Source organism: Sphingopyxis sp. FD7 (assembly GCF_003609835.1).
Lineage (GTDB): Bacteria > Pseudomonadota > Alphaproteobacteria > Sphingomonadales > Sphingomonadaceae > Sphingopyxis.
Genome location: NZ_AP017899.1, coordinates 1 through 56170, shown reverse-complemented (window position 1 = coordinate 56170; position 56170 = coordinate 1). Strand labels below are relative to the sequence as shown.

Here is a 56170-nt window from a genome sequence, read left to right as displayed (position 1 = left end):
ACGAGAACATCTCGCCCGAAGCGACGATCTCGTACCGGCCGGCGCCCAATTCCACGATCTACCTTGCCTACAAGACGGGCTTCAAGTCGGGTGGGTTCGGCATCACCAGCCCCATCCAGACCACGACCTTGCTGTCCGACATCGATTTCGAATCCGAGACTGTGAAGGGTTTCGAGGCTGGCGCGAAAGGCAAGCTGTTTGACCGGCTTACTCTCCAGGCGACCGCCTTTGCGTTCGATTTCAAGAATCTCCAGGTGACCACCTATGATGCGGCGGCAATCCGCTTTCAGATCAACAATGCCGGCAAGGTGCGGCAGCGGGGCTTCGAACTCGAGGCCGATCTCGACGCAGCCGACGGATTGCGACTGCGAGGTGCGATCGCCTACGTCCACAACCGGTTCCGCGATTATACCGGACAGTGCTACGGCTTCACCATTCCCGTCGCGCAGGCCCTGACCGCGGCAGCGCCTCCTGGATGCTCGTTCGTGCTTGCGGCCGATGGCAGCCGCGCGCGCACGCCGACCGGCGGCGTCATCCTGCAACAGGTGTTCGACGGGCGCGCTCCCGCTCGCTCACCCGACTGGGCCGCCAATGCGGGCTTCGACTACACCGGTTCGGTCGGTTCCGACCTGGAGTGGACCATCGCGGGCGATGCGTTCTATAGTTCGTCATACTTCGCAGGCGATACGCTGGCACCGGCAAGTGAGCAGGATTCGTTCTGGCGTTTCAATGCCAGCGTTAGCATCGGCGCAGCAGACGACCGCTGGCGCTTCTCGCTCATCGGCCGCAACCTGACCAATAAGTACTATCTTCTGTTCGCCGGTGACCGCACTGGCGGGACCAGTGTACCGCTAACCCAGGGCGAGCAGCGCGGGGTGGTAGCCCGAGGGCGCGAAGTGGGGGTGCAAGCGGCGCTCCGCTTCTAGTGGCTGCGTGGGTCTGAGTTGGTGACGGGCGGTATGACGAAGCGATGCGTCGCCTTTCATTCTTCCAACCTGCCCACGAGGCGCTGATGACGTCATCGACAGCAACGCCAGACCAGGTGGTAGGGCTGATCCGCTAATTCTTTCGATGAGAAATCCTCGGTCGTGTGAGCCCCTGCTTCGCCTCGGCCCATCTGGGGTTCGTTCTGGCGCAGGGACTCGAACAGGGGGTATTGGCGGGGGTAGATCATATGCAGCCACGAAATAAAATATTTTAATACAAACACATAAAGTGGAAAATTCGAATCCCTCCTCCGCTACCAAATCATCTAAAATATTGAAAATAAACGATTAATCGTTGCGCAGATCGACTCGAACTGTCGTCTTTCGCATCTGGCTCAAGGCGCTAACACCATGAAATTGCTGATATTGTCCACGTTCCCGAATCGGCAATAGGCGGACAACTCCAGGATAGTGGGGGTATCGCTGAAGGTATCCGGAGCCCAGCCCTTCCACGTTGAGCGTTGTCGGCGCTGAAGCGACCGCCAGCCTTGGCTACTGCCGAAAGGGGGTGCGCACCGTGGCCAGGAATGCCAGCGCTGAAAGCACCGCCAGGCCCGCCCAAATCACCAAGGTGGTTTGGTTGCTCGCAGCGTAGTCCCTTGTCAGACTGAATAGCGCCGGTCCGATTCCCGTTCCGAGATATAGCGCGACGATCCCGATCACCCCGAAGATGCTGGAAAAGCGGCGGCGGCCGAAGAACCGGGCAACCAGATAGACGAGGCAGTCCCCTTCGGCGCCAACGGCGAATCCGAAGACGATCAGGATCACTACAAGTGCCTCGATCCCCAGCGACGCCAGTCCGACGAACGCGAGGGCTTCCATGGCGAGCATCAGTGCGATCAGGACACTGGCGTGCAGCGGTCCCTTGTCGATGATCAGCCCTGTTAACAGGCGACCGACTACAGTCGCGGCGCCGAAAATGCCGACCGCAGTCGCCGCAGCTTCGCGAGTCATACCCTGTGACGTAAGGTAGGGGACCATGTTCACATGGACACCGGAGACGCACAGCCCGTATCCGAAGGTGCCGATCACCAGAAGCCAGAACACGCCAGAGCGCGCGGCTTCCTGCAATGTCACTCCGATGTGCGGGGCTGGGCGGTGCTCGGTGATTGCTTTGGTGTTGCGGAGCCAAAGCCAGAGCAACGGCAGACCCAGCGCCACAATGAGGGCTTCGGCAATGAATGCGGTGCGCCAGCTGTAGGAATCGATGATGTGCTGCATGAGCCGCGGGCCGATCACGGCCGATAGGCCAACCCCGGTCGACATGATCCCGAGCGCCGTGCCGAGGCCACGGTCGAAAAGAACGCTGACGATGCGCCCGAACGTGATCCTGTTGATTTCCACTGAGAGTTGACCCGGGAGGGTTATAAATTTTCGTCGAGAACTGACCCATGTTTGAACCGCCTCCGAGCGAAGGTTTGGAGGCAACATGGAGTGATCGACATGGCATTATTGAGCGTAATCCGGCGCTGGCATTTCCGAGAGGGGATGCCGATCCGGGAGATTGAGCGGCGCACAGGGCTGTCGCGGAACACGATTCGCAAGCACCTTCGGGCCAACACGGTTGAACCGAAGTTCAAAGTGCCTGATCGGCCAAGCAAGCTGGACCCGTATGCCGAGAAGCTGTCAGGCTGGTTGCGGATCGAGGCAGGCAAGTCGCGCAAACAGAGGCGCACGGCGAAGCAGATGCATGCCGACCTTGTGTCCCTTGGCTTTGATGGCGGTTATGGCCGTGTCGCCGCCTTTGTGCGGGCATGGAAGGCTGACCGGCAGCGCGATCAGCAGACCAGCGGTCGCGGGACCTTCGTACCTCTGGTTTTTGCGCCGGGTGAAGCGTTCCAGTTCGACTGGAGCGAAGACTGGGCGATTATCGCCGGCAAGCAGACCAGATTGCAGGTAGCGCACACAAAGCTGTCACACAGCCGGGCGTTCATCGTCCGGGCCTATCCGCTCCAGACCCATGAGATGCTGTTTGATGCGCTGACCCAGGCCTTCCGTGTGTTGGGCGGGGTCCCGCAGCGCGGGATTTTCGACAATCTATGGACGCCTCCCGCCGCAAGATGATTCTGATCGGTACAGTTGGCTCGGGTTGCATGAATCTATCCGGCCTTTGGTTGAAGCGGTTAGGCTTCTGGCCTTGATGGGAGTCCGCTACTTCTTGCCTAATAACATGATCGGCCTTGATGGCCTTGTCGAAAATCAGGCTTCGAAGCGGCGGCCCATGCCGTTGCACCATCAGTATCCACCTCGCAATCGCTGTAGGACAGACCTCGTTTGCATGGCGCCGTTACGCCGGCAGATATTCTTCCTTCCGCGCCAACAGAACCCAAGCAATGCGGGCCGTCTTGTTAGCGAGCGCCACGAGCGCCTTGTTGAAGCCCGCCCGAGCGACAATTCCCTTCAACCAAACTGATCGTTGATCGTCTTTCGCAGCCAGTCGGCTGATCACTGCCCTCGCGCCATGAATGAGTTGTCTGCGCAGGTAGTGGTTGGCGCGTCGGCCAATGCCGCCGAGCTTGGGTTTGCCTCCGGTCGTATACTGTCTTGGGACCAATCCGATCCAGGCGGCGAGCTCGCGGCCTGAGCGGAAATGTCGACCGTCATCCACCGCTGCGACGAGCGCGGTCGCGATCACCGGCCCGACGCCCGGCAACGCAGCAAGCCGACGGCATGCGGCATGTTCGCGGCAGATGCTAACGAGCTTGGCATCGAGCTTCGCGAGGCGGGCTTCTACGTCGGTGAGCTGATCGATCAACTCCGTAAACAGCTCGCGGGCAAGTTCGGACAAATCAGCCTCAGCTACCGCAGCAGGAGCCTGTTGACGGAAGCGCCACGGACCTTTGGGCAGCACGACGCCATACTCGGCGAGAAGCCCTCGCGCGTGGTTTATGAGCGAGGTGCGTTGGACGACCAACCGCTCACGCACGCGATGTAGGCATTGAAGATCCTGCTGCTCGGTCGTCTTCACTGGCACGAAGCGCATAGTAGGCCTCGAAGCTGCATCGTAGATCGCCTCCGCATCGATAGCATCGTTCTTGGAGCCGCGGACGAACGCCTTGACGAATCTGGGGTTTACCAGACGCACTTGACGACCGGCCGCTGCGAGCTGTCGCCCCCAATGGTGGGCGCTCGCACAAGCCTCCATGGCGACGACTGCAGGACCAAGTTCAGCCACTGCATCCTCGAGCTTGGCACGACTCACCTTGCGTGAGACCACCACCCCGTCAGCATCTATCCCGTGTAGATGGAACGACTGCTTCGCCAAGTCGATCGCTAACATTTCCATCGTCATCGCCTTCCTCCTTTTGGTTGGACACCTATGGTGCCCGGAAGACGGGAGGCGTCCATCCCATAACATGAGAACCGCCGTTGACCGGATCGGCAGCGGCAAGGCGCGGCAGATCAACGCCCGCTTTGCGGCGATGGCCAGCCACTATCTGTTCGAACCCGAGTTCTGCAACCCGGCATCGGGATGGGAGAAAGGGCAGGTCGAGAAGAACGTGCAGGATGCGCGTCGCCGGCTGTGGCAGCCGATGCCCAACTTCCCGGATATTGATGCGCTCAACCTGTGGCTTGAGGAACGCTGCATTGCGCAATGGGGACAGATTGCGCATCGCGCTCTGCCGGGCACCATCGCCGAGGTACATGCCGGAGAGGTGGCCAGCCTGATGCCGCTGGGGCGGCCCTTCGACGGCTTTGTTGAACATACCAAGCGGGTATCGCCGACCTGCCTCGTAAACTTCGAGCGCAACCGATACTCGGTGCCGGCCTCATTCGCCAACCAGCGGGTGAGCCTGCGGATTTACCCGGATCGGATTGTCATCGCCGCCGAAGGGCGGCTCCTGTGCGAGCATGGCCGGATCATTGATCGCACGCACCCCATTGGTGGGCGGACTATCTATGACTGGCGGCATTATCTGGCGGTGATTCAGCGCAAGCCCGGCGCCTTGCGTAATGGCGCACCGTTCATCGAGATGCCCGATGGCTTCCGTAAATTGCAGGGGTATCTGCTCAAGCGCCCTGGTGGTGACCGGGAGATGGTCGAGATCCTGTCCCTTGTCCTGCATCATGACGAACAGGCAGTGCTAGGCGCGGTCGAGCTGGCGCTGGAGGCAGGTGTTCCCACCAAGACCCATGTGCTCAACCTCTTGCACCGGCTGACCGACGGCAAGGCGCCCCCGGTTGCGCCGATCGATGCGCCGCAGGCCTTGCGCTTGGCGCAGGAACCCGTTGCCGACGTCGGACGCTATGACAACCTGCGGGAGATGCGCCATGCGTCATGATCCCGCCAGCGCTGCCGTAGAGGTCATGCTGCGCGGCCTCAAGATGTACGGCATGGCCCAGGCTGTGAGCGATCTCATCGCGCAAGGGGCGCCAGCCTTCGATGCAGCCGTGCCGATCCTCTCCCAGCTGCTCAAGGCTGAGATGGCAGAGCGCGAGGTCCGGTCCATCGCCTATCAGATCAAAGCCGCCCGGTTCCCGGCCTACAAGGACCTGGCCGGCTTCGACTTTGCATCCAGCGAGGTCAACGAGGCTCTGGTCCGCGGGCTTCATCGCGGCGAGTTCATCGACGGAGCTGATAATGTCGTCCTGATCGGTGGCCCCGGAACCGGCAAGACCCACATGGCCACAGCGCTCGGCGTCCAGGCTGTGGAACACCATCGCAGAAAGGCCCGCTTCTTCTCCACCGTCGATCTGGTCAATGCGCTTGAGCAGGAAAAGGCCATGAACAAGGCAGGACAGCTTACCGAGCGCCTGCTGCGTCTCGACCTCGTCATCCTCGACGAACTCGGATATCTGCCGTTCAGTCCGTCAGGCGGCGCACTGTTGTTCCACCTGCTCAGCAAACTCTATGAACGCACCAGCGTCATTATCACCACCAACCTCAGCTTCAGCGAATGGGCGGACGTGTTCGGCGATGCCAAGATGACCACGGCACTGCTCGATCGGCTCACCCATCATTGTCACATCCTGGAAACCGGCAATGACAGCTTCCGGTTCAGAGCCAGCTCCGCAACCCCGAAATCACGAAAGGAAAATTAACCGGCTTGACCCTCATCCCCCATCGCGGGACATACCACCAACCGGGTCACTTCTCGATGAAAATCCCGGGTCAACTCTCAGTGGAAATCAACAGTTACGGCGCAGATCGAACCGGTCGGCCACGTGCTCAATATAGCGCAGGATCTCAGCCTGTGCGGGATAGCGCTCGGTCCAGACCCATTCGCGCTGCAGCCCTTCGTCGAATGAGTAGGAGTATTCGAGGCTGTACACGTCACAGCGCGCGCCAGGGTAGCGGTTCCAGAACCAAGTTCCGCCGACACCGCTGCCCGCTTCGAACGCGAGGACCGAGAGGCCGAGGCCACGCAGCTTGTGGACCATGTAGAGCCCGGCAAAGCCCGCGCCGACCACGACAGCATCGTAGTCTGCCTTGATTGCGGCGCTGGCAGGCTCGGACATCCTTGAGATCCCTTCGATCAATTCTTCCAGCACTGCTTGGGCCGCATTTTGCGCTCGACATAGGGCCGAATCAACACATATGTTGAAACATAGAAAACCCACTGGGTTAAATCAATACCCACTGGTAAGGCGATGGGCATGGATGATCTGAAAGACAAGGTGGCGCTGGTGACCGGCGCGGGCGCGGGCATTGGCCGGGCCATTGCGCTGCGGCTAGCAATGAGCGGCGCGAACGTCGGCCTTTTCGATACGAATGCAGCCAGCGCCAGCGACACTGCCGAAGTTATCACCGCGCTCGGACAGCGGGCCGTGGTTGCCGCCGGTGACGTTTCAAGCCGCGCCGAGGTGATCCGCGGGGTGGAGACAATCGTAGCTGATCTCGGTCCGGTGGATGTCCTCGTGAACAACGCCGGGATCCTGCGCACGGCTGCGTTCCTCGATGTGAGCGAGGAGGATTGGCGGCGCACGTTCGCGATCAATCTCGACGGGGTGTTTCATTGCTCGCAGGCGGTGCTGCCCGCCATGGTGGCGCGCCGGAGCGGGGCCATCGTCAACGTCTCATCGTGGACCGGCAAGAAGGGCGTCCCCAACCACGCAGCCTACGGTGCCACCAAGGCCGCGATCATCAACCTCACGCAAAGCCTTGCGGGCGAATTCGGCAGTTCGGGCATCCGCATCAACGCGGTGTGTCCGGGTATCATCGTCGATACAGAAATGCGTGCGGAAGCCGAGGAAATGAACCGCGCGCAGGGCCTGCCGGATGTTGCCACGCGGGTTCAGGCCATCCCGCTGCGCCGCGCCGGAACCCCCAATGAAATTGCCGAACTCGTCGCCTTCCTGGCCTCGGACCGGGCCGCCTACATGACCGGACAGGCGATCAACGTCACCGGTGGACACTGGATGAACTAAGGAACCCATGATGATCCTGATCAGCGCCACACCCAGCCCGTTTGCGCGCAAGGTGCGCATTGCCCTGATGGAAAAGGGCGTGCCCTTCACCCTGCAAAACGAGGTGCCCTGGCACGCCGACACCCAGACATCGCGCTACAACCCGCTCGAGCAGCTGCCTGTGCTGATCCCCGATGATGCGGACCCGGTGTTCGAATCCTCGCATATCATGGAGTGGATCGAGTGGCGCTATCCCACGCCGCCGATGCTCCCCGAGGCGCCCGAGGCGGCGCTGGAGGCCAAGCAGGTGCAGGTGATCGCCGAAGGCGTGCTCGATGCGACTGTGCTCCTGTTCTGGGAAATGCAGCGCCCCCAGCCCAGCGCGGAATGGGCCCAGCGGCAGTTGCGCAAGGTCAAGGGCGGGCTGACCGAACTCAATCGCCGGGTGGGCGCGCGCGACTACATTGTCGGAGACCGGTTCGGGCTGGCCGACATCGCGGTGATCGCGCTGCTCGGCAATCAGGATATCGTGATCGAGACCGGCATGATCCCGCTCTGGCAAGCCTACGCGCCGGATATGGCGCCCTGGCACGAGCTTTACCCCAATCTCGCGCGGTTCGAGGCCTTCCACCGCGACCGGCCCTCGGTACGCGCGACGGCCGCGGTGATGTTCGAGCTGAAGGAGAAAATCGTCTGAACTAGGTCCTGACCCTAGTCTTCGAAGATCGCCACGGCCCGGGTCCACCCGGCCGAGGCGGCGCGGATCTTCATCGGGAAGCAGGCGATGGTGAAGCCGGTGGGGGGCAGCACTTCGAGATTGTGCAGCTTCTCAAGGTGGCAATATCCGATATCGCGGCCCGCCTTGTGACCTTCCCAGATGAGCCCGGCGTTGCCCGTCGCCTCATAGGCCTCGCGCGTGTGGACGAACGGTGCGTCCCAGCTCCAGCCGTCGGTGCCCGTCAGCCGCACGCCGCGTTCTAGCAAATACATCGTGGCGTCATAGCCCATGCCGCAGCCGGCGGTGACGTAGTCATCCTGTCCATAGCGCTTGCCGGCCGCCGTATTGATCACGACGATTTCCAGCGGCGAGAGCGTGTGGCCGATGCGCGCCAGCTCGGCCTCGACATCGGCGGCTGTCACCACATAGCCATCGGGCAGGGCGGTGAAATCCAGCTTCACGCCGGGCTGGAAGCACCAGTCGAGCGGCACCTCGTCGATGGTGATCGCGCGCTCACCCCGATTCATCGTCGAGGCGAAGTGGTACGGCGCATCGAGGTGCGTGCCGTTGTGCGTGATCAGCTCGATCTTCTCGATTGCCCAAGCCTCGCCATCAGGCAGGTCTTCGGGCTTCAGCCCCGGGAAAAAGCCGACCAGATCGGGGATCGAGGTCTTGTGGTCGATGTAGTCGATCCGGGGCCGATAGGGCGGCGGATCGGAGATCACATCGTTTTCGAGGTAGATCGAGAGGTCTACGATCATGCGTGCCATGCTCTAGAACTCCACCCTGTCGCCGCCCTTGAGGCCCAGCATCGCGCGGGCTTCGGTGGGCGTGGCCGGTTCATGGCCCATTTCGCGGATGATCCGCACGATCTTTTCCACCTGCTGCGCGTTCGAGGCGGCCAGTACGCCGCGTTCGATGAACAGGCTGTCCTCCAGCCCGACCCGGACATTGCCGCCCATCAGCGCGGCTTGCGTGAGGAACGGCATCTGGTGACGCCCGGCCGCGAGCACCGACCACTGGAAATTGTCGCGGCCAAACAGGCGGTCGGCAGTCGATTTCATGAACATCAGGTTTTCGAGATCAGGGCCGATGCCGCCTAGAATGCCGAAGATCATCTGGATAAAGAATGGCGGCTTCACCAGGCCCCGATCAACGAAATGCGCCAGGTTGTAGAGGTGGCTGACATCGTAGCACTCGTGCTCGAACTTGGTGCCAGCCTCGCCCATCACCTCAAGGATCGCGGCGATATCGCGGAAGGTGTTGCGGAAGATGAAGTCGTCGGAGCCGGTGATATAGGGCTCTTCCCAATCGTGCTTCCATTCGGAGATGCGCGCCGCCGCGCCGAAGAACGCGAAGTTCATCGAGCCCATGTTGAGCGAGCACATCTCGGGCTTGAACTGCACCGCTGCCTTCAGCCGCTCGGCCAGCGGCATCGTGGCGGAACCACCGGTGGTGATGTTCACCACGGCATCGGTCTGCTGCTTGATGACCGAGAGGAACTGCGCATAGATCGCCGGGTCGCCGGTCGGCTGGCCATTGGCGGGATTGCGCGCGTGAAGGTGCAGGATGGCCGCGCCCGCTTCGGCCGCCGCGATCGACTGCTCGGCAATCTCGGACGGCGTGCAGGGCAGGGCGTCCGACATGGTCGGGGTGTGTGCGCCGCCGGTGACGGCGCAAGTGATGATGACCTTGCTCATCGCGGCGGCATCAGGGCGCGGTTGAGGCCGAGCCGGTCCGCAGTAACTTGCATATGCACAATCTGGTCTCCCTCGGAGTCGAAGATGCCAGCCAGCGCCAGCGTGACCGGCTGGCCGATTTGCGCCCGATCGATATCCTCGAATCCGCCGCGATAGGTGCCGGTGCAAGTGAGGTGGAACGCCCCGCGCTGCCCGGCGGAAAAGAGGTGGTCAATGGCGATGGCTTCGATTGCCACCAGATCGGTAAAGCGCGGCCCTTCGGCGCTAATTTCGTCGATCACGGTTCTGTCGGCCCAGTTGGCGGCGGTCGTTAGCCAAGACTTAGCTAGGGTCTCCACCACCGTATTTGGGGCTTCGCAAGGGGCATCCCAAGGGGCGGGATGCGGGGCGCGGATCATGTCGCAGGAGCTCTCGGCGAGCTGGCGCTTGCGCGCATAGTAATCCTCTTCGGCCCAGCCCCGGTGCAATCTGCCGTTCTGGATGCGGAACAGTGTGACCCCGCCCCAGGTGGAAAGCCGTCCACCATGGCGGATCGACGCCCCGTGTTCGGTGAACCGCATAGCAATCGCATTGGGGCCGATTACGGTGTCGTGGACCGTCACGCAGAGCCCGGGAAACTGATCCAGCTGCGCGGCTGTTGCCGGTAAGTAGGTGTCGTCACGGCCAGCGAGCAGGAAACCGCCAATGCTGAGCGCATAGTCGGGCTCCATGATCGTCTCGACAGCCGCCACGTTGTGGCAGGTCAGGAAATCGACGGCAAAGCCGCGCAGCAGGCGCGCGGAGGGACTGAGGGTCATGCTTGTTCTTCCAGCCAGCGCGGATCGCGCATCTCTTTCTTGAGGATCTTGCCCGAGGCGTTCTGCGGCAGCGCCCCCACGAAGGCGACGGCCTTCGGACACTTGTAGTGCGCCAGCCGCGCGCGGGTGAAGGCGATCAGCTCGGCCTCGGTGGGCCTGGCCCCCGCCCGCGCGACGACAAAAGCCTTGGGCGTTTCGCCCCAGCGTTCATGCGGCACGCCAATGACTGCGACTGCGGCGACTGCCGGGTGGTCGTAAAGCACGTTCTCGATCTCGGTGGGGTAAATGTTCTCCCCGCCGGAGACGATCATGTCCTTGAAGCGGTCATGGATATACACGTACCCGTCAGCGTCTTGATAGGCGGCGTCGCCTGTGCACATCCAGCCATCGGGGGTGATTGTTTTCGCGGTTTCTGCGGGCTTGTTCCAGTAGCCGAGCATGATAGCTTCGGACCGGATGCGGATCTCGCCGACCTCGCCAACGGCAACCGACTGACCCGTTGCCGGATTGACCAGTGCAAATTCGTTCCAGGGCATGGGCCTCCCGCAAGCACGCAGGCGATTTGCGAGGGGGCCGCCCGGATCGTGGTCCTCAGGGGCCATCATGATCACCGTCCCGGCGGTTTCGGTCATGCCATACGTGTTCATGAAGCCGCAGCCGAGCACCGCGATCGCGCGCTTGAGCACCGCTTCACCGATCGGCGCGCCGCCATAGACGATGCGGTTGATGCTCGACATGTCCATGCCGGAAACGCCCGGCACTTCGAGCAGCATCTGGACCACAGTGGGCACGAAGAAGCCGTGTGTGACGCGGTGGCTCTGGATCGCCTCGACGATTTCGGTCGGCACAACCTGCTGCATCAGCACGGTGTGGCCGCCCTGGCTTAGCGCCGTCAGGCCGTAGCCGATCCCGCCGATATGGAAGAGCGGGCTCGCCACCAGATTGACGCTGCTGGCCGTCATGTCCCACAATTCGTGTGCCATCTGCGCCAGAAACGAGAGATTGCGGTGGCTCAGCACGACGCCTTTTGGAACGCCGGTCGTGCCGGAGGTGTAAAGGATCAGCAGCGGGCTCTCAGGCGCAGGCAGGGTGCCCGGGTCATCCGCGCTTTCAGCATCTCGCCACGCGGGATATTCGGCTCTGTTGCAAACTCTGACACGGTTTCCAAGATTGGGCTCATGTACTGTCAAGGTCAGTTGCGATGAACGATTTCAAAGGACGGCATTTTACCGGCGAGGTCATCCTATGGGCGGTGCGCTGGTATTGTCGATACGGCATCAGCTACCGTGATCTCGAGGAAATGCTGTCCGAGCGTGGGATCGATGTCGATCATACGACGATCTATCGCTGGGTGCAGCGCTACGCGCCGGAGATGGAGAAGCGTCTCCGCTGGTTCTGGCGGCGCGGCTTTGATCCGAGCTGGCGTCTGGATGAGACCTACGTAAAGGTGCGGGGCAAATGGACCTACCTGTACCGGGCGGTCGACAAACGGGGCGACACGATTGATTTCTATCTGTCATCGACACGCAGCGCCAAAGCGGCGAAGCGCTTTCTGGGCAAAGCTCTTCGTGGCCTGAAGGACTGGGAAAAGCCGGCCAAACTCAATACCGACAAGGCACCCAGCTACGGCGCAGCAATCGCTGAGCTGAAACGCGAAGGCAAACTGGCGGCGGAAACCGAGCACCGGCAGGTGAAATATCTGAACAACGTGCTCGAGGCCGACCACGGCAAGCTGAAGATGCTGATCAAGCCGGTACGTGGCTTCAAGTCGATGCCAACGGCCTACGCCACGATCAAGGGCTTCGAGGTCATGCGCGCCCTACGCAAAGGACAGGCCCAGGCATGGTGCCTGCAGCCAGGTATCATGGGGGAGGTGCGCCTGGTTGAAAGAGCATTCGGAATTGGACCCTCGGCCCTGACCGAAACCATGATTATGCTCAATAAGCATTTCGCCAATGCTGCCTAATCCCCCAACTGGGTGACGCCGCGCGGCCGTGCCCCATGTTTGCAACAGAGCCCAAAATATGGCGCTGAACCGGGCGTCAAAATTTACTCGCACCTGTCGGACCATTTCGCATCTTTCGGGTCGCGGATCATGTCGGCGACTGCTGGTGAAGCGCCCTATGTCCTTGATGGCCTTGTCCTAGGGGTAGAAAATCTTCCTCTGCATGAGCACTACACCGATACCGGCGGAGCAACTGACCATGTTTTCGCACTGTGCCACCTCCTCGGGTTCCGTTTTGCGCCCCGACTACGTGACATCGCCGACCGAAAACTGGGGTCGATCGCTGCGCCATCAGCCTACAAGGGCATCGAATGCCTGATGGGCCGAACCATAAAAACGGCGGCGATCAAAGCTGACTGGGACGATATCGTCAGGATTGTTGCCTCGATCAAGGAGTGGACCGTCGCGCCGTCTGTCATCCTTCGTAAACTTGCCGCCTACAAACGCCAGAACAGGCTCGATTTTGCGCTCGCAGAACTTGGCCGCATCGAACGCACGCTGTTCACACTCGACTGGCTCGAACAACCGGCACTGCGCCGCGCCTGCCAAGCGGGTCTCAACAAAGGCGAGGCACGTCATACGCTTGCCGCCGCCATCTACACCAACCGGCAAGGCAGGTTTACCGACCGCAGCCTGGAAAATCAGGAATTCCGCGCGTCCGGCCTGAACCTGCTGATCGCGGCGATTTCATACTGGAACACGATCTACCTCGATCGCGCAGTCCAGCACCTCAACGGTGCTGGTACGACTTGCGATCCGGCATTGCTCGCCCATCTGTCGCCCATGGGATGGGCGCACATCAGCCTCACCGGCGACTACCTTTGGGAACAGGCAAGGCGCCTACCCACAGGTGAGTTTCACCCGCTCAACGACTCGATGGCGCACCTAAAACTCGTCGTATGTCCCCCGTCAGCACCAATGGCACAGATTTGAGGTTGTGATTTAAGGAGGGTTGGGGCTTCGTCGTAGTGACGAAGGAACGAAGATGAAGACCCAACCCTCCGTGAAAAAATCCCCTCCCAAGAAGGCCCCAGCTGAGCGGGTGGTCAAGGATATCCGCCGAGCAACCCGGCGCCATTTCTCTGCCGAAGAAAAGATCCGCATCGTGCTGGACGGCCTGCGTGGTGAGGACAGCATCGCAGAGCTGTGCCGCAAGGAAGGCATCGCCCAGAGCCTGTATTACACTTGGTCGAAGGAGTTTATGGAAGCAGGTAAGCGCCGGTTGGCCGGTGATACCGCCCGTGCCGCGACCACTGGCGAGGTGCAGGATCTGCGCCGCGAAGCCCGCGCCCTGAAGGAATGCGTGGCCGACCTGACGCTGGAAAACCGTTTGCTCAAAAAAAGCATGATCGCGGATGGGGGCGACGAAGAATGAGGTATCCCGCATCCGAGAAGCTCGAGATCATCAGGATCGTCGAGCAGTCCCACCTGCCTGCCAAGCGAACGCTGGACCAACTCGGCATCGCCCGGCGGACGTTCTACCGCTGGTATGACCGCTACCTCGCAGGCGGCCCGGAGGCGTTGGCGGATCGGCCATCGGCTCCAGGCCGGGTGTGGAACCGGATCGCGCCCGAGGTGCAGGACCAGATCGTCGAAATGGCGCTGGAGCAGTCCGAGCTGTCACCGCGCGAACTGGCGGTGCGATTTACCGATGAGCGCCAATACTTTGTGTCCGAAGCTACGGTTTACCGCCTGCTCAAGGCCCACGATCTGATCACCAGCCCGGCATACGTCGTGGTGAAAGCGGCTGATGCGTTCCATACCAAGACGACCCGGCCGAACGAGATGTGGCAGACCGATTTTACCTACTTCAAGATCATCGGGTGGGGCTGGATGTATCTCTCCACCGTGCTCGACGACTTCTCGCGCTACATCATCGCCTGGAAGTTGTGCACCAACATGCGGGCCGAGGATGTGACCGACACGCTGGATGTAGCGTTGGTCGCATCCGGATGCGACAGCGCCACGGTGTTGCACAAGCCCCGGCTGCTCAGCGACAATGGTCCCAGCTACATCGCGGGCGAACTGGCTGAATACATCGAGGCCAACAAGATGAGCCACGTGCGCGGCGCCCCGATGCACCCCCAGACCCAGGGCAAGATCGAGCGCTGGCACCAGACCCTTAAAAACCGCATCCTGCTCGAGAACTACTTCCTGCCCGGCGACCTTGAGGCCCAGATCGAGACCTTCGTCGAGCACTACAACCACCGCCGATACCACGAGAGCCTAAACAACGTGACGCCCGCAGACGCCTACTTCGGCAGGGCACCAGCCATCATCAAACAACGCGAAAGGATCAAGCGACAGACCATTGAACATCGGCGCTTGCAACACCGTAAGCTCGCCGCCTAAAACCCAACAACAGACGAGGCCCGCACTCCGCTAATTTACGCCGCGACCTGTGCCAAATGTTCTGACGACGGACAATTACTTCTCGTCAAAGGAGCAGATGTTCGATGAGATCGTCCGCTCGGTTCTTGAACAGAACGATGAACTTGCCCGGCGGATCGCGAAAAGCGGAATCAGCCCAACGCGCAAGATGCGCGAACTGATCCTCGCTCTCATGGCGTCCTATGCTGCCAATTATCCGCTGCTTTACATCTACATCCGCGAAGACCTAAGAAACGTCAGTGACAAGCGTTCGAGCTGGTCGGCGGACATGCGTGCCCTCAACAAAAGCATCGAACGATAGGTTATCGACATCGTGGAGCAAGGTTACGCCGATGGCAGTTTCCGAAAAGTCGGGACACCCAAGGTCGTGGCCTATGGCGTGCTGGGAATGCTCAACTGGACCCACCGCTGGTACAAGCCCGGCCATTCGGAAACCGGGGAAGATCCTGGGGCGACATTTGCCGAGATGATCATTTCAGGTCTTGAATCGCCTTACTGAAAGCCCGTCTCGCTGATCATGCCGCAAATGACTACGCATTGCGCTGGACCGCGACGCTGTCATGCGGTCTGGCCAAATGGCGTTGCGAGATCGGTCGATGGGTGGGAAAATTACACAGATACCCCTTTGGCGCAGTTGATCACTTTGGCTTGCGTGAATTCCAGCAGCCCGTGCATTCCCATTTCGATCCCGACACCTGACATCTTGGCACCAGCAAACGGCGTATCGGGCCCGATATCGCCGTGTTTGTTCACCCACACCGACCCGGAATCAAGCCGTGCCGCGACAGCTTCGGCGCGGGCGGGATCGGCCGACCACACCGAATTGCCAAGGCCGAACCCGGTGTTGTTGGCGCGCTCAACCACGCCGTCGATATCGGCAAAGCGCATGACCGGCAACACAGGGCCAAATTGCTCATCAACGACAAGCCGGGCGTCGTCTGCGATGTCGCGCACAATGGTTGGGTTGATGAAGTAGCCCTCGCCCTCGGGACAGTCGCCGCCGGCGATGATGGTGCCTTCGGCGCGGGTTTCCTCAATCAAGGCTTTCAGCTTTTCGAATTGGACGCGGTTCTGGACCGGGCCAAGCTGCGTGCCCTGCTGTGATCCGGGGCCCACGACCGCAGCTTTAGCGATCTCAGCCAGTTTGGCGCAGACCGCATCGTATTGGCTTTCGTGGACATAAAGCCGCTTGAGCGCGATGCAGACCTGGCCATTGTTGGCGAAGGCGGCATCGAACAGTTTCTGCGAGACGACCTCGGGATCGCAATCATCGAGCACGATGCCGGAATCGTTTCCGCCCAGTTCCAGCGTCATGCGCTTGAGCGAGGCAGAACCTGCAGCCATCACTTTGCTTCCCGTGGTGGTCGATCCGGTAAAGCTGACCTTGCGCACGAGCGGGTGCCCAGTCAGTGCGTCGCCCAGATCGTTGGCATCGATCACGACATTGACGACACCGGGTGGCACGATATCCTTCCACAGCGCAGCAATCTCGAGCGTTGCCAGCGGCGTAGTGGCTGCAGGCTTCACGACCACCGTGTTGCCGGTGAGCAGCGCGGCACCAACCTTGTTCACGGCCGTCAGAACTGGGAAGTTCCAAGGCACGATTGCCGCCACTACGCCGAGAGGGCGGCGGTGCAATTCGATCCGGCGATCCTCGCTGTCCTCGATCACTTCCACCGGGATTTCCTGCCCAGCATAATATCGCAAGAAGTAGGCGGCCCCACCTACTTCGGCCTGCGCATCGGGGATCGGCTTGCCCTGTTCCTGTGTAAGCGTGCGGGCAAGCAATTCCATATTCGCCTCGATGACCTCGGCCATCTTTATCAGCAGGGCTTTGCGCTGCTCCGCGGTGGTCTGGGACCATTCGGGAAAAGCAGCTGCCGCGGCGGTGACTGCATCCTCGAAGTCTTCGCGCGAACCGCATGCGCAACTGTCGAACACCTGGCCCGTCGCAGGGTCAATCACATCAAGCTTCCGGCTTCCGCCGACTAACTTGCCACCGATCAGCATCTGCAAGCTCATTGGTCCCCCTCCTTCGCCACCAGCCGCGCGCGGTCGGCGACATAGGCACGGATGGCTTCAATGTCGTCGCGCGACATCCACTTGGCGAAACCGACCATGCCATTCTCCTTGAGGACGCCATCATGCACCACAGCCTGCCAGCTGGCCTTGTCAGCCAGCACGCCCGACCGGCGCAAATCGGGCAGCACACCCGATGAACGTGCGCCGCCACCGTGGCACACCGAGCAGGTGTTGCCATAAAGTTCGGCGCCCTTTGTCACCGTTGCAGGCGACCAATTTTCCTGGACGATCACGGGCGGCGCCTGCGGTGCGCGGGCGATCTTGTAAGAAGCCTTGCCCCCTAGCGCAAAGACCAGCAGGCGGCCGTTGGGGCGTGGTCCCTGAAGCTCGGCAAAGGCGGCCGGCAACCCGTAGCCACCGCCGTAGCCAGCCATTACCGCGACGTATTGAACGCCGTCGACGGAATAGGTAATGGGCGGGGCAATGATCCCGATACCGGTATCGTAGGACCATAGTTCCTTGCCGCTATCGGCGGCATAAGCAACCAGCTTGCCCTTGGCATTGCCGGCAAAGACGAGTCCGCCTGCGCTTGTCAGCATCCCGCCGTTGCCGGGGCCGCCGAGGTCGACGCGCCAGGCTTCCTTCTGCTTTACCGGGTCCCACGCAATGATATAGCCGCGTAGCGAGGAGCGCACCGCTTTCAGCGCCGCTTTATCATCGGGCAGCGTGTTGATCGCGAGATTTACCCCGAGGTTCCAGCCACCCTGACGCGGAACGAAAGGCTTGTCACTGACGTATGCCAGCGGGACTTCCTGCGCCGGAATATAGGCTAAACCGGTTTGCGGACTGAAGGCCATCGGCTGCCAGTTATGGGCACCGTGGCCCGAAGGCGTCGCGACGAACAGGCCCTTCCCATAGCGTGCTTCTGGATTTTCAACCGGCCGACCGGTCTTCATGTCGACCCCGCTTGTCCAGTTGACCGGAACGAAGTTCTTCGCCGAGATCAGTTTCCCGTCGCTGCGATCGATGACGTAGAACAGGCCGTTTTTGGGCGCTTGCATCATCACCTTCCGATCGGCGCCGCCGATTTTCAGGTTGGCAAGAATAATCGACTGGGTCTGCGTGAAATCCCAGCTTTCGCCCGGCACGCCCTGATAGTGCCATTTGTACTCCCCAGTGTCGGCATCAAGCGCGACGACCGAAGATATGAACAGGTTGTCACCCTTGCCGTTCGATCGGACGCGGTGATCCCACGGCGAGCCATTTCCAACGCCGATAAGAACCTGATTGAATTCCTCGTCGTAGACGATCGAATCCCAGACGGTACCGCCGCCTCCGAACTTCGACCAATCGCCGTCCCAGGTGGCCTGCATTTTCTCGATGATGCTATCCGAAGCAGCGCCATCGGGAGCGGCGCCTTTTGCTGGGGGTACCGTATAGAACCGCCAGGCGAGCTTGCCGGTCTGCGCGTCATAGGCGCTCACATAGCCGCGCACGCCGTATTCTGCCCCGCCATTGCCGATCAGAACGCGCCCTTTGACCACGCGCGGCGCACCGGTGATCGTGTATGGCTTGCTCTGGTCGACCGTGACCGTCGACCAAAGCAGCGACCCGGTTTTCGCATCGAGCGCGATTAGGCGGCCATCGAGCGCACCGACATAGATTTTGCCATCGTGGAACGCAGCCCCGCGATTAACGACATCGCAGCAGGCCTTGAACCCGGTCTCACCAGGGACCTTGGGATCATAGCTCCACAGCTGCTTCCCGCTTACCGCATCGAAGGCATAGACTTTGGACCATGCGCTTGTCGTGTAGATTACCCCGTCAACGACGAGGGGCGTTGCCTCTAGCCCGCGTGCGGTATCGAACTCGTGACTCCAGGCAAGACCGAGGTTTTCCACCGTGTCCGAATTGATCTCGGTCAGCGGACTGAAGCGCTGCTCCAGCGCCGTGCCGCCATAGGTGAGCCAGTCAGCGGTTGCGGGCGTGGTGAAGCTGTCCGCCAGAGGCTGGTTGCAGCTGGCAAGCAACAGCATGGATACGGCAACCGGATAAATCTTGAGCATGGAACTTGCCCTCTGGGGCTTAGATAGTACATGAAAAGAGGGCACCTGCAATGCAGGTGCCCTCATGCGGCTCGATTAGAAGTTGGCACTGATCTCGATGCCGAACTGGCGCGGTACAGCGCGAATTCGGTAATCACTGCCGTAGCTGCCCTCGACGTTGATCGCGTTCGGGTAATATAGCTTGTCAGTCAGGTTCTTGACGAAACCGGCGATGGTGAAGTTGTCCGTTCTGTACGAAATCCGCCCATTGATCAGCCAATACGGCCGCTGTCCCTCTCCCAGCGGGCCTCTCCCGGCATTGACCGAAGTGCCCTGCGGGCCGACGAAGTCGTAACTACCGAACACATCATAGAAGTATCGGCCGGTATAGCTCGTGTCAGCATGCAATGTGAGCGTCCCGTCTTCCGTTGTCAGCGCATCCCAATCCACCCCGAGGTTGCCCGAAACCTTGCTGGCATATGGAAACGGATTGCCGCCCACGTCGATCTTTCCACCGGCGGTCGAAATGCAGTTTCCGGCTTGAGGCGGCGTACCGCTGATCGGCGTGAGCGGGCATTCGCCACTGTCGAACGCGCTGTCGAGCACGCCGAGACCGGCATTCAAGCGCAGGTTGTCGGTCACCAGCACGGTAAGTTCCGCATCCAGACCGGTCACCTTGCCATCGAGATTGATCAGGAAGGTGACCGAGCTGGGATCGAGCAGCTGCTGCTGTTGGCCCTTGTAGATGTAATGGAACGCCGAGATATTGAACTGCACCCGGTCGTCGAAGAAACGGCTTTTCAAACCGGTTTCGAAAGCATCCACCGTTTCGGGCTCGACGAAGTAGACCTGCGCAGCCGACTGGAACGCAAGGCCGTTATAGGTGCCCCCGCGATAGCCACGGCTGTAGCTGGCATAGAGCAGCAGGTCATCGACCGGCGTCCAGTCGACAATCGCACGGCCGGTGAGCGCGTTCGATCCGTCACGACGGTTAAGCGGCTTGATGCTCCTGTCGAGCGCAGGATCGTCACCGATGAAATACCGCGAGGGTACGCCGCCGGGCGCGTAGTCCGAAACGGTATAGAGGCGCGGCGCACCGGTATCGTCAAAGAACGTGGTGAGCGCATCGAGATACGCAAACTTGTCCTTGGTGTAGCGCAGACCTGCGGTGATCTTGAGCGTGTCGGTCAGCTCGTAACTGGCCTCCCCATAGATCGCAAAGGACTTGCGCTCCTGCGTGTAGTCCTGCGTGGCCTTCAGCGCGGTAACCATGCCTGCTTCACGGCCAAGCCCGGCGGGGTTGAAATAAGTTCTGGGGTTGCCGATCGCCGCGTTCACGTCGCTGAGGAAGCCGTAGAAGTCGGGCGTGTTGTTAGTGACGATCTCGTCCCAGCCGTAATAGAGGCCTCCGATCGCCTTGAACCGGTCGTTAGCATAATCGAGGCGCAGATCCTGGTTGAAGCTGCGCGAAAGGGATGCGTAGCCGATCGCGCAGACATTGAAGGGCGTGCCGTCGCAATCAATGCGGGGGAGCAAGCCGTATCGCGTACGGTCGAAGCCGCTGATCGAAGTCAGATTGAGCTGATCGCTTAGTTCAAACCTGCCGTTGAGCACGATGCCGAAGGTCTTGGTTTCTGCCGTGCCAATCGAGTTGCCCTCGATCTCGCGATCGGTTAGCCCGCGGCCTCTTGCGCTATAAGCAGGCGGCAGGAAGTCAACCAGGTTTCTGCCGTTGCCGAACAACGTGCTGGCAAGGGGCGTATAAAAGAAACCGAAAGCGGAATCCGCCAGCGATATCGTATCGTCGGTGAGCGACGGGCCATGGTTCTGCGGGGAATCCTGCCCGCCGAGCGATTGTGCGACATAGGCCTTTAGATTGAGATCGATCCTGTCCGTGGGCTGGAAACGAACCTGTCCGCGCAGGGCCCAGGTTTCATGACCACCCGGCGAGATACCCGTGTTGCGGTCACCGAAAGCGATGTTGTCGGGCACGTTCGGGTTGGACTTGATGAGACCAACCGGCTGCACGTTGCGCACGAACGGATCAGAATCGACATAGCTCCCGGCGATGCGAACGCCCAGCCGGTCCTCGACCGGCGTGACTTCGACCGCACCTTGCACGCTGACGCGATTGAACGAACCGTAGCCCAGCGTGATCGCCCCGTTGCTGCCCTGCAATCTTGGCTTGCGCGTAATAAAGTTGATTGCGCCGCCTGTAGTGTTGCGGCCAAAAAGCGTACCTTGCGGGCCGCGCACGACTTCCAGCTGCTCCAGATCGAACAATTGCTGGCCATGGCTGGCGCGGAACGACTGGTACACTTCGTCGACATAGATGCCGACCGGCGATGCAGCGTTAGAGTTGTATTCGGTGCCCACGCCGATTCCGCGCACCGTAAAGTTTGGCTGCGTCTCGCCATAGGCGGAGCTGACCTGAAGGTTCGGGATGGAGTTGTTGAGGTCGGCGGTCGAAAACACGCCCCGCTCGGTGAGCTCGTCCGCGGTCACTGCGGTAATCGCCACCGGCACCTCCTGCAGGTTTTCGCTGCGCTTGGTCGCTGTGACGATGATCTCGCCAAGCCCTTCGGTGGGAGCAGCCTGCTCGACCGGGGGAGCGACCTGCGCATGCGCAGTCGTCGCCAACGAAAGCACGCTGGTCGAAACGAGCGCAGCGCGAACAATGGTACGTCTTGACATCAAGCTAGTCTCCCCCTGGGCGTAAACGGCATTATTGCCGGCGTGGAGTCGCCGCCCCCTATCAACACCTTCGTAGATTAAACGTGCGACATTCGTCAACAGGGGTGTGAAATTTTTGGGGTGAGTTAAGTGGCTGGCTGACGCTATCTTACGATTTTTCGGCCCAATCCGTAATTTATATAGCCCTAAAAGGGAGCGCGCCCTTGGTTGAAACTCATTCTTGGCCAGCAACGCCGACAATGGCAGCATGGCTTCAACATAGGCGTTGACTTTTCCCCGGCATTTGCGGATTGAGGAAGAGGTGCCGGACGGCAGATGTCTGCAGAGGCAGCATGACAGGCAGTGGCAGGAAGCTGTGCAGCAAACTACAGATCACGATTGGCTAAGCGCGGCGCTCGAAGCTGCCAACGTTCCGACGCTGGCCTGTCTGCTGGTGCAAATGACTGGAGACCGCCGTTGGATCGAAGGCAAGTTCGTCCCGTCCCGCACACGGGGAATGGATGACAATGACAGCGGCGGCCTGCCAGATGACGTGCAGCAAGAGATACGCCATGCTGCCCATGCGGCTCTGATCCGGCATTTTGCAGGCGAGCCGGTTGTCATCGCCGATCCCTCCGACGAATTGTTGGTGGAAATAATGGGCGTCTCGCTCGGCGAGACGATCCCAGCTTCTTATGCGGCCATGATCCGTGCAGATCTCGGCCTGCCAGAGCAGGAAGCGCCAGGCGTCCCTGCTGTCCCCGTTCCGCCAGGCTTTCGGGCTCTGATCATCGGGGCGGGTATTTCGGGCCTGTGCGCTGCGGTCCGGCTTCAAAGCGCGGGCATACCGTACACGATTGTCGAACGCCGGGGCAGACTGGGCGGCGTCTGGATGGAAAATCGCTACCCCGGTGCGGCCTGCGACGTGCCGAGCCACTTGTATTCGTTCTCGTTCGCCCCTCATGACTGATCGCGCTATTTTGCGGGCAGCCGCGAAATCCACGCCTATCTCGAAAAGGTCGCAGCGGACCACGACATCATGCGGTCGATCCGTTTTGGCCTCGAAGTGACGCAAGCGCGGTTCGACGAGGCTTCTAGCGAATGGACCGCGCAGGTCATCAGCGAGGCGGGCGAGGAAGAAACCTTGCGCGCTGCGATCCTGATTAGCGGCGTGGGGGCGTTCAACAAGCCCCGCCTGCCCGACATTCCGGGGCTGGAAACCTTCGAGGGCCCCAGTTTTCACACCGCGAGGTATCCTGACGAGGGTGTGTCGCTCGAAGGGCGCAACGTGGTTCTCATCGGCAATGGCGCCAGCGCGATGCAGGTCGCGCCCGCAATCGCGGACACGGTCGCCTCCTTGACAATCGTGCAGCGCACCCCGCAGTGGGCTGCGCCTTTCCCGAAATTCGGCAAGAGCATCCCGGAGCCGCTGCGCCGCCTGCTCGATGCAGTGCCGCTATACCGCCTCTGGTATCGTATCCGCCTCAGCTGGGCGTTCAATGACAAGCTCTACGAAGCGTTGCAGCAGGATCCTGCGTGGGCGGGCCATGGCCGCTCGATCAACCCGGTCAACGACGCGCACCGCAAGGGGCTCGAGGCCTATATCACCGCCGAACTAGGCACCGCAACCCATCTGCTGCCGCAGGTCCTTCCGGACTACCCGCCTTTCGGCAAGCGCATGCTGCTGGACAATGGCTGGTTCCGCACGCTTGCGAAGGAAAATGTCACGCTTGTCACCGGTTCGGTGGTCGAGGCCCTGCCCAATGGTGTCCGCACCCAGGATGGCACTGTTCACAATGCCGATCTCCTGATCTGGGCGACCGGCTTCGACGTGGTCAACCTGCTGGCTCCGATGAGGGTGGTGGGGAAGGGCGGGCGCGAGTTGCACAAGGACTGGAAGGGCGACGACGCGCGTGCCTATCTTGGCACCGTCGTTCCTGGCTACCCCAATTTCTTTTGCTTGTATGGTCCCAACACGCAGTTCGGACATGGCGGCAGCCTGATCACCGTCCTCGAGCGGCAGATGCACTATGTGATGTCGCTCATCCGTCAGGCATTGTCTGTGAGCGCCGTGCAGGTGGAAGTGCGCGAGGACGTGCACGATGCCTACAATGCGCAGGTCGATGCGACCCACGCCGGAATGGTCTGGACCTATCCCGGCGTAGAGACCTACTACAAGAATTCGAAAGGTCGGGTGGTGGTCAACAACCCGTTCCGGATCATCGACTTCTGGACGATGACCGAAGCTGCCGATCTCAGCGAATATCGCTTGAGCGGGTGCAACCCCCTCCTGACCGCAGGCGCAGCCTGAGCCATGGATAGCCCCGTTCAGATCGAACAGCACGGCGCGATACTGGTCATCGCGATCAATCGTCCGCAGCAGCGCAATGCGGTAACGCGCGCAGTCTCGCTCGCCATTGCCGCGGCGCTTGACCAGCTCGATGTCGCCAAGGAATTGCGCGTGGGCATCATAACCGGGCGCGGCAATTCGTTCTGTGCCGGCATGGACCTTAAAGATTTCGCTGCTGGCGAGCGGCCCGAGGTGGAAGGCCGCGGATTTGCCGGGATCACCGAAGCGCCGCCGATCAAACCCGTGATTGCCGCGGTCGAAGGCTTCGCGCTGGCGGGGGGGTGCGAGCTCGCCTTGTCCTGCGATCTAATCGTGGCGGCCGAAACCGCATGGTTCGGCCTGCCCGAAGTATCGCGCGGTCTGGTCGCAGGCTCGGGCGGGCTGGTGCGGCTCCCGCGCCGTATTCCGGAGGCGATCGCGCTCGAATACGCGCTCACCGGCGCGAGAATGGACGCGGCGACGGCGCACCGCTGGGGTCTGGTCAACCGGATCGTGCCCGAAGGCGGCGCACTGGCAGGCGCGCTGGCGCTTGCCGAGGCCATCACCGCAAATGCGCCGCTGAGCACCGCGATGACCAAGCGGATCATCCGCGAATCGCGCGAATGGCCCGAATCCGAAATATGGGAGCGCCAGCGTCCGCTGGTCGACACTGTGCTCGCTTCTTACGACGCGGGCGAGGGCGCGCGCGCATTTGCCGAAAAGCGTCCCGCGCGATGGACAGGACGATGAACGAGCCTTTGATAAAACAGCAGATCGCCGTGGTTGGCGGCGGCACGATGGGGGTCGGCATTGCCTATGTCAGCGCCATGGCCGGTGCCCGGGTGATTGTGGTCGAGCCTGACGATGCCCACGCGCTCGCGCTGCGGGACACGATCGGCAAGACTGCCGCCTCCGCCATCACCCGCGGCAAGCTCGACGCGGCAGGTGCAAGGGCGCTCGATAGCCGGATCACACGGATTGTCGCGGTGGACCTGCTGCCGGACGGGCTCGACCTCGTTATCGAGACGGTGCCCGAACGACTCGAATTGAAGCTCGACATTCTGGCGCGGATTGCACGCCGAAAGCCTGTGATGATCGGCAGCAACACCAGCGCAATGTCGATCGACCGGTTGGCGCAAGCCCTGCCCGATCCCGGAATCTTCCTCGGCATGCACTTCTTCAATCCGGTCTGGTCGATCCATCTGGTTGAATTGGTAGAAGGCGCAAAGACCCTGCCTAAGACGCTGGAGTCCGCTCGCGCCTACGTGACAGCGATCGGCAAACAGTCGCTCACCGTGCGCGATGTCCCGGGGTTTGCCACGAGCCGGCTCGATCTGATCGCCAGCCTTGAGGCGATGCGAATGCTCGAATCGGGCGTCGCTTCGGCTGAGGACATCGATCGCGCAGCCGTTGTGGCTTATCGCCATCCGGTGGGGCCGCTTCGCCTCAGCGACATCGTCGGCATCGACGTCCGGCTCGATATCGCGCGCACGCTGGAAGCCGCCCACGGGCCGCGCTTCGCTGCGCCGCAAATCTTAATCGACATGGTCGCCGCAGGCAAACTCGGCGCCAAATCGGGCCAAGGCTTTTTCACTTGGCCGTAATGAATCCGTTTCAAGTTTGGGGTAATTTGAATGTCGTCTGATCTTTTCCAAACAACCTTGTGCGACACCGCCGACCATCATCGCGATCTGCGTGACAGCGTCAGCAAACTCGTCGGTAAGTTTGGCCGGAAATACTTCCAAGATGTCGTCAACAAGGGCGAGCAGCCGACCGCCTTGTGGTCGGCGCTTGGCGAAGCCGGGTTCCTGGGTGTGCACGTTTCAGAGGCATACGGCGGTGGTGGTGGCGGCCTTTCGGAACTCAATATCTGCATAGAGGAAACCGCAGCGCACGGCTGCCCGATCCTCTCGATGGTCATCTCCTCGATCACCGCGCCGATAATTGCGGCTTGCGGCAGCGAGGCGATGAAGCAGGAGTGGTTGCCCGGCATCGCCAGCGGCAAACGCAAGATGTGCTTCGGCATCACAGAGCCGAACGCCGGATCGAACACCCACAAAGTCACCACCCATGCGGTGCGCAAGGGCAATGGTTGGGTGATCAACGGCGCGAAATACTGGACGTCTGACATCGACCAGTCGGACGCAGTCATGGTCGTGGCGCGTGATGGCGTGCCGGTGAACGACGGCTCGCGGCAGGGCCTGTCTCTGTTCGTTGTGCCCACCAACACGCCGGGCATCTCGATGACACAGATCGATTCAGCGCTGCGCACCTCCGAAAAGCAGTTTTCCGTGTTCTACGACAATGTGGAAGTTTCAGATGACGCGCTGATCGGGGAGCCTGGCGAGGGCCTGAAGCAGGTATTCTCGGGCCTCAACCCCGAACGCATCGCCGCAGCTGCGATCAACAACGGCATCTCGCGCTTCGCCATCACGCAGGCCGCGCAATATGCCAAGGACCGCTCGGTTTGGAACACACCGATTGGCGCGCATCAGGGCGTCGCCCACCCGCTGGCCGAAGCATACATCAACGTGCAAGCCGCGCGCCTGCTCAATGCCCGCGCCGCGCAGCTCTGCGATGGCGGGGAAGACGCCGCCGAAACCGCCAACATGGCCAAGTTCGCTGCCGCCGAATCCTCCTTGAAGGCGCTCGATCAGGCGATCCAAGTCCACGGTGGCAACGGGCTGTCGAATGAGTATGGCTTGTCCGACCTGTGGTTCATCGCGCGCCTCCACCGCACAGCGCCGGTGAGCCGCGAGATGATCCTGAATTACGTCTCAACCCACAGTCTGGGCCTGCCGAAAAGCTACTGAACAGGTGGAAACCAACCTTCTTGCTCTGCTGCGCCAGCATGCGGCACTGACGCCCGATGCGCCGTGCCTGACGCTTGCGGGAGAAACCCTGGGCTTTCGGGAACTCGACATGCGGGCCAGCCGGGTGGCGAGCGCGCTGGCGGCGCACGGAGTAGGGCTGGGCGACCGCGTCGCGATCATCGCGCGCAATGGGCCGGCACAGTTCGAGCTGTTCTTCGGCTGCGCCAAGGCGGGCGCGATCTTCTTGCCGATCAACTGGCGGCTGGCCCCGCGCGAGATCGCCGGTATTCTGGGCGACAGCACGCCTGCGCTGCTCATCGTGGAAGAAGCCTTGCAAGGGCTGCTGGCCGAAACACTGACACCGGTGGCCACGATCCTGCTCGCGGAATATCCGGCTCTGTTGCAAACATGGGGCACGGCCGCGCGGCGTCACCCAGTTGGGGGATTAGGCAGCATTGGCGAAATGCTTATTGAGCATAATCATGGTTTCGGTCAGGGCCGAGGGTCCAATTCCGAATGCTCTTTCAACCAGGCGCACCTCCCCCATGATACCTGGCTGCAGGCACCATGCCTGGGCCTGTCCTTTGCGTAGGGCGCGCATGACCTCGAAGCCCTTGATCGTGGCGTAGGCCGTTGGCATCGACTTGAAGCCACGTACCGGCTTGATCAGCATCTTCAGCTTGCCGTGGTCGGCCTCGAGCACGTTGTTCAGATATTTCACCTGCCGGTGCTCGGTTTCCGCCGCCAGTTTGCCTTCGCGTTTCAGCTCAGCGATTGCTGCGCCGTAGCTGGGTGCCTTGTCGGTATTGAGTTTGGCCGGCTTTTCCCAGTCCTTCAGGCCACGAAGAGCTTTGCCCAGAAAGCGCTTCGCCGCTTTGGCGCTGCGTGTCGATGACAGATAGAAATCAATCGTGTCGCCCCGTTTGTCGACCGCCCGGTACAGGTAGGTCCATTTGCCCCGCACCTTTACGTAGGTCTCATCCAGACGCCAGCTCGGATCAAAGCCGCGCCGCCAGAACCAGCGGAGACGCTTCTCCATCTCCGGCGCGTAGCGCTGCACCCAGCGATAGATCGTCGTATGATCGACATCGATCCCACGCTCGGACAGCATTTCCTCGAGATCACGGTAGCTGATGCCGTATCGACAATACCAGCGCACCGCCCATAGGATGACCTCGCCGGTAAAATGCCGTCCTTTGAAATCGTTCATCGCAACTGACCTTGACAGTACATGAGCCCAATCTTGGAAACCGTGTCAGAGTTTGCAACAGAGCCCCCCGTCGTATGCTTCGGTAACCGGGCCGCGGCTGTCGGCCAGCTCGATCCGGGCGTTGGCGAGATCGGCGAAAGAATTGAAAGTCTGCATTGGAAGCCTCCATTGGTTTGATCGCGTCATCTCGTGATGACGGGTCCAATGGTGCGCAGCGGGCAAACGAGGTCAGGGACGTTAACCGGGAAGCCGGCACGTCAGGGCCGGGCCCCGGTTAACGCCTACGGGCTGCGGGGGAGCCGATTTTTTCCCGTCTGCTGCAAGCAGACAAAAGCCGGGAAAAAATTGGGGGGACCGCAGATCCTTGACCGGATCTTTGCCGCAAGTATCCTTCGGACCCCATCACACGAGGATGCAATCAAACCCACCCCCTCCTCTCCCCTCCTCTCTTCTTCACGGACATCGGGCTCCCGCAGGAGCCGCGCCAAGACAGGCCGGTGCGTCTCGCGCGCGCGGCAACGCCAGGGGTCGTTGCCCTCGCGCGGCCGCCCGGACGCGAGCGGCGGGACCGAGAGCCCGCGGGGCCGATTATAATGCGGAGGCCCGACCGAAGGCTTGTTCAGCGCTGATGGGATGCGGTGAATCTGCCAGTCAGGCGTCGGGCATGACCTTGTCGGCCGGAGGTCGAGCCGATGCAGACAGCCCCGCTCTTCAGGCCGCAGCGCGATAGCGCGATGCGCGGCTATCCCGCCAGGCGATCGTCACCCGAATGGGCCGAAACCGGCTTGCCGGATTCGGCGTAGCTTGGCGACGCAGACAGCGATCGAGCGAAGGCGAGGTGCTGGCAGGAGCCTAGCGCAGTAGAGCGCGGTCCCGGCCGAAGGTCGGGAGGCGGCAATTGTTAACCTGGATGTGCCGGATTATCGTTCGTCTACGATAGATTGGATTTCTAATGGAACGATTGCATCACCTTTATGTGTCTATAGCGAAACAAGTCTTTCGACACCGCGATTATGGTATGGTCAGGGTGCCCGATCCAATTACGTTGGGAGATGCGGCGTCCTACGGACTTTCGCCGGTACTTCTATATGGAATAACGGTTGCAGGTCTTCCGTATCGCATCCGGTATTATTCCGACCTCGCGGCGCCGCGTGACTTGGGAGAAGTTCTGTCGCTGGCGTGGGCGGACGCCAGTTGGCTTAAAGGACTTCCCGACAGGATCATGGTTTCCAAGCATTTGGCGGGTGCCGCCCCTGGATTAGCCGACGCAATGGATGCGGTCGGGGTCGACCTGCAGATTGCCGGTCCGAGGGAAAAATCGCTTCCTGCTTCAATGAGGTCTGCACAGACGGGTTACTTGATGTTCCTCAAAGGGGGACCGGAGGAGCCTTTGAAAGCGCTCGAGGCAGCGGCTCGGCAGGTTGATGAGCCTAAAGGATATCGAACATTGCCGGGCGGTCTGGCAATGCAGAAGCGTGCTGGAGAATGGGATGCGCTCGAAAATAGGGGGTCGGCCACGTTCGTTCGGCCGATTGGCTTTGAACAGGGTCCCTGGTTGCGATCGTGGGAGGCATCGGTTCCACCGCCGCAAGACCGTTATTTCTATATCCCACCTTCCGGAGATTTCTTTCACGAGAGTGTGTCGCTTCTCATCGGGGACAAATCGGATTTTGACGAAGACGATGAGGACGACGGCGATGAGCAATGGTCGCCCGACGATGACTACCCTCCGTCGCTTTCAGATCCGTATGAACTCGTTAAATCGATTCTGGCCTGTTGGCCTCTTCCGGAGAAGGATGTCGCTGATGCTATCGGCGTCACGGTCAGGGAACTGAAATGGTACGTGTCCGGCAGGGCGATGCTGCCCCACGATGGATGGCGTAGATTATGCCAGAGATTCACCCTCGAACCTTCGGATGGGAACGATTACGACATCGCTGGGCCGCTGGTGCTTGTAGCGCGAAAGCGACGACATATCGAAGATTGCTGGGTTGCCATGACAAGCGGGGGAGATTCCCACCCTGTCGAACTCGTCCCGGCTTTGGCTGAAGCCGACCCGAGTTGGCGATACTTTCTGGTGAATCGCGACAATGACAGGCGGTTGAAGCTAGTGATCGCTCCGCGGGGTTCTGATAGCGCCGAGTTGGTGGAGTCCACGATAGCGATGAATTATCGGGGCCGGGTGGCCATTCCGGATCTCGTTTACAAGGCGACGGTTGAAGCTGTCGGTATCGCCTGCAGGTCAACCAATCATAACTCTGCAGCCATCCGGAACCTGATGTATGAACATGGGTCGTTCTGGGATCAGATCGAAGACTGGTCTCGGGCTCATGCGGGACCGCCCTCGGGATGCGAGCGCATTCCGTCCCCTTACGGTAGGCTTCCTTAGCAACAGGCTATTCCAGATAGGTTTGAGGTCGCTTACGCAGCCCGTGCGAGCGAAGCCGCGATTTCCGCGCGCTGCGCCTCGAGCGTCGCGAGATGATGGACGTAGATCGGGCCGAATGCGATCGTCTCGGCCAGGTCCTCGTCCGTTTCAAGGATGTCGAAAGCGGTCGAGCGGTCCAGGCTATCGAGATCGATGGTCTCGAGCATGATCTCGCGCCGGGCGGCGAAGCGGGTGAGCTCGCCGAGCTTGCGTTCCGCGCGTGCGGCGTCGCGCTCCGCGAAGAGGCCGAAGTCCTTCATGGCAGTTCTCCTGGGTGAGATGGTGAAAGGGCGGCGCTTGCGCGCCGCCCGATCGGGGTCGGTCAGAGGAACTCGACGTTCTCGGCGATGATCTCGCAGCCGTAGCGGTCGTTGCCGTCGGCATCTTGCCAACGGGTGTAGTGGATGCGGCCGGTGACCGCGAGCTGGTCGCCCTTCGCCTTGTGGTCGCGGAGCGGAAGACCCATGCCGTTGAAGACGATGATCTTGTGGAACTCGGCGTCGGTCTTCGTGTAGCCGGTTTCCGGATCCTTCTGGACGCGGCCGTCGCGGATGACGGGGCGTTCGGTGACCAGGAGCAGCTCGGTGACCTTGGTCTTGCTGCCGTCGCGGGCGATCGGGTCCTTGGCCAGTCGGCCGACGAGGTTGACGGTGTTCATTTCAAAAGCCTCCTTCTGAGCCGACGGCTTGTCCGCCGGTGCCCTTATCGAGCCCCGGAGGGAGGGATGGGACACCGCGCACCCGTGCGCGGGAAACCTCGAAAATCGAGGTGGAGCGGGCAGCTCGCGAAGCGAGGAACACGGCTCGCATTTTCGCAGGTTGGCCCTAAGCCCGACCGGAGGGGCAGGGGCACTGGACGGCGGACATGCACTCGGCTTGGAGAGGCCCTGTAGTGCTGAACACCGCTTTGGAGGTGACGCCGTACTGATTCCCTGCGGAAGCGGGATCGGTCTCGCTGCGTGGTGCCGACCCTGTTTTCGGGAGTGGCCGGTGGCGAGATCCCTGGCGCTACGATGCCTCGTCTTCCACGTTCGTCGCGAGGCATTTCGGCCCGGGCAGGCGGGCGTCCCACGCATACGGACGATTCACGCTGTTGGCGTGCTGCGCGCTGCTCGTGTCAGGGAGACCGGAAAACGATAGTCGGGGTTCGCCCGACCATGGCGGCGCCGATTGCCGCGGTCAGCTTCCTCGATGCGGGGTTTGCCCGCATCAGGGATCCGTCCGATTGTGGGACGATGTCAGGACCCGACCACTGGAACACGTTCATCTCCTCGATTACTACGTCGCAGTCGTCGGGAAGCCCCAGCGCTGCGCGTTCGCGCGGATGAACGGGCACGCGCGCGCCAGTCGACGAGCTCGATATGGCCATGACGGAGACGATGTAGAGCCCGTCGATGGCTTTTACGCCGTAGATGTAGCACGGCCGCGTCTTGGTGGCGTTCTCTTGGCCCTTCGCGTCCTCGCGGGCCCAGAGATAGCCGTAGTCGATGATGGCGCCGGGTTCAGGCGGTCGCGGTCTCGCGTTCTGCCCGCTTGCGGGTTTGGCGGGGGCGCTCGGCACCGGCGTGGGCGGCGTCTTCGTAGCTGTCCGGGGCGTCAGGGTGGAACGCCGGCGGCGCGGTGGTGATTTCTCCGATGACATCCTTCAGCTGCTCCGATTGCAGGGCACGCGCGAACAGCTTTCGAAGCGAGTTGTACTCGTCGACCGGCACCATGACGACGCGGACCTCTCCGTGGCGCTCGAGACCGATGGGTCTGCGGATCGCCTCGTCGTAATAGTAGCCGACCTTCTTCGAAAAAGCGGTCGTGGTGACGGTTTCTCCGTAAGCCTGTTTCATGTTCGTCTCCGCCTTCATCATCGCCAAGTTACCAGCGGGCCACGCCCGTCATCGTCGTCGTCGTCATTACCGTCATGCGGATAACAATCCGTATAATCCGGACTGTCCGGATGTTCAAGCAATCTCGGCAAGGTCGATGCGTGCGGCAAATCCGATGGCGTTGGCGTCAGGCAGCAGCACGGCGTTGATATCGTGCACGCTCCACACCGTCAGCTCTTCGCCAACGGCGATCGAGAGGCAGCGATGGGTTTCGACCAGCAGGGTGTTCCATATTTGCGGGTCGGCAATCGGCGTTCCGTTGATCGCGGAGATGCAATCGAGTTCGCCGTCGCGGGTTCGCCCGATGATGATGAAGTTCGGCAGGCGCTGCGTCCTGGGTTGCTGGGGCATGGTCTGGCCTCTCCACTGGTCTGCCGCAACCCCACCCCCTTTTCCTTCGCTGGCGGTGTCGGGGCGCAGGAGCAGACGGCAGTAAAAAGGCCCGCCCGCGGGGGTCGCGCGGACGGGCCTCGTGAGTGGCCGGTGCGGGAGGGGTCGCACCGGCCGGGGGACGCTGTCGTCAGGCGTCGGCGGTCTCCTTCGCCTTGGCCTTGCCCTTCGGGGCGGGCGCGGTGCTCTCGCCGAGGCCGTCGCCGCCGGTGGTGCCACCGGCCTGCTCGGGCTCGCCGCCGGTCGCGGTCGCGGTCAGCGGCGGCAGCTCGCCGTCGTTCTCGCTGACCATGCCGGGCAGGGTGCGCTTGCGCTGCGGCCGGCGCCAGGCGACGTTGTAGCTGTCGTCGTTCTGGCGGAAGAGCGCGACGTCGATCGGCTTGTCCAGGCTCGGATCGTCGATCCGGCCCGAGAGGAACACCTCGCCGGTCTCGTTCGACGTGTATTCCCAGAGGGCGCCGACCTTCACCCAGCTGCGGCGGTCGGCCGAGAGCGCCATCACGTCGAAGGCGGGGGCCCGCTCGTTGGTCGAGACGAACTCGCGCAGGGCGATGGTCGCGGCGAATGCCATCGTCACGATGCGGCCGATGTGGACGCCGTCGCCGTTGGCCTTGAGGGTACCGATGTTCATGGGAAGTCTCCTGATGCTTGCCCGAACCCCTTGTCCGGACCACTTCCCTTCATCCCTCCCTCCCCCCGGGCGCAGCCCGGCAGCGCGCGCACGCGCGCCAATCCGCACGAAGCCCCGGCAGGGGCACGTGCGTCAGGTCCAGAGCTGCTCCTTACGGAGCCTCTCGGTCAGCTTTGCTGGAGTTCTTCGATCAGTTGCTGGGCGTGGACTGCCGGTGCGATCCAGGCGCGGTACTTGGGCTTCCACGCGGCGCGTCCACCGACGATATCGGCCACGAAATCGCTCTGCCTGGAGCCTGGCGGCGTCCAGATCGACGCGTCGCCATTGTCGAAGTGTGTGATCCACACCTTGCCGTGGCTTGTGTCGATGGTTTCCTTCGTCGGCATTCCGCCATGCTGTGCCGCGCGTATCGCGCCGTCAAGCATTGGCGCCGGCTCGCGCGCTGCGCAGGTGGTGATCGGTGATCGCTCTGTTCTGGCGCGCGAGCTTGGCTTCCAGCGCGCCGATCTCCTTTCGACGATCGCTTAGAAGCGCGCCCTGGTTGCGGCGGAAAGCGGCTTCGTGGTGGCGCGTCCAGCTCGTCGAATGCCGACCGTGAGTAAATGGAAGCGAATGCGATGCCCTGACCGCAGCTTCGGCGTCCCGGTTCACCTTTTTCCGGATCGTGAGGAGCAGTCGCTGGGTGTCATCGCGCCGCTCGCGCATCCTGCGCAGGTCCGTGCCGCTCATTGCGGCCACCGCGGCATCGTCGTCCATTCGGGTTCGTCGTTGGCGATGACCGGATCGTGGCGGGCGGCCTCGCTTGGGGTGAATACGGTGGCGTCGGCGAGGCGCCCAAAACCGCGCTCTCTGTTCCAGTAGGACAGCCCGTGTTCGGGATGTCTGGTGGTCAGAACAAGCGAGCGGGCATCTTCGTCGTCGAGCTGTGCGAGTGCTGACGCGAGCCCCTCCTGTGTGCCGCGAAAGACGATGTCGTTCTCGGTGATGAGGACGAATCCCCCGCCGAACTCGTCGGGCCGCAGCTTGCTGCAGCCATAACTGTAGCAGAAGCCCGTCGGGAGCGCCGAGGGACAAGCCGCCTGGACGATGTTGGCGAGAGTTTCGGGGTCGATCTGATCGCCGGAGATAATGATGCGCTCGCGCCCCGAGGCGGTCTCGCCGCAGCGGTGGATGTCAAAGCCCGGTTCTGGATAGTCGCCGTCACTGAAGAGCGTGCGGTAGGCCTCGAAAGGATCCTCGTCAGAGCCTGTGAAGGTGTTCGTGAAGCGGGCCGATCGGTTTTCGAACTGCTGACGCCATTCCCCCTCCGGGACGATCGACAGGTGCAGGTCGACGATCTCTGAGAGGAACACGATGTCCGCCGCGTCTGCTTCGATAGTGAACGCGGTCTTGGTGTAATGGTCGGCCATGGTCGATCCTTTCAGGCGATCGCGAGTTCCGCGGCGGCCGGGTAGGCTGCGCGCAGATTGGCGTTGAGGGTCTGGAACTCCGCGGGGAAGAACGTGCCGTCGCCCAGCGGACGGGTCGTGGTAATCGCTCCGCGAATTGCCTGCTCGCAGTATCGCGCCCCCTCGGTGGCATTCGACACGCCTTCTGGCTCCGGACGTGAGAAGCCGGCGTGGAACCACCGCTCGATTCCGGTGTCGAGCTTTTCGGTGTAGGCGCTCTGCGTGCCATCGTCCTGCAGCGGGTCGATGACGGCTTCGAGCGTGCGGTAGGTGCCGAAGTCGTGATAATTCGTCGCAGAGCGAAGAGTGATTCCCGGCGGCGGCGGTCCATAGAGCGCTATGAGCGCGGCGCGGTAGAGCGCGATTTCGATGCGGTTCACCTGCTCGAAATGCGGCGTGTGTCCGAGCTGGGCGCAGTCCTCGCCCCAGGGCGACGCGCCGAGATCGATCGTGAAGGTTTTGCTGGTCATTTCGGCCTCCTGTTGCTCGATCGCCCCCACCCTCTTTTCCTTCGCTGGCGGTGTCGGGGCGCAGGAGCAGACGGCAGTAAAAAGGCCCGCCCGCGGGGGTCGCGCGGACGGGCCTCGTGAGTGGCCGGTGCGGGAGGGGTCGCACCGGCCGGGGGACGCTGTCGTCAGGCGTCGGCGGTCTCCTTCGCCTTGGCCTTGCCCTTCGGGGCGGGCGCGGTGCTCTCGCCGAGGCCGTCGCCGCCGGTGGTGCCACCGGCCTGCTCGGGCTCGCCGCCGGTCGCGGTCGCGGTCAGCGGCGGCAGCTCGCCGTCGTTCTCGCTGACCATGCCGGGCAGGGTGCGCTTGCGCTGCGGCCGGCGCCAGGCGACGTTGTAGCTGTCGTCGTTCTGGCGGAAGAGTGCGACGTCGATCGGCTTGTCGAGGCTGGGATCGTCGATCCGGCCCGAGAGGAACACCTCGCCGGTCTCGTTCGACGTGTATTCCCAGAGGGCGCCGACCTTCACCCAGCTGCGGCGGTCGGCCGAGAGCGCCATCACGTCGAAGGCGGGGGCCCGCTCGTTGGTCGAGACGAACTCGCGCAGGGCGATGGTCGCGGCGAATGCCATCGTCACGATGCGGCCGATGTGGACGCCGTCGCCGTTGGCCTTGAGGGTACCGATGTTCATGGGAAGTCTCCTGATGCTCGCCCGAACCCCTTGTCCGGACCACTTCCCTTCATCCCTCCCTCCCCCCGGGCGCAGCCCGGCAGCGCGCGCACGCGCGCCAGTCCGCACGAAGCCCCGGCAGGGGCACGTGCGTCAGGTGTTCAGCGGATTCTCGCGGTTATTCGTAGGGCGAGTCCCGGGCCTCGAGCCGGGCGAGGAAGGCCTTCGCTTCTTGCTGGTTTGGCCCGTCGACCGTCGCCAGCGTCCTCATCCGGTCGATTTCCAGCGAGGCCGCAATCTCGGCGGGAATTTCGCAGTAGTGTTCGAGCAGTCTGATGGCGTCGACCGGCCTGGGGAGTTCTCCTTCGCTTGTGCCGCGCCAGAGCAGTTCGACCTCTTCGTCCGGGTCTGCGGGATCGGTGACGAAGACCTGCGCGAAGAAGGTCAGAAGCGGCCTGTCCCAACCGATCCAGGCGGACGAGGCTTCGACGCCCTCGCGCAGCGGGAGCTGATGTCGGCTCACGCTGCGCCTCGCGCGATCCGGTGGTCTGCGTGGCGCAACGCGCCTTGCGTGCTTGCGAGCGCGGATTGCACCTTCTCCAGTGCCTTCGGGCAGTCGGCCTCGCGCAAGGCTCTGCGTGCGCGCTGAAGATGCGAGATTGCGGTCTCGATATTATCCCGGGTCGAGGGCCCTGCAGGTCGAATACCCATTTTCAGTAATCCTCCGGTCTCATGATCGTGATGACCCGCCGCGTTTCTGCAGCGTTGGCCGGATCTTCCGATCCCCATTCGAAGTCGGCGTCGAAATAGTCGATCTTCATCATCATGCGAATACCGTCCACCTCGAACCAAGCCATGTCTCGTTCCGGGGAGTCGCCGCTGAAATCGCATTCGCGCATGGCTTTCATGATCCGCGCCTGTGCGAGGATGTCACTGGCCCTCGAACCGTCGCTCAATTCGTCAAGGAGTCCGATCGTGAAGACCGTCCGTGCGGTCCGATCGAGCCCGTGCCGGGCGCGGTCGTTGAGCTCGGCGATCCGCTCCGTCCTCGTCTTCGGTGACGTCGTCGTCAGTGCTTCAAGCATGGTGGGTTTCTCCTGCGTGGAAGCGCTCGAGCCAGCTCGCCATCGGCGTGCGCTCTTCGAGCGGCTGCGAAGCTGCGCGGGTCTGGAACGCGACCAGGTCCGCCGGCGCACTTTCGATGATGCGAGTGATCTCATCTTCGGGCAGCAAACCTTCGTCGCGGATGAAGTCCGTCATCCGCCCCGGCCTCGTGCGCGTCGTGCGCCGCCAGAGCCCCTCGACCGTCTTGAGGCGCGGAGCCGCGCGGGCCTCGATCAGCACGATCGTCCTCAGCCATTCTGGTGACAGTGACCTGACCTCGTCGGGTTTCATCGCCGTGCAGAAGACGCAGGACGACTTGGGCGGGACAGGCAGCCCGGCCTCGACGATCCGGGCCTTGCAGCGCTCGCGATCCCATCCCCACTCGCGCAGAGGATAGCGATTGTCGAAGAGAGGATCGTCGATCGTCCTTGCGTGATCGTAGCGCTGCCCGTCACGCGGCGATGCATCGTAACCGATGTAGCGTATGACCTTTTCGCCTGCCGCCCAGGCCTCGATCGCGGGTTGCCACGCTTTCAGGAACGCCTCCTGGGGTGCCGCCTTGTATTTCAGCGAACAGCTGTGGCGCCCGAATGCGATGGACGGGAGGCACCCGTTGGTGAGCAAAGATTCGGTCAGGTCCCGGTAGGGCGGCCAGTTCTTGAAGCGCTTCGTTTCGTAGCGAACGACTTCGTAGGGGATGGAGCGCTCTTCCATCCATGCGCGCATCAGTCGCTGGAACTCATAGGTCTCGTATTTCTCCGCGCCGGTATCGGCAGTCAGCACGAGATCGGGCGCGTCGCCCTGGCCTTCGAGCTCTACGAGCAAGGCGGTGCTGTCGACACCGACGCCGTAGCACAGGACCCGCGGCGGCATCAGTCGGACTCCGTTAGGTCTGAGACCTCGACTGCGATCGGGCTGTCGTGGGTGAATGCGATCGCGACGCGCTTGCCTTTCGGCAGCGCCCACATGATCCGTGCGACCGCGTCGCGAAATTGGGACGCGATCGCCGCGTTCTCGTCGACCAGGATGCGATATGCGAGTTCACGGGCATCGCGCAGGAACCGGTCGTGCTGGGTGTCCCAGCTGTCGGCCTCGCTGTCGTTCCACGGTGAGAAGCACGCGTTGTCGAGGATGTCGACGAGCTTGTCGGGGGTGAGCGCCTCCGTACGAACGAACGCGATCGTGACATCGTCGAGCCCGTCCGAGCAGCACCCGTCCGGGAAGGTGAAGACCAGGTCGGCATCCACGCTTTCCCGCTCGGCCGTTCGGCCTCCCTGTTCGTCGATCGCGAATTCGAGATGGATGGTCTCGGCTTCGGTCACTGTCGCGAGAGGCGGATCCGCTGCGACTGCGTCGACGCGATGTGTGACCCCGCCGGTTGTCACCAGGAAGATCGGTTCGCTGAATTCTCTCAGCTCGTCGTACCAGCTGTAGCCCTCGAAACCGCGTTTCCGCGAGACGAGCTTCCCGCGGATCGGATTGTCGCCCAATGCGCGCGCGATGGCCTGGCCGAAGTGCGCGTCGTGATCGTCCATCAGGAATTCGTCCCCGGTGATCTCCCGGCACTCTCCGGCCTCGGCTCCGGTGTCGCCATCGGCGATGTCGGGCTCCCAGCCATTGAGGCAGGCCTCGGCCTCGGGCAGCTCGACACCGAGTTTGCGGGCCCGTTGGAAATCCTCGAAAGCGAGGCTGTGTTTACCCTCGCGCGCGAGGGCCCGGTAGCATCCGATCTCGCAGGCCTTTTTCAGAGCCGCCAAGCCTGCGTTGTCGACGAATTCCTTGCGTGCCGGCAGGACGAGCTGAAGCTCCGGCGTGGTCCCGATGTCGACCTTGGCGTGCAGCTGCTCGCCGCCGATCTGGGAGACGATGAACAGCTTGGCGAAAAGCGTTAGTCCGTGGAAGTTGACGGTCGGGGTCCGGTGATAGGGGCGACCCTTGAAGATGCCGATCCGACTGCCGTTCCAGTTCTCGATGTGATGCGCGCCGGCGAGGAAGTCCTGTCGGGGCTTTTCCTTGCCGCGGAATCGGACCGGTAACGGAAAGAACTTCGCGGCCTCGGTGAGTTCATGCTCCAGCGTGCCCTCGTGGATTCCCTCGATGTCGAACCGGATCGAGGTCCCGCGTGCGATTTCGGCGGTCCGAACGGCGATATCGCGTTCGCCGGTCCAGGCGTCTGCGGGGATTTCGATCGCCCAACCTGTGGTCGCGTTCTCTGTCCGGCTTTGGATTGTCGCTGGCTTGCCTGCCAAGCTGAATATGCCCATCCCGGCAGGATCCTCGCCGTTTGCGACGGCCGCGTCCCATCGCGATGCTCCGAGGGCAAGCACGCGAGCCGGATCATCGATCCCGCAGCCGTCGTCGGCGATGGTAACCCGCAAGCCGTTCTCGACGGTCATCGCGTCGACGTCGACTCCGCTCGCGCCAGCGCGACGGGCGTTCTGCAGGAGTTCGTTCAGGATGTCGCCGATCGTCCCGTTGAACAGGCGCGTCACCTTCGAGATCGTTTCCGGGCTGACGGTCGCCCTGATCGTGTCGTGTTTCACCGGTGTCCTCCTTCATGGATCTGTTCCCGGTTTCCCCTCCCCCTCCCCTTTCCAGCGCGAGAATGACGCCGAGTGTCGGCGGTCGGTCGAGCCGCGCACGGCGCCCGAAATGAAGGTCCCGCTTCGTCGCGAATTTCGACACCGACATGGCCTTTCGTCGCAGCGCCAGAGCGAGGTCCGCAATCGCGATGTTGCAGCGATAGGCAATTTCGAGCGCAGCTAGCTCATCCTCGCTCCACGGCCTGATGTAGCCATGGACGAGGCCTAGGACATTCGCGCGAGTGGAGACCGCCAGCTTGCTTCGGCCCAGCTGCTTCGCGAGAGCCGCGTTCGGCATCGAGCCATAGTGTTCTCGGAGATAGGCGATGTCGGCTTCGCTCCAGTCAGGCCCGCCGCGAAATCCGTTCTCGTGCTTGTGGGTGCCGTTAAGGCCGAGATGCTCGGCGCGCCATTTGATCGAGTGGCGCGTTCTTCCGAGCCGCGTTCTCAGTGGTGTGAGGCTGCTGCCGTGCGCGTAGGCCTTGCGAAGAAGCGCGTCCTCTTCCGGCAGCCACGCCCTCCCCCATCCTCTTGTGTAGCCCGCAGCGCGTATCTTCGGACCGAAGCCGGCCTTGGATCGGCGTGGAAATCCCTCGGTAGCGAGGATATCGATCACCTTGGTGTAGAGGAGACCCGTTTCGAGCAATTCGAGGGCGCGGCAGATCTCTTTGTCGGTCCATCCATCGGGATTGTTTGGATGGCGTAGCCCGAGTTTCGAGGCGCGGGACGCGGTTCCGCTGACGGGGCGGCCGATAATCGCGGCGATACGCGCGGCGTTGATCGCTTCGGCGTAGCCTGCGCGGAGCTGCGCGTCTTCCCAAGCGGTCCATTCAGGAGGATTGGGTTCGGTGAGCTCGAGATACTGCGCGCGAGCGTAGATCGCGCTGCAGCTGCGGCCGAGGTCCCCTGCGATCGAGGCGGTGGCGTCGATCCCGTAACGTCGGGCAAGCTCGGCGTCATCGAGTGGCGTCCACTCGCGGACGGAGTTCCGTCTCAGCCCAAGCTCGTGGATCTTCGTTCGAACTGCGTGCAGCTTGCGGTCGAGATGTCTCCCGATTTCCGCGATGGCGGCATCATCGGCAAACATTCGTGCGAGATCGGCCAGTTCCTCAGGTGACCAGGCGTCGTGCCTGAAGGGCATTTCGCGAAGCGGCCTCACCTGTTGCCGGCAGGGCTCGGGCACGTGGCGGGTGAGCTGGACGACGTCGAATCCGTCAGGCGAGTGCGACGAGATCGACATGGGCGTTCTTCTGCCGGAGGCGAGCGGACAGTCGTGCGATGCGCGTATCCTCGCGGTGCGTCGTCTCGATCGCTCCGATCGCGGTGAGGGTATCGAGCGCGTCGTGGATGTCGGTGCGCTCGCGCCCGGTGTGTGCCGAAAGCTCGCTGCAGGTGGTGGCGTTCGGCGAAATGCGAGCGAGCGCCTGGACCGTTGCGATTGCGAGCGTCGCACTGGGATCGAGGAGGAACGCGTCGAGTGCGCGGGTCCCTTTGACAGTCAGCCGCCCCCGGTCGGGCTGCGGGAGTGCCCGCATGGCATCGAGCGCCAGGAGGGCTTCGGCTTCCGCCGCTGTGTGGTCGGCCGAACCGATCAGTTCGGGTGTGGCGCCGATGTGTCGCGTGATCGTCGGATCGATCTTGGCCAGGGTAGCCCCGTTTTCGAGCGCTGGGCCCATAGCGTAGAATTCCCCGGGAGCGAGTGTCCGGAGTTTTTCTGCATCTTTCGCAGAGAAGCCGAGAAAATCGGCGGCACGCTTCACGTCGCGGTCGAAGACGTTGAGCCCGACGAGAAAGTTCAGCAGCTCGCTGGTTACCGATGCGCTGAGCTTCGCCAGTCGCTGGGTGGCGACGATGGTGGCGAGGCCTCGCTTGCGGCCGCGGCTGCACAGGTCGGTCAGTGTCGCTACGCCGAGCCGCCTGGTTTCGGCGTCCTGAGCGCGGCCCGCTAGGTGCGGCGCGAGCAGGTGACCTTCGTCGATGCAGACAAGCATCGTGTTCGCCCATAGCTCTGCAGGCGCGCTCATCAGCCCCGAAAAGAAGGCCGCGGCCTTGATGATCCGTTGCTCGGGATCGAGATCGGACAGGTCGATATGCAGCGGGATCCTGTGTTCGCGCGCGCGCAGGGCTGCGGCACTGAGCCCGTCTGCGGTGATTTCGGTTGCCTTGATCGTCGTCGCGCCGATGTGCGCTGCCAGGTTGGCGAATTCGGCCTCGGGATCGACGATCACCGTAGTCATGTACTCGAAGGCTTCTTCGATGATGCGGCGAAGCGTGGCGCTCTTGCCGGCACCGCTCGTCCCCTGGATTAGGAGACGGCCTGCGAGCAGCTTGTCGAGATCGAGGTTGAGGGGTCCGGCATAGTGGCGGCCGATCGGGACGCAGTTCCGTTCGGTCGGGTTCTCAATGTCCATGAGGATCTCCTTTCGTGAAGATCTGAAGCCGCTTGCGCGGTGCGGATTTCGGCAAATGTTCGGCGAATCTTTGCCGGAAACTTCGCCAATGACTGGCGGTGGCTTTCGACCGTCACGCAGCCTTGGCCGCGTGCAGCTCCGCAAATCGTTCACGCACTGCGCGGGCCGTCGGCCACCGGTTCGCTATGCGAAGCCGGGATGTGAGTGTTCCGCGCACGCTGCAGATCGTTTCAGCCTCGTCATGCGCCGGTATCCGCGGCGGCCAGCCCTTCGTGAATCGCAGGTCGGCGGGCAGGCGGCTCTCCAATGTGCGACGCTCGACCGCGAGCCGTTTTGCTGCTGCCAGGCCTCGCCTCTGGTCGCTACCGAGAATTTCTGGTCGGATGTCGCCAAGCCACCGGCCTGGTTGGAACGAAAATCCCGAGTTGATCTCGATCCCCACGATTGATCGGTAGGCCGGATGGTTTCCCTCGCACTGTGCGGAAACCATCAAGTTGTTGAGGCCCGCAAGGACGCAGTAGCTGCAGCTCAGGCGATCGGCGCCTCGATCGTAGGCCTCATGGAGCGGTATGGCGTGCGCTGCATGGTAGGCGAAGACCTGCTTGGCCGACCAATCGACGATTGGATGCCAGGTCAGCATCCGGGTTCCTGCACGGTTGCCTTCCGGCGCGAATCGCGTGTCGCGCTTGCTGACGGGTGCCGCGGCGCGCGAGAGGCTTTCTTCCCGGCGTATCCCGACAACCGATATGACCGTCTCTCCGGCCAGACTGGCGCGCAGGAAGGATCCGATGGGCTGTACCTTCGTCTCGCCGGTGCAGAAGCGCAGGCGGGCAGACGAGAAGGGTGAGACGAGCTGGTAGGTCTCGAGGTTCTCGTAACGACGCAGCGAGCTCGCCCAGCGCTGTTCCCAGCGTTCGATGAGCCCTCCGGCCTTGCGCCGTACCACTGTCAGCTCAACAGCAAGCATGGCCGCGATCCGCTCGACCATCGCCGGCGTGGAGAGCCATTCGATGATGCCCAGGTCGGCGTGGATCGCGTGGCGCCTGTCTCTGGGGTGACCTATCATGTCGAGGTGGGCGTTGACGGCGAACGCGGCCGCGCTGGAGTCCTTCCCGCCCGAGAGGCTGAAAATAACGTGGGCTCCTTGCCGGAGCGCCGAGGTCACCTCCGGGTCGAGCGCGATCGGCGGCTCGAAGTTGCTCATGCGATCCTCTTGGGCCGGATGGTTTCCGGGGGATCGATGATCGTGTGCGCGATGGCCGACAGGACAGTGACCTCACCCCGTTCGCGATAGGCGTCCTTGTCGACGAGCGCGCAGACTTCGTCGTCCGTATAGGTGGGCCGCCCGAGGTGGTTCACGGAGAGGACCTTGCGGGCGATCACGCCCACTTTTCCTTCTGGGACCCAGTCGGCCCAGTCACCCCAGGCCGTGGTGGTGCAGAATTCGCCGATGGCGGCGCGGTAGGCCTCGCGCGTGCGCAGAACGGACGACTGGTTGGGTTCTACACTCTCGCCGGTGTGAGCGGCGTAGCGGTCGGGGTGCCAGCAGCGGGCCGTGTCTCGGGCGAGCTGGAGGAAACCTGCAGTGGAGGTTTTCTGGAGTGCAGGCTCGCTCTCGAAGGCGAGGTAGACCAGCGACCAGTCGCAATCCTCCTCGTAGGCGTCGCCCGGCAAACGCAGGGCGTCCGGCATGGCTGTGGATCTGGCCTCGGAGAGGAGCAATCCGCCGTGCGAGGCGGTTGTTACCGACCAGATTCCAGGGGCAATCTGATCGGCTTGCTGGACAGCGCCCCAAGGCGATTGATCCGGACGGGGTGAAAGCGGAAAGCTGGGCATGAGCGAGACCTCCTGATGGTTCGCTCCACCCCTCCCCCTTCCCTTCAGCCAATCACCGACAGCGCCCTTTCCGTGATCGCCTTGGCGGTGACCTCTGGGATCGGCAAGGCGAACACGGGTCCGATCTCGCGTAGCCGTTCGTATTCGATCGCGCGGAGTTCGAGATATCCAGGATCGTTCGACTGGAGCACCTGCAGGGCGAAGACCACCTGCTGCTGGGTTTGTGTGTCCTTCACGGCGATGAGGAAATCGGGGCGCGCCGAACCGTGCTCGGTCTCTATGTCGAAGAGGATCTTCTTGACCGACATCCGAACACGGGCGCGTCGCAGCTCGTACTGAGCGCTCTGCAGCTCGTGGAGGATTGTTCGATCATGGTCGCGCTCGGCCGGCACGAACTGGTTGCCGCTGAAGACGGGCTGCGCATAGGCGCGAAGCGCGCGATAGCCTTCCCGCTTGCTGTGTTCGCCGACAACGGCGAGGACAAGAAAGGGAGGTTGGACCTCCGCCCGGATGATGCCGGTGTGCTGGATGCGGTTGCGGACCTGAACGGTGCCGAGACCGGTGACGATCCCGCTCCCGGTGATCTCGCTCGCCTCGAGCAGCAGGAAGGCTTGCGGCGCGAAATCGGCGGGCCACGTTCCTTCGGCTTCGCGCAGGCGGGCGTGAACGCGTTTTGTTTCGTATTCGATTGCGGTGGTGTAGAAATGCCGCGCAAGCGAGATGCCGGGCGCAATTTCGAACTGGCTTGCGATGTCGCGCAGACGCTTCATCTCGGCGCTGATCGAGCCTTCGCGCGGCCCTTCGGGCGGCAGCGCGCGCAGGATGTTGGAGCGCGCCCGCTCCAGCAGCAGCCAGAGCAGTTTGCCGAGCCGCGGAATGGCGACTCCGCGGGAGCGATCGTCCGGTTCGGTCGCGTCGGGTTTCTGTGCGAGCTTCTCAGGGGCCTTCTGGTGGGCGTTGAACAATCCTTTGGGCATATCGATCTCGTAGAGCGTGTCCTTGCTCGTCTCACGGATTCGCTGTGGCGCTTGGGGCATGTAGAAGGGGCATTTCGGGTCGTGGCTCGGCCGCGACGTAAGGCGTCTCAGGTAGTAGGTCTCTTGGAAGCTGAGGTACGCGGGACTCATCAACGGCGGCGGGCGATCCTCGCCCAGGCAATCGCAGGCGAGCCATTTCGTGTTTTCCCGGGAGGTCACCACCAGCGACACGGATGCCCGATGATCGGCATCGCTGCCCTTGCCCGTGTACCAGCGAACCAGGGCATCCCTGAGGCCGCCGCTGACGGCAACCCTGCCGGTCTGGCCGGTGGTATCCTTGGGTATGAGCCACATGATCGTACCTGTTGACGCGCCTTTTTGTTCACTCTATGTTCATCACATAAGGGAGTTTTGCAACATGAACAAGGTTTTCGCCGTCGGCCAGTTCGATCTCGACATTGCGCTTCGCGATGCCGGCGTGGAGGAGATGAATCGGCCTTCCCGGCGATCGCTTGCAAATGCCTCGATCGGCGTTGAGGCTTTCGATGCCTATCATTCCGCCCGGGAATTGTTCGAGACGCTGGAAGCTCTTCATGAGGGCGAACGCGGCGCGAAGCGCAAGCTCACGCAGGTACTTTCCTGCGGCTGCGACGATTACCAGCGCTGCCTCTACTATACGCTTGCTGGCCGCGGCGTGCTGCAGATGCTGGACGATCTCGAATGGCTGCTCGACTTGCTTAAGGCGCGGTGCGAGATCTCGGCATCATTGTTCCGGGCAGGTTCGCTCCCGCAGGTTCAGGTCAATCCCTATGTCTCGGCCGAGCCGGATGGTCCGGTGCCTGCGCGCGGAAGCGATTTCGAGCAGGGTGCGTCGTGGTTTCTCGATCCGGCGCTTGGCGGTCACATCGACGAGTAGCCGGTGCCTTAGCTCACAGAAGCACTACCTGGAGTTCGACGTCCGCCGGACGCCCTTCTGCGGCAGGGATGACGCGATAGGGTTGGAGCTCGCAGTCGGTTCGGACGACGGCATGGTCCTCGCCGGTGATTTCACTCAACCTGATTGCTATGCGTTCCGCGTTCATTCGGCCGCACAGCTGCTGGCGTCGGCGGTCTAGCGATGTGCCCGACATAAATGGTCCAATCTATCAGGCTGCCGGAAAAAAGGTCCTGGCGACTTTGGGTTGACGGATGATCTCGAAGCGTCGTTCGAGCAGGCGGGATATCTTGAAGCGGCCCCGGCCGTCGGGCAAGGTCAGCGTCAGTTTCCGGCCTTCGCGTCGAACCTTGAAATCGGCGTGCCTGCTTCCATCGGTGAACTGCATCGGTTCGGGGAAACGGATGAGGTCGCCATCGGCGATCGTGCGTTCGGTGAGCTCAAGCATCCGGTAGCAGCGTCGGCGCCAGTCGAGGGCATGGGGATGGGTACTGCTGGTCAGGAGCTCGAGGACACTACGAGGACACGCAGCCTCGCATGGACCCATATCCTCATCCAGTCGGGTAGGATTGGTGCTGCTCATGGAGTCAGCCCTGATCCCCCCGCCGAACCGCACGTGCAGCTTTCACCGCATGCGGCTCTCCACTGTGACGAACCATCACTTTGCCGTAGATCGGGCAGGCGGCCTCTGTGAGTATCCCAGTGGCATTGCTCGCACAGGACCACCGTCCTGCGGGCGCGTGCCACCTTCATTCTCACGACAAAACCGCGGTGCGAAACATCGGCCATCCCCCGGATATGGTGCACCTGACACGGAACATCGGATCGACCGCAAGCCTCGCATTGCTTGGCATTCTGACGATCAACCCAGTCCGTACGTGAGTGGGTGAACACCTGCGTCCAAGGCTGGATATCAATCCTGGACGAGGTGGCCGGATCACGTTTCAGATGAGCCAGTTTCCAGACTTTGACCGATCGGGGCTGGCCATCGACGTCGTAGCCGATGGTGAATTCCTGCCCCGTCCTCATGCGGGCCAAGACCGCTCGCACATTGGTTTTGTGCTTGCTGGCCAAGGTCTTGAACAAGCTCCACCGCTGGAGAAACTCAAGCCTGTTCAGCTTGAAGCTCACATCCTTGGCGAGAGCATAGTAGTTCGCAAAACCCCGCAATTCGGCGTTGTAAGCTAGGACGATCTCAACGTCGCTGCAGCTGAGCAGCAGGCTACGATGACGCGGCTTCAACACCGACAGATCACCATAACCTTTTGCAGAAGCGAACGCGTGGACCTTCTCCCAAGGGACATGCAGCTGCATCACTTCCGACGGCGGCCTACGAAGGAAGCTGACGGAACCTTGTCGGCTCCGGACAACCCGTTGGCGTGTCGTATATGTGCGGACCTCATATCCAAGGAAGGCGGCTCCATCGCTCGCCTTGCGGATACCGCTTTTCTCCTCGGACACCGTGAGCGCCAGCGCCTCGGTCAGGAATGCCCTGACTTCGGCGAACACGCTTCGTGCATCCTCCTTGCTACCGATAACCCCAATCATGAAGTCGTCCGCGTAGCGACAGTAACGAAGTCGGCGATAACCGGGGTCCATCGCGTCTCTCGACGGGATGGACCGCTTTTGCGGCAGTAAGGTTTGGATTTTGGCCAAGGAGGCCGCAACCTTCACCTCGTCGACATTGTCTTTGGCCCGCAGCATGGTGACGCGCTTCCGTTGTTTCTGGATGCGCCCAGCCAGTCGCCCATATTCCGGGTTCGTGGCACGGACCTTCCCCCTCTCGAAAGCCGCGATCCGTTCCGCCATGAACATATCGAGTTCATGGAGGTAGATGTTGGCCAAGATTGGAGAGACGATACCGCCCTGCGGAGTGCCGCTGTAGGTCCGGGTGTGAACCCGGTCTTCCATAACACCCGCCTTAAGCATGCTGCCGATCAAGCCGATGAATTTCTCGTCATCGATCCTTTTCCGCAACAGCCGCAGGAGGATGTCGTGGTCGATGTTCTCGAAGAACCCCGCGACATCCACATCTACGAGCCATTTCACCCCCGTCCATACGGCTTTGACGTGTTCAAGCGCCGTATGACACGACCGGCCCGGCCGGAATCCATGGGAGGCGTTCGAGAACACCGGTTCATAGATCCGTTCGAGCAGTTGCCGCGCCACTTCCTGAACGAGGCGGTCGTCGCGCGTGGGAATGCCCAGCGGACGCCGTTTGCCCTTGCCTTTCGGGATAAACACCCGACGCACTGGTTTGGGATCATAGGTCCCTGCCGTCACGCTGGCGATAATCGGGTCGAGGTCTTCCGGTCCGAAGTCCGCGAAGGTCTCGCCGTCAATACCCGGCGTCATCGCACCCTTGTTGGATCCGATCTTCTGGAGCCCCTCCTCCCAAAGGAGGCGAGACCCCATCAGACGATAGAGTCCATTCACCCTTTTGCCCGACGCAACGAGCGCCGGAATGGCCTCCAACCGGCCTTTCACAGTTTCTGGCAGCATCAGCACACCCCATGATCGGTGGTTGAAGAATCACAGCTGCCGCCCTTCCCCCGGTCTTCCCCGCTTTCGGCCCGATCGCTCGAGACCTTATACAGTTGCACCGCCGCCTCCGAAGAGGTCGATGTCCCGGGCATTACCCCGGGCATTTGAGTAATATGGCGGCTCCGTACCCATGCAGGCCGGCAGAAGCCGCCTGTTTAGGGCATCCGGCTCTGTTGCAAACATGGGGCACGGCCGCGCGGCGTCACCCAGTTGGGGGATTAGGCAGCATTGGCGAAATGCTTATTGAGCATAATCATGGTTTCGGTCAGGGCCGAGGGTCCAATTCCGAATGCTCTTTCAACCAGGCGCACCTCCCCCATGATACCTGGCTGCAGGCACCATGCCTGGGCCTGTCCTTTGCGTAGGGCGCGCATGACCTCGAAGCCCTTGATCGTGGCGTAGGCCGTTGGCATCGACTTGAAGCCACGTACCGGCTTGATCAGCATCTTCAGCTTGCCGTGGTCGGCCTCGAGCACGTTGTTCAGATATTTCACCTGCCGGTGCTCGGTTTCCGCCGCCAGTTTGCCTTCGCGTTTCAGCTCAGCGATTGCTGCGCCGTAGCTGGGTGCCTTGTCGGTATTGAGTTTGGCCGGCTTTTCCCAGTCCTTCAGGCCACGAAGAGCTTTGCCCAGAAAGCGCTTCGCCGCTTTGGCGCTGCGTGTCGATGACAGATAGAAATCAATCGTGTCGCCCCGTTTGTCGACCGCCCGGTACAGGTAGGTCCATTTGCCCCGCACCTTTACGTAGGTCTCATCCAGACGCCAGCTCGGATCAAAGCCGCGCCGCCAGAACCAGCGGAGACGCTTCTCCATCTCCGGCGCGTAGCGCTGCACCCAGCGATAGATCGTCGTATGATCGACATCGATCCCACGCTCGGACAGCATTTCCTCGAGATCACGGTAGCTGATGCCGTATCGACAATACCAGCGCACCGCCCATAGGATGACCTCGCCGGTAAAATGCCGTCCTTTGAAATCGTTCATCGCAACTGACCTTGACAGTACATGAGCCCAATCTTGGAAACCGTGTCAGAGTTTGCAACAGAGCCCTCGCGGGCAAGGTAGGGCAAGAGGTCCGCCTCGATCTCTCGCGGGGCGGCGCCGTCCGGTCCGCGATCGTCAAGCCGATGCCGTTCGAGGGCGCGATCGGCAGCGCTTACAACGATCGCGTCATCGAAACGCGCGCCGCAGTGGACCGGCTTTCGGGCGGCAAGATCGGCTATGTCTCGCTCGCCGCGATGGGCGGCGCCGACGTCGCCGAATTCGCCCGCGACTTCTACGGCCAGTCGGGCCGCGAGGCGATGATCATCGACGTGCGCGACAACAACGGCGGGAACGTCGACAGCATCATCATCGGTGCCCTGTTGCGAAGGGCCTGGGCCTTCTGGGCCGCGCCCGGGGGCCGCGCCTTCGCCAACATGCAGGGTGCCTATCGCGGTCCCATCGCGGTGCTGATCGACGAACAAACCTATTCGGATGGCGAGACTTTCGCCGCCGGCGTCAAGTCGCTGGGTCTCGGGCCCTTGATAGGGCAGCGCACCGCCGGGGCCGGAATCTGGCTGTCCGGTCGCAATCCGCTGACCGACAAGGGCATGGCCCGCATTGCGGAGTTCGCCCAGTACCGCGCCGATGGCGAGTGGCTGATCGAGGGCTGGGGCGTGGAACCGGACATCGAGGTCGACAACCTGCCCCACGCCACGTTCCAGGGGCAGGACGCGCAGCTGCAGGCGGCGGTGGACTTCCTGACCAACAAGCTCGCCACCGAGCCGGTGCCGCCGCTCGTCCCCCGCGCGCTGCCGGCGCTCGGGACGCCGGGGAAATCGGCGATCCGCCTGCGCTGACGACTGGCCGCCGCCACCCGGCGAGGCGGGTGGCGGCCGTCGGCCCCGCCGAAACGGACGTGCGCGGAGGCGCTCGGTCTTCGCTGCGAGTGGCGCACCCGACTGAGCGAAGCTGTGCATCTCGATCGGCAGATTTTCTGCGGATTCGTCGGGAAGATGTCAGCTTCGCTTGCTTTACCTCGCTGTTGAACCTCGCGAGGCGCGAAACCTGGGGGCCCGGTTCACCAAGTCTAACTGCCAGGCTGCCGGTATGGTGCGCGCGCGAAGAGCTCTCGCTGCCATGCGCGCGGATTGTCCTGTGTGCGGCTGTTCACATCGAAGACCATCGTCGCGCGGCGCACGAGGTCGTAAACTGGCCACGCAGGCGCATCGGAGAGGTTGGGATCACCATGCCGGGCGAATGCAAGAAAGCGAGATTGCATCGTTCGGGACATCAGTCTCACGGCAGCGTCGCTTCCCGTGTCAGCGCCTGGCATGTCGAAGGTGCCGAACACCAAAGGTAGATCGATGCAGTGGAATGCCCCCCGCCGAGGGTCGGCGCGAGAAGTGAAGTCGACCTGGTAGACCCATGAGGGCCGTCCCGCGCGCGCTCGAGCCTCCGCGACCTCAAGTTGGCCGCGCCAGCTGCGGCCAGCGGTGGTGGCCGTGAAGTAGATATCGGCGGGAGACGCAGTGGGTAACTGCCGTCGATACTCGGCCACTATCCACTGGGGCGAGACGTCTACAGGCAGTTCATCGCCGATGCGGTTCGCCAGGTTGTCCCAGCTCATCTCACGCACGAAAGGCGAGTCCGGATCAACGAACGCACGCATTTCATCCCGGGCGTTGCCGGTCATGAGCGGAATTGCCAGCGACTGGGGATGTGGGTCGGGCCAGAACGGGTGCCGCGAAAGGTTGGCATGGTCGAGCACGGGGCCGAAATAGACCGGCCCCCCATGAACCGGGTCAACTGCGGCAAGCCCTTCGAGCACACGCTCGCTCGGGCTGGTCAGGAGTGCAGAAAGATCGCGTTCGGACATGCCGAGATGAGCGAGAAAGGCGCGCGTCCGGCGGGTCGCGTTGAGCGGCCCGGATACCGTCACCTGCTGACCGCTCATGGTAGCGGCGCGGTGCAGGAGTCCAGCTGCCTGCGGCATCGCCAGCAGCGTGGTCACCTTGGCACCGCCGCCCGAGTCTCCGAACGTTGTTACCCGGTTGGCATCGCCTCCAAAGGCCGCGATGTTGCGGCGCACCCATAACAGCGCGAGAATCAGATCGAGCTGGCCTGCGTTGCCACTGTCGGGGAAGCCTGGGTGGATCCCGGCTAGGTAGAGATAGCCGAAAGCGTTGAGGCGGTGATTGACCGTGACAACCACTGCGCCCTGCTCAGCCAGGCGGGCGCCGTCGCACACAGGATCGGTCGCGCTTCCAAAGGCATAGGCGCCACCATGGATGTAGACCATGACCGGTAAACGCGCGCTGGAGCGCGCGGCCGGCGTCCAGATATTCAGGAACAGGCAGTCTTCCGATTGCGGCCCGCGTCGGCTCCGCTGCGGAGCTGTGGGTCCGAATGCGACTGCGCGGACGGCGGAATTTGCGGCTGGTTCCGGCCGTGGCGCCTGAAAACGCGCTGCGCGTCCATACCGGATGCCCAGAAAGCGCGACACTCCGCCGGCCAGCCTTTCGCCGACGAACCGGCCGGCTTTGCAATCGATGGTAGAGGCTGCGGGCTTGCCGACCACCGCTTCCGAAAAAGCGGCGGCAATTCCTCCAGCCAGCACCGTTCGGCGGGTCGATCCGTGCAGAGCAATCATTGGGCAGCCAGACGATGCTTGGCCAAGGTGCTCGCCGCGCTGGCCTCTTCCAGAAGCACCTTCACCAACCGCAAGCGGATCGTGCCGCGCGACCACACCACCCCGATCCGGCGTCCGATCTCAACTGTCGGCAGCGGCAGGCGGACGATCGAAATGCCCTCGGGCCAGGGCGGCGACCAATCGGGCACTAGCGAGACGCCCAGTCCCCGATCGACCATCACGGCTATCGCGTTCAGAGCATTCAGTTCAAACCGTTCATGGGGCACGATATGGTGGCGCCGCAGGTATTCGTCTGCATGGCGGCCACCCCACAATTTGCGGTCGTATCGAATAAGGGGTTGGTTCGCGAGCAGCTCGTGCGGGCTGTGATGCGCCAGATGTACAGGTGCCAGGGTGATCAGCGGCTCTTCGCGCAACATCCGCCAGTCGCAGGTTTTGGGCAGAGGATATGGCGCCTCCAACACAAAGGCTGCATCCAGGTTGCCGCTTTCGACCTCGGCATAAAGCTGTGCCGAATTGCCGGATTGGATATGCACCTGCACATCGGGGAAGCGAAAGCTTACCCGCGCGAGAATTTCCGGAAGCATTCCGGTAAGGGGAGTGGGGCAGGCGCCGAGCCGCAATTCGCCGCTGACTGCGGCATCGTTAGCGATACTTTTGAGGCCGGTCGCATCGCGAACGAGCTGCCGCGCATGGGTCAGAATGCGCCCGCCCTGTTCAGTCATTCGCACCGTCCTGCCGACCCGCACGATCAGAGGGGCGCCGAGCTCGCGCTCCAGCGCCTGAAGTTGTTGCGCGATGGCCGAGGGGCTGATGTTGAGCAGCCGCGAAGCCGCCGCCATCGACCCCTGGTCCACCACAGCCACGAAAGTCCGGAGGAAGTTTACGTCTATGCCAGGCGCTCCACCTCAAGGTCGGGACGAGGCCGCTTGTCGTAGATCGTCAGCCCCTTCAACTGCTCCGGCCGCGGCGCCGGGAAAAACAGGCTTGCGACGTAGCCAATTGCGATCGACGCGACGATTGCGATCGCGAGATAAAAGTAGGGATGCACGAGGCTGAACAGCCAGCAAACCAGCGTGAGTACCGTAGCGGCCACAATTCCAATTGCGGTTCCTTGCCAATTGGCGCGTTTGGTGAACATGCCGAGCGTGTAGGCGCCCGCGCAGCTCCCCCCTAGCAGGCCGAACAGCTCGATCGTGAGATCAAGCAGCGAACGCACGTCGAGCCGCGAGAGGATGACAGCGAGCACGATACCGACAACGCCGATCAGAACCGTCATCCATTCGGCGAAGCGGACCGATTGCTTCTGCGTCGGCGGCTCGCGGCGAAACTTCTCGTAGAAGTCTACCGACAGCAGTGTCGCGACAGAGTTGATCGTTCCCGACAGGGTTCCCATTGCCGCGGCGAACAGTCCCGCGATGATTATGCCCGTGACCCCCTGCGGCAGCTCGGTACCAATAAAAGCGGGAAATACCGCATCGACCGGCAGCAACGGATCGAGCCGGCCGGGGTTCGCGCGATAATAGGCGAACAGCGTGGTGCCGATGATGTAGAACACGAAGCCGGCCGGCATCAGGATCAGGGCGAAAAACCACACCGACCGGCTCGCTTCCTTCTCGTCCGGAGTGGATAACACGCGCTGCATCAGCACCTGATCCTTGGGAAATGTCAGAACCGTATCGAAGGTGTACAGGATGATGAACCCCCAGATCGTTGGCGTGGTGAAATCGAAGCTGAAATTGAGCATCTTGGTCTTGTCGAATTGCATCGCCGTATCATAGATCTGTCCGGCACCGATCGAGTATACGATGAACCCGATCGCGAAGAACGCTCCGCCGAACAGCACCACGACCTGGAAAAAGTCGGTCCAAACCACCGCCTTCATTCCGCCCAAAGCGGTGTAGACGATGGTGCACACACCAATAACCAGAATGCACAGGATAACATTGGTACCGGTGATGGTGCCGATCGCCAGGGCCGGCAGGAACAGCACGATCCCCATCCGTCCCCCGACGTGCATCAGAATAGCCAGCGCCGAAGACAACATGCGGATGGTGGGGTGGAAGCGCGACTCCAGATAACCGAACACGGAAACAAGATTGAGCCGGCGAAACATCGGGATGATGAAATACGCAACCGCCATCAGCGCGAAGACGGTGACGACCTTGCTCATCATGTACTGCCAGTCGGTATCGAACGCCTTGGCGGGCACGGCCAGGTAACTGATCGAGCTGGTATTGGTCGCGAACATGCTGATGCCGGCCGCCCAGAACGGGATGGTCCGCGAACCGAGGAAGAACTCGCTGGTCGATCCCATTCGCGAGCGGCTCCAGAAATAGAAGCCGATCGCAAGCATGGCCACGAGGTATGCTGTGATGATCGACCAGTCGAGCACGCCCAACGCCCGGCGTTGGTATTCCAGTTGCAAGTCGGTGGCGATTAGCCGCCCGCCCCGTTGTTCGAGCGTGACCATACCATTGTTGAGGGCGACTGCGCTGGCCGCGTTCGGGACATCGGCGGGAATGGTCGACCAGGCGTCGGTGATCGTGTTGTAGGTGATCCACGTCCGGCTGCCGGCACCTTGCGCAAGATACAGGATGCCTGCTTGACCGATCGCACGGGACGTGCCCGCGACAGCCAGCGGTGGGGCAGTGCGCGCCACCCAGCCTGTTTTCGGGGCCCAACGCCAATGCCGCTGTTCGCGGTTTTCGATGGTTGTCAGGTAGAGCGCGGCGGCCTGCCCCACGAGCGCCGTAACTTCCCCGCGCGGTGCATCTGCCACGGCCACCCAGCGCAGCGGCTGCTCCGTGAGAGGAAGTTGGACCAAGCGGTTTGTGCCATCACGAGCCTGGCCGACAAGCGTGAGGACATCCTCGAGCAAAGTGATCCTCGTGGCGCCGCGAACCGGGGAGGGTGGTAGAGGTTGGAGCGCTATCCGCCCGTCGCGAATGGTCGCGACGAAGGCGCGCCCGTCACGCGTCGTAATTGCGGCCTTGGTGCCATCGCCGGACACATCGACAATCTCCAGGTCGGCCAAGGCGCGCGCGTCGACAGGCCGCCAGCCGCTGCCGTCCTCGGCCGCGATCGCGGCGCGCGAGGCCTGAATGACGACCGGCCGACCATCGAGCACGAGCAGGGTCGGTCGCGAGCCGTCGGACTGCAACGCTGGCAGCGCACGCGTCCTCAAGGCCGAGACATTGTCGTCGGCGCGCGAGGGCGCTGCCATGACGAGCCAGGCCAGTGAAGCGAACAGGAAGTGCCGCAGCAGCGTGACCATGCTCACCGCTTCCCGGCCGCGGTGATGGCCGCGCGCGCCCGGTCGATGGCCGGACGATCGACCATCCTGCCTTCGAAGGCGAAGGCCCCGTGGCCCCGCGCCGCCGCGGCTTCCGCTGCGCGCAGCAGCCGCCGTGCCGCATCGACCTCGTTGTCGGCGGCGCCGAACATCGCGTTGGCCAGTGCCACCTGCCGCGGGTGGATGCAGCTTTTGCCAAGAAAACCGAGGCTTTCGGCAAGCGCCGCCTCGGCGCAAAAGCCTTCCTCATCGGCGATGTCGGGCCACGCACCGTCGTATGCGAAGCAACGCGCCTCCCCGGCGGCAAGACGAATTTGCCATAGCGCCGCGTGAATATGCTCGCGATCCGCGCGTGCGATACCGAGCGGCGCGCACAGATCGTTGAGGCCGACCTGCAACCCAGCCACCTGTGGGCTCGCCGTGGCGAGGTCGGTCGCAACGCGCAAACCCCGGGGCGTTTCGATGGTAAGGAGCAGCGGCAAATCCGTAACCGATGCCATCGCCTCCACGTCTTCGACCGAATCTACCTTCGGTAGATTGATCATGTGGGCCGCGCCGTTGGTCAGAGCCTTGCAGTCGTCATGCCCGAATGGCGTATCGAGGCCGTTGACCCGAACGATCAACCGCTTGGCGCTGGCCCGCGCGATATCGCTCCGCAGAAACTCGGCAACATGAGCGCGCGCCGCGATCTTGCCTTCCGCCGGGACCGAATCCTCAAGATCGAAGGATATCGCGTCTGCTTCGCTTGCCAGCGCTTTGGCAAACAACTCCGGGCGAGCGCCAGGAACGAACAGTTTGCTCCGCATTGCCACCTCTCCCGTGGGTCCGTGCCTTGCGGACGGTACTCCAGCACCAGAGCAAAGCATTTCTGGCGTTTGGGTGCTAGTGCCTGGCCGCTGCGGCGCTCTGAAAACACAAAAAGCGTGGTGT

The 56170-nt window shown here is 62.3% G+C and carries 52 protein-coding genes and 5 pseudogenes (1 of these 57 cut by a window edge); 20 read left to right on the top strand and 37 right to left on the bottom strand.

Translation table 11 applies throughout. From position 1 onward, the window contains the following. A protein-coding gene (locus SPYCA_RS18115) for a TonB-dependent receptor (protein ID WP_232003717.1) crosses the window boundary here: on the top strand, positions 1–926 show its end. Its footprint begins 1828 nt before the window's first position; only the last 926 of its 2754 coding nucleotides appear in the window; its start codon lies beyond the left edge, outside the window; the stop codon is at positions 924–926. A 552-nt stretch (positions 927–1478) separates the two neighbouring features. On the opposite strand, the gene SPYCA_RS18110 is transcribed toward SPYCA_RS18115, so the two are convergent. Next, on the bottom strand, positions 1479–2330 hold the full coding sequence (locus tag SPYCA_RS18110) for an MFS transporter (RefSeq protein WP_172595172.1): 852 nt from the start codon (positions 2328–2330) through the stop codon (positions 1479–1481). 99 nt (positions 2331–2429) lie between these two features. Between SPYCA_RS18110 and istA the strand changes: the two are divergent. After that, positions 2430–3032 (top strand): annotated as a pseudogene (istA, locus tag SPYCA_RS18105) (IS21 family transposase); the annotation flags it as partial. Between the two features lie 241 nt (positions 3033–3273). Here istA and SPYCA_RS18100 read toward each other — a convergent pair. After that, on the bottom strand, positions 3274–4272 hold the full coding sequence (locus SPYCA_RS18100) for an IS110 family transposase (RefSeq protein ID WP_082734746.1): 999 nt from the start codon (positions 4270–4272) through the stop codon (positions 3274–3276). 67 nt (positions 4273–4339) lie between these two features. On the opposite strand from SPYCA_RS18100, the pseudogene SPYCA_RS18095 reads away from it, so the two are divergent. Next, positions 4340–5269 (top strand): annotated as a pseudogene (locus SPYCA_RS18095) (Mu transposase domain-containing protein); the annotation flags it as partial. Beyond that, positions 5259–6029 carry an IS21-like element helper ATPase IstB gene (istB, locus tag SPYCA_RS18090; RefSeq protein ID WP_120222464.1) on the top strand — a complete coding sequence of 257 codons (771 nt, stop codon included), beginning with the start codon at positions 5259–5261 and terminating at the stop codon, positions 6027–6029. The pseudogene SPYCA_RS18095 and the gene istB, both read left to right, overlap by 11 nt. Positions 6030–6122: 93 nt before the next feature. Here the strand turns inward: istB and SPYCA_RS18085 are convergent. Beyond that, a pseudogene (locus tag SPYCA_RS18085) lies at positions 6123–6446 on the bottom strand (NAD(P)-binding protein); the annotation flags it as partial. Positions 6447–6584: 138 nt separating this feature from the next. Here SPYCA_RS18085 and SPYCA_RS18080 point away from each other — a divergent pair. Beyond that, a complete protein-coding gene (locus SPYCA_RS18080) occupies positions 6585–7355 on the top strand; it encodes an SDR family NAD(P)-dependent oxidoreductase (protein WP_120222590.1) in 771 nt (256 codons plus the stop codon). 7 nt (positions 7356–7362) lie between these two features. Then, positions 7363–8031, top strand: coding sequence for a glutathione S-transferase family protein (locus SPYCA_RS18075; protein ID WP_120222463.1), 669 nt, complete (start codon positions 7363–7365; stop codon positions 8029–8031). A gap of 14 nt (positions 8032–8045) precedes the next feature. On the opposite strand, the gene SPYCA_RS18070 is transcribed toward SPYCA_RS18075, so the two are convergent. From SPYCA_RS18070 to SPYCA_RS18055, 4 genes are read right to left on the bottom strand one after another with little or no spacing between them, the layout of a single operon-like run. Beyond that, complete coding sequence (locus SPYCA_RS18070) at positions 8046–8822, bottom strand: cyclase family protein (RefSeq protein WP_120222462.1); 777 nt, start codon at positions 8820–8822, stop codon at positions 8046–8048. Positions 8823–8825: 3 nt separating this feature from the next. Continuing rightward, positions 8826–9752 (bottom strand): 3-keto-5-aminohexanoate cleavage protein, encoded by a 927-nt coding sequence (locus tag SPYCA_RS18065; RefSeq protein WP_120222461.1) that lies wholly within the window; start codon positions 9750–9752, stop codon positions 8826–8828. Then, entirely contained in the window at positions 9749–10549 is an 801-nt protein-coding gene (locus SPYCA_RS18060) for an ester cyclase (protein ID WP_120222460.1), read from the bottom strand. The genes SPYCA_RS18065 and SPYCA_RS18060 overlap by 4 nt, the downstream gene beginning before the upstream one ends. Next, a complete protein-coding gene (locus tag SPYCA_RS18055; RefSeq protein ID WP_120222459.1) occupies positions 10546–11739 on the bottom strand; it encodes a class I adenylate-forming enzyme family protein in 1194 nt (397 codons plus the stop codon). Before SPYCA_RS18055 ends, SPYCA_RS18060 begins: the two co-directional genes overlap by 4 nt. An 11-nt stretch (positions 11740–11750) precedes the next feature. On the opposite strand from SPYCA_RS18055, the gene SPYCA_RS18050 reads away from it, so the two are divergent. The 5 genes and pseudogenes from SPYCA_RS18050 to SPYCA_RS19155 all read left to right on the top strand — a co-directional run bounded on the left by SPYCA_RS18050 (position 11751) and on the right by SPYCA_RS19155 (position 15444). Next, on the top strand, positions 11751–12515 hold the full coding sequence (locus tag SPYCA_RS18050) for an IS6 family transposase (RefSeq protein WP_006949122.1): 765 nt from the start codon (positions 11751–11753) through the stop codon (positions 12513–12515). Between the two features lie 51 nt (positions 12516–12566). Continuing rightward, positions 12567–13487: pseudogene (locus SPYCA_RS18045) on the top strand (Tn3 family transposase); the annotation flags it as partial. A gap of 52 nt (positions 13488–13539) precedes the next feature. Continuing rightward, positions 13540–14906 (top strand): IS3 family transposase gene (locus SPYCA_RS18040; protein WP_120222458.1). Its coding sequence is split into 2 segments (ribosomal slippage): positions 13540–13891 and positions 13891–14906, totalling 1368 coding nucleotides; the frame shifts between segments, so codons are not numbered across the junction. A gap of 97 nt (positions 14907–15003) precedes the next feature. Further along, entirely contained in the window at positions 15004–15246 is a 243-nt protein-coding gene (locus SPYCA_RS18035) for a hypothetical protein (RefSeq protein WP_120222457.1), read from the top strand. Positions 15247–15258: 12 nt separating this feature from the next. Beyond that, positions 15259–15444 carry a hypothetical protein gene (locus SPYCA_RS19155; protein WP_146625184.1) on the top strand — a complete coding sequence of 62 codons (186 nt, stop codon included), beginning with the start codon at positions 15259–15261 and terminating at the stop codon, positions 15442–15444. Positions 15445–15554: 110 nt separating this feature from the next. On the opposite strand, the gene SPYCA_RS18030 is transcribed toward SPYCA_RS19155, so the two are convergent. The 3 genes from SPYCA_RS18030 to SPYCA_RS18020 form a co-directional block, all read right to left on the bottom strand. After that, a complete protein-coding gene (locus tag SPYCA_RS18030; RefSeq protein ID WP_120222456.1) occupies positions 15555–16967 on the bottom strand; it encodes an aldehyde dehydrogenase family protein in 1413 nt (470 codons plus the stop codon). Next, positions 16964–19033, bottom strand: coding sequence for a PQQ-dependent dehydrogenase, methanol/ethanol family (locus SPYCA_RS18025; RefSeq protein ID WP_232003714.1), 2070 nt, complete (start codon positions 19031–19033; stop codon positions 16964–16966). The genes SPYCA_RS18030 and SPYCA_RS18025 overlap by 4 nt, the downstream gene beginning before the upstream one ends. Positions 19034–19108: 75 nt before the next feature. Beyond that, entirely contained in the window at positions 19109–21706 is a 2598-nt protein-coding gene (locus SPYCA_RS18020) for a TonB-dependent receptor (RefSeq protein ID WP_172595171.1), read from the bottom strand. 283 nt (positions 21707–21989) lie between these two features. Between SPYCA_RS18020 and SPYCA_RS19635 the strand changes: the two genes are divergently transcribed. From SPYCA_RS19635 to SPYCA_RS17995, 6 genes and pseudogenes are all read left to right on the top strand, one after another. After that, on the top strand, positions 21990–22655 hold the full coding sequence (locus tag SPYCA_RS19635) for an NAD(P)-binding protein (protein WP_232003713.1): 666 nt from the start codon (positions 21990–21992) through the stop codon (positions 22653–22655). A gap of 27 nt (positions 22656–22682) precedes the next feature. After that, complete coding sequence (locus tag SPYCA_RS18015) at positions 22683–23996, top strand: flavin-containing monooxygenase (protein WP_269462459.1); 1314 nt, start codon at positions 22683–22685, stop codon at positions 23994–23996. Between the two features lie 3 nt (positions 23997–23999). Further along, complete coding sequence (locus SPYCA_RS18010) at positions 24000–24764, top strand: crotonase/enoyl-CoA hydratase family protein (protein ID WP_120222454.1); 765 nt, start codon at positions 24000–24002, stop codon at positions 24762–24764. Further along, positions 24761–25618 carry a 3-hydroxyacyl-CoA dehydrogenase family protein gene (locus tag SPYCA_RS18005; RefSeq protein WP_120222588.1) on the top strand — a complete coding sequence of 286 codons (858 nt, stop codon included), beginning with the start codon at positions 24761–24763 and terminating at the stop codon, positions 25616–25618. Before SPYCA_RS18010 ends, SPYCA_RS18005 begins: the two co-directional genes overlap by 4 nt. A 30-nt stretch (positions 25619–25648) precedes the next feature. Beyond that, on the top strand, positions 25649–26827 hold the full coding sequence (locus SPYCA_RS18000; protein WP_120222453.1) for an acyl-CoA dehydrogenase family protein: 1179 nt from the start codon (positions 25649–25651) through the stop codon (positions 26825–26827). 4 nt (positions 26828–26831) lie between these two features. Then, a pseudogene (locus SPYCA_RS17995) lies at positions 26832–27203 on the top strand (AMP-binding protein); the annotation flags it as partial. Between the two features lie 69 nt (positions 27204–27272). On the opposite strand, the gene SPYCA_RS17990 reads toward SPYCA_RS17995, so the two are convergent. Further along, complete coding sequence (locus SPYCA_RS17990; protein WP_006949122.1) at positions 27273–28037, bottom strand: IS6 family transposase; 765 nt, start codon at positions 28035–28037, stop codon at positions 27273–27275. Between the two features lie 952 nt (positions 28038–28989). Between SPYCA_RS17990 and SPYCA_RS17985 the strand changes: the two genes are divergently transcribed. Continuing rightward, positions 28990–30426 carry a hypothetical protein gene (locus SPYCA_RS17985; RefSeq protein ID WP_146625183.1) on the top strand — a complete coding sequence of 479 codons (1437 nt, stop codon included), beginning with the start codon at positions 28990–28992 and terminating at the stop codon, positions 30424–30426. Between the two features lie 32 nt (positions 30427–30458). On the opposite strand, the gene SPYCA_RS17980 is transcribed toward SPYCA_RS17985, so the two are convergent. The 19 genes from SPYCA_RS17980 to SPYCA_RS17885 form a co-directional block, all read right to left on the bottom strand. Next, positions 30459–30725 (bottom strand): hypothetical protein, encoded by a 267-nt coding sequence (locus tag SPYCA_RS17980; RefSeq protein ID WP_120222451.1) that lies wholly within the window; start codon positions 30723–30725, stop codon positions 30459–30461. Positions 30726–30787: 62 nt separating this feature from the next. Continuing rightward, a complete protein-coding gene (locus SPYCA_RS17975; RefSeq protein WP_120222450.1) occupies positions 30788–31123 on the bottom strand; it encodes a single-stranded DNA-binding protein in 336 nt (111 codons plus the stop codon). A gap of 458 nt (positions 31124–31581) precedes the next feature. Beyond that, on the bottom strand, positions 31582–32025 hold the full coding sequence (locus SPYCA_RS17970; RefSeq protein WP_120222449.1) for a hypothetical protein: 444 nt from the start codon (positions 32023–32025) through the stop codon (positions 31582–31584). Then, on the bottom strand, positions 31967–32302 hold the full coding sequence (locus tag SPYCA_RS17965) for a type II toxin-antitoxin system Phd/YefM family antitoxin (protein ID WP_172595169.1): 336 nt from the start codon (positions 32300–32302) through the stop codon (positions 31967–31969). The genes SPYCA_RS17970 and SPYCA_RS17965 overlap by 59 nt, the downstream gene beginning before the upstream one ends. A gap of 114 nt (positions 32303–32416) precedes the next feature. Next, positions 32417–32692 (bottom strand): hypothetical protein, encoded by a 276-nt coding sequence (locus SPYCA_RS17960; RefSeq protein WP_120222447.1) that lies wholly within the window; start codon positions 32690–32692, stop codon positions 32417–32419. Positions 32693–32861: 169 nt separating this feature from the next. Continuing rightward, complete coding sequence (locus tag SPYCA_RS17955) at positions 32862–33362, bottom strand: DUF736 domain-containing protein (protein WP_120222443.1); 501 nt, start codon at positions 33360–33362, stop codon at positions 32862–32864. Between the two features lie 167 nt (positions 33363–33529). After that, positions 33530–33787 carry a hypothetical protein gene (locus tag SPYCA_RS17950; protein WP_120222446.1) on the bottom strand — a complete coding sequence of 86 codons (258 nt, stop codon included), beginning with the start codon at positions 33785–33787 and terminating at the stop codon, positions 33530–33532. Continuing rightward, entirely contained in the window at positions 33780–34118 is a 339-nt protein-coding gene (locus tag SPYCA_RS17945; RefSeq protein ID WP_120222445.1) for a hypothetical protein, read from the bottom strand. The genes SPYCA_RS17950 and SPYCA_RS17945 overlap by 8 nt, the downstream gene beginning before the upstream one ends. Beyond that, positions 34088–34771 (bottom strand): hypothetical protein, encoded by a 684-nt coding sequence (locus SPYCA_RS17940; protein WP_120222444.1) that lies wholly within the window; start codon positions 34769–34771, stop codon positions 34088–34090. Before SPYCA_RS17940 ends, SPYCA_RS17945 begins: the two co-directional genes overlap by 31 nt. Before the next feature lie 11 nt (positions 34772–34782). Further along, positions 34783–35280, bottom strand: a complete 498-nt coding sequence (locus tag SPYCA_RS17935; RefSeq protein ID WP_120222587.1) for a hypothetical protein — start codon at positions 35278–35280, stop codon at positions 34783–34785. Between the two features lie 164 nt (positions 35281–35444). Continuing rightward, positions 35445–35945 (bottom strand): DUF736 domain-containing protein, encoded by a 501-nt coding sequence (locus SPYCA_RS17930; protein ID WP_120222443.1) that lies wholly within the window; start codon positions 35943–35945, stop codon positions 35445–35447. A gap of 157 nt (positions 35946–36102) precedes the next feature. Then, positions 36103–36447, bottom strand: a complete 345-nt coding sequence (locus tag SPYCA_RS17925) for a hypothetical protein (protein WP_120222442.1) — start codon at positions 36445–36447, stop codon at positions 36103–36105. Between the two features lie 190 nt (positions 36448–36637). Next, positions 36638–37009 carry a DUF3768 domain-containing protein gene (locus SPYCA_RS17920; RefSeq protein WP_120222441.1) on the bottom strand — a complete coding sequence of 124 codons (372 nt, stop codon included), beginning with the start codon at positions 37007–37009 and terminating at the stop codon, positions 36638–36640. Further along, a complete protein-coding gene (locus SPYCA_RS17915) occupies positions 37002–37901 on the bottom strand; it encodes a hypothetical protein (RefSeq protein WP_120222440.1) in 900 nt (299 codons plus the stop codon). Before SPYCA_RS17915 ends, SPYCA_RS17920 begins: the two co-directional genes overlap by 8 nt. 1464 nt (positions 37902–39365) lie before the next feature. Next, positions 39366–40850 (bottom strand): hypothetical protein, encoded by a 1485-nt coding sequence (locus SPYCA_RS19815; RefSeq protein WP_443029511.1) that lies wholly within the window; start codon positions 40848–40850, stop codon positions 39366–39368. After that, positions 40825–42021 (bottom strand): helicase HerA domain-containing protein, encoded by a 1197-nt coding sequence (locus tag SPYCA_RS17900; protein WP_120222438.1) that lies wholly within the window; start codon positions 42019–42021, stop codon positions 40825–40827. The genes SPYCA_RS19815 and SPYCA_RS17900 overlap by 26 nt, the downstream gene beginning before the upstream one ends. Before the next feature lie 112 nt (positions 42022–42133). Further along, entirely contained in the window at positions 42134–43225 is a 1092-nt protein-coding gene (locus SPYCA_RS17895) for a phosphoadenosine phosphosulfate reductase domain-containing protein (RefSeq protein ID WP_120222437.1), read from the bottom strand. Then, positions 43222–43857 carry a DUF7007 domain-containing protein gene (locus SPYCA_RS17890; protein ID WP_443029510.1) on the bottom strand — a complete coding sequence of 212 codons (636 nt, stop codon included), beginning with the start codon at positions 43855–43857 and terminating at the stop codon, positions 43222–43224. Before SPYCA_RS17890 ends, SPYCA_RS17895 begins: the two co-directional genes overlap by 4 nt. A gap of 44 nt (positions 43858–43901) precedes the next feature. Next, positions 43902–45188: a hypothetical protein gene (locus SPYCA_RS17885; RefSeq protein WP_120222435.1), complete on the bottom strand. Its 1287-nt coding sequence runs from the start codon at positions 45186–45188 to the stop codon at positions 43902–43904. A 64-nt stretch (positions 45189–45252) separates the two neighbouring features. On the opposite strand from SPYCA_RS17885, the gene SPYCA_RS17880 reads away from it, so the two are divergent. Further along, positions 45253–45750: a hypothetical protein gene (locus SPYCA_RS17880; protein ID WP_120222434.1), complete on the top strand. Its 498-nt coding sequence runs from the start codon at positions 45253–45255 to the stop codon at positions 45748–45750. Between the two features lie 229 nt (positions 45751–45979). Here the strand turns inward: SPYCA_RS17880 and SPYCA_RS19150 are convergent, their stop codons facing one another. From SPYCA_RS19150 to SPYCA_RS17865, 3 genes are all read right to left on the bottom strand, one after another. Next, on the bottom strand, positions 45980–46351 hold the full coding sequence (locus tag SPYCA_RS19150) for a DUF6927 domain-containing protein (protein ID WP_146625181.1): 372 nt from the start codon (positions 46349–46351) through the stop codon (positions 45980–45982). After that, entirely contained in the window at positions 46348–48270 is a 1923-nt protein-coding gene (locus SPYCA_RS17870) for a reverse transcriptase domain-containing protein (protein ID WP_020819409.1), read from the bottom strand. The genes SPYCA_RS19150 and SPYCA_RS17870 overlap by 4 nt, the downstream gene beginning before the upstream one ends. 260 nt (positions 48271–48530) lie before the next feature. Continuing rightward, positions 48531–49295 carry an IS6 family transposase gene (locus tag SPYCA_RS17865; RefSeq protein ID WP_006949122.1) on the bottom strand — a complete coding sequence of 255 codons (765 nt, stop codon included), beginning with the start codon at positions 49293–49295 and terminating at the stop codon, positions 48531–48533. A 143-nt stretch (positions 49296–49438) separates the two neighbouring features. Here SPYCA_RS17865 and SPYCA_RS17860 point away from each other — a divergent pair, with 143 nt between their 5' ends. Next, a complete protein-coding gene (locus tag SPYCA_RS17860; protein WP_120222432.1) occupies positions 49439–50152 on the top strand; it encodes a S41 family peptidase in 714 nt (237 codons plus the stop codon). A 230-nt stretch (positions 50153–50382) separates the two neighbouring features. Here the strand turns inward: SPYCA_RS17860 and SPYCA_RS17855 are convergent, their stop codons facing one another. The 4 genes from SPYCA_RS17855 to SPYCA_RS17840 are packed head-to-tail and all read right to left on the bottom strand — an operon-like array spanning position 50383 to position 56046. Continuing rightward, positions 50383–51945: a carboxylesterase/lipase family protein gene (locus SPYCA_RS17855; RefSeq protein ID WP_120222431.1), complete on the bottom strand. Its 1563-nt coding sequence runs from the start codon at positions 51943–51945 to the stop codon at positions 50383–50385. After that, a complete protein-coding gene (locus SPYCA_RS17850; protein WP_120222430.1) occupies positions 51942–52838 on the bottom strand; it encodes a LysR substrate-binding domain-containing protein in 897 nt (298 codons plus the stop codon). The genes SPYCA_RS17855 and SPYCA_RS17850 overlap by 4 nt, the downstream gene beginning before the upstream one ends. Further along, the gene (locus SPYCA_RS17845) at positions 52835–55222 is read right to left on the bottom strand and encodes a sodium:solute symporter (RefSeq protein WP_120222429.1); all 2388 of its coding nucleotides are present in this window, start codon (positions 55220–55222) and stop codon (positions 52835–52837) included. The genes SPYCA_RS17850 and SPYCA_RS17845 overlap by 4 nt, the downstream gene beginning before the upstream one ends. A 2-nt stretch (positions 55223–55224) precedes the next feature. Next, positions 55225–56046, bottom strand: a complete 822-nt coding sequence (locus tag SPYCA_RS17840) for an HpcH/HpaI aldolase/citrate lyase family protein (protein ID WP_120222428.1) — start codon at positions 56044–56046, stop codon at positions 55225–55227. Positions 56047–56170 lie beyond the last annotated feature (124 nt).

What these genes read in the sequence shown, in the direction of transcription:
- SPYCA_RS18070 (WP_120222462.1), bottom strand. Translation starts at nt 8,822, where the DNA reads ATGGCACGCATGATCGTAGACCTCTCGATCTACCTCGAAAACGATGTG.
- SPYCA_RS18020 (WP_172595171.1), bottom strand. Translation starts at nt 21,706, where the DNA reads ATGTCAAGACGTACCATTGTTCGCGCTGCGCTCGTTTCGACCAGCGTG.
- SPYCA_RS17915 (WP_120222440.1), bottom strand. Translation starts at nt 37,901, where the DNA reads ATGCCGCCGCGGGTCCTGTGCTACGGCGTCGGTGTCGACAGCACCGCC.
- SPYCA_RS17920 (WP_120222441.1), bottom strand. Translation starts at nt 37,009, where the DNA reads ATGCTTGAAGCACTGACGACGACGTCACCGAAGACGAGGACGGAGCGG.
- SPYCA_RS17950 (WP_120222446.1), bottom strand. Translation starts at nt 33,787, where the DNA reads ATGCTTGACGGCGCGATACGCGCGGCACAGCATGGCGGAATGCCGACG.
- SPYCA_RS17955 (WP_120222443.1), bottom strand. Translation starts at nt 33,362, where the DNA reads ATGAACATCGGTACCCTCAAGGCCAACGGCGACGGCGTCCACATCGGC.
- SPYCA_RS17895 (WP_120222437.1), bottom strand. Translation starts at nt 43,225, where the DNA reads ATGAGCAACTTCGAGCCGCCGATCGCGCTCGACCCGGAGGTGACCTCG.
- SPYCA_RS17940 (WP_120222444.1), bottom strand. Translation starts at nt 34,771, where the DNA reads ATGGCCGACCATTACACCAAGACCGCGTTCACTATCGAAGCAGACGCG.
- SPYCA_RS18035 (WP_120222457.1), top strand. Translation starts at nt 15,004, where the DNA reads ATGTTCGATGAGATCGTCCGCTCGGTTCTTGAACAGAACGATGAACTT.
- SPYCA_RS17840 (WP_120222428.1), bottom strand. Translation starts at nt 56,046, where the DNA reads ATGCGGAGCAAACTGTTCGTTCCTGGCGCTCGCCCGGAGTTGTTTGCC.
- SPYCA_RS17975 (WP_120222450.1), bottom strand. Translation starts at nt 31,123, where the DNA reads ATGAACACCGTCAACCTCGTCGGCCGACTGGCCAAGGACCCGATCGCC.
- SPYCA_RS18100 (WP_082734746.1), bottom strand. Translation starts at nt 4,272, where the DNA reads ATGGAAATGTTAGCGATCGACTTGGCGAAGCAGTCGTTCCATCTACAC.
- SPYCA_RS17935 (WP_120222587.1), bottom strand. Translation starts at nt 35,280, where the DNA reads ATGACCAGCAAAACCTTCACGATCGATCTCGGCGCGTCGCCCTGGGGC.
- SPYCA_RS18050 (WP_006949122.1), top strand. Translation starts at nt 11,751, where the DNA reads ATGAACGATTTCAAAGGACGGCATTTTACCGGCGAGGTCATCCTATGG.
- SPYCA_RS17945 (WP_120222445.1), bottom strand. Translation starts at nt 34,118, where the DNA reads ATGGACGACGATGCCGCGGTGGCCGCAATGAGCGGCACGGACCTGCGC.
- SPYCA_RS18065 (WP_120222461.1), bottom strand. Translation starts at nt 9,752, where the DNA reads ATGAGCAAGGTCATCATCACTTGCGCCGTCACCGGCGGCGCACACACC.
- SPYCA_RS18080 (WP_120222590.1), top strand. Translation starts at nt 6,585, where the DNA reads ATGGATGATCTGAAAGACAAGGTGGCGCTGGTGACCGGCGCGGGCGCG.
- SPYCA_RS18025 (WP_232003714.1), bottom strand. Translation starts at nt 19,033, where the DNA reads ATGCTCAAGATTTATCCGGTTGCCGTATCCATGCTGTTGCTTGCCAGC.
- SPYCA_RS17980 (WP_120222451.1), bottom strand. Translation starts at nt 30,725, where the DNA reads ATGAAGGACTTCGGCCTCTTCGCGGAGCGCGACGCCGCACGCGCGGAA.
- SPYCA_RS17900 (WP_120222438.1), bottom strand. Translation starts at nt 42,021, where the DNA reads ATGGACATTGAGAACCCGACCGAACGGAACTGCGTCCCGATCGGCCGC.
- SPYCA_RS19815 (WP_443029511.1), bottom strand. Translation starts at nt 40,850, where the DNA reads ATGTCGATCTCGTCGCACTCGCCTGACGGATTCGACGTCGTCCAGCTC.
- SPYCA_RS17855 (WP_120222431.1), bottom strand. Translation starts at nt 51,945, where the DNA reads ATGATTGCTCTGCACGGATCGACCCGCCGAACGGTGCTGGCTGGAGGA.
- istB (WP_120222464.1), top strand. Translation starts at nt 5,259, where the DNA reads ATGCGTCATGATCCCGCCAGCGCTGCCGTAGAGGTCATGCTGCGCGGC.
- SPYCA_RS17965 (WP_172595169.1), bottom strand. Translation starts at nt 32,302, where the DNA reads ATGAAACAGGCTTACGGAGAAACCGTCACCACGACCGCTTTTTCGAAG.
- SPYCA_RS18000 (WP_120222453.1), top strand. Translation starts at nt 25,649, where the DNA reads ATGTCGTCTGATCTTTTCCAAACAACCTTGTGCGACACCGCCGACCAT.
- SPYCA_RS19150 (WP_146625181.1), bottom strand. Translation starts at nt 46,351, where the DNA reads ATGAGCAGCACCAATCCTACCCGACTGGATGAGGATATGGGTCCATGC.
- SPYCA_RS17985 (WP_146625183.1), top strand. Translation starts at nt 28,990, where the DNA reads ATGGAACGATTGCATCACCTTTATGTGTCTATAGCGAAACAAGTCTTT.
- SPYCA_RS17860 (WP_120222432.1), top strand. Translation starts at nt 49,439, where the DNA reads ATGCCGTTCGAGGGCGCGATCGGCAGCGCTTACAACGATCGCGTCATC.
- SPYCA_RS17845 (WP_120222429.1), bottom strand. Translation starts at nt 55,222, where the DNA reads ATGGTCACGCTGCTGCGGCACTTCCTGTTCGCTTCACTGGCCTGGCTC.
- SPYCA_RS17885 (WP_120222435.1), bottom strand. Translation starts at nt 45,188, where the DNA reads ATGTGGCTCATACCCAAGGATACCACCGGCCAGACCGGCAGGGTTGCC.
- SPYCA_RS17865 (WP_006949122.1), bottom strand. Translation starts at nt 49,295, where the DNA reads ATGAACGATTTCAAAGGACGGCATTTTACCGGCGAGGTCATCCTATGG.
- SPYCA_RS18060 (WP_120222460.1), bottom strand. Translation starts at nt 10,549, where the DNA reads ATGACCCTCAGTCCCTCCGCGCGCCTGCTGCGCGGCTTTGCCGTCGAT.
- SPYCA_RS17870 (WP_020819409.1), bottom strand. Translation starts at nt 48,270, where the DNA reads ATGCTGCCAGAAACTGTGAAAGGCCGGTTGGAGGCCATTCCGGCGCTC.
- SPYCA_RS18030 (WP_120222456.1), bottom strand. Translation starts at nt 16,967, where the DNA reads ATGAGCTTGCAGATGCTGATCGGTGGCAAGTTAGTCGGCGGAAGCCGG.
- SPYCA_RS17960 (WP_120222447.1), bottom strand. Translation starts at nt 32,692, where the DNA reads ATGCCCCAGCAACCCAGGACGCAGCGCCTGCCGAACTTCATCATCATC.
- SPYCA_RS17930 (WP_120222443.1), bottom strand. Translation starts at nt 35,945, where the DNA reads ATGAACATCGGTACCCTCAAGGCCAACGGCGACGGCGTCCACATCGGC.
- SPYCA_RS18010 (WP_120222454.1), top strand. Translation starts at nt 24,000, where the DNA reads ATGGATAGCCCCGTTCAGATCGAACAGCACGGCGCGATACTGGTCATC.
- SPYCA_RS17880 (WP_120222434.1), top strand. Translation starts at nt 45,253, where the DNA reads ATGAACAAGGTTTTCGCCGTCGGCCAGTTCGATCTCGACATTGCGCTT.
- SPYCA_RS17890 (WP_443029510.1), bottom strand. Translation starts at nt 43,857, where the DNA reads ATGCCCAGCTTTCCGCTTTCACCCCGTCCGGATCAATCGCCTTGGGGC.
- SPYCA_RS18005 (WP_120222588.1), top strand. Translation starts at nt 24,761, where the DNA reads ATGAACGAGCCTTTGATAAAACAGCAGATCGCCGTGGTTGGCGGCGGC.
- SPYCA_RS18075 (WP_120222463.1), top strand. Translation starts at nt 7,363, where the DNA reads ATGATGATCCTGATCAGCGCCACACCCAGCCCGTTTGCGCGCAAGGTG.
- SPYCA_RS17990 (WP_006949122.1), bottom strand. Translation starts at nt 28,037, where the DNA reads ATGAACGATTTCAAAGGACGGCATTTTACCGGCGAGGTCATCCTATGG.